Genomic DNA, 57,671 nt, shown 5'->3' on the forward strand with positions numbered 1-57,671 from the left:
GTGTGAAGGCGATCCACGAGGGCATTGTGCCGCCGACGATCAATACGCAGAACATCGATCCCGGCATGCCGCAAGGACTGAACATCATCCTGGGCAAAAGTGTAAAGGCTAACGTTAACGTGGCCATGAGCAATACCTTTGGTTTTGGCGGCCACAACGCTACAGCCGTGTTCAGGAAGGTCGACTGATCGACCTTTCTGAACCGCTGTCGATATTATTTCTTCTTGACTGTAAACGATTGGCGCAGCCGTTCGTCGGCCGAATGGCCGCCAACGACTACAGTATACGTTCCGGATGTTATTTCCCACTGGCTCTTCTTCAGATTCCATTTCTGCAGGTCCGCTACCGGTATCTTCAAGGTCACGTCGCGCTCGCCGTTCCGGGCCACATAGACCCGGGCAAATTGCTTGAGCTCTTTTAACGGCATACGCTCACCGGTAGGGTAGAGCATATAGGCTTGCACCACTTCGGCACCGCTATACTTTCCGGTGTTCTTCAGGTGGACGGTCATCGACACCGTGTCTTTGGTTTGGTAGGCAGCCGCGGGCTTTTGTTTCCAGCTATAGTCAAAAGACGTGTAGCTGAGTCCATACCCGAACGGATATTGTACTTTGCCCGTAAAGTAGCGATAGGTCCTGCCCTTTACGTTGTAGTCGTCGTAGGCCGGCAGGTCGGCAAAGGATCTATAGAACGTCACCGGCAGTCTGCCGGCGGGCGAAACTTTGCCAAAGAGAACATCGGCCAATGCGTTACCCCCCTGTGCCCCCGGGTACCAGGCCAGCACAATAGCGTCGGCATACGGCTCGAGCGCGGCAATGTCAACGGCGCTGCCGGCGGTAACAACGGCCACGATGGGTTTCTGGTGGCGTTTGCGCAAGGCCTTTAAAAAGGCGATGTGGCTTGCCGGGATGCTCAGGTCGGCTTTGTCACCGCCGTGCGCAGCCAGGAATGCGTCGCCTTCTTCACCTTCCAGCACCGGGGTGAGCCCGATCACCGCGATGGAGAGATCGCTGCCTTCGGCATGCCAGAGGCCGCCAAAGTGCACACTGTCTACGTCGTTACAACCCAGGTCATACTGTACGGTAACGGCCGGTCCGGCCGCTTGCGTAATGCCTTCGACAAAGGTCGATACGTTGCCCGATACACCGTGGTAGTTCGCCAGCAGGGCATCCAGCGAGGCCGCGTTCGGGCCCAGGATCATGATGCTGTTATACTTCTTCTTTTCCAGCGGCAGGAGATTCTTGTCGTTCTTCAGCAGGACCATTGATTGTTGTGCGGCGCGGCGCGCCAGGGCCGTATGCGCATCGTTGCTGATGCTCTCGGCGCCGAGCGATGTATAGGGCACCTGGCCCGGGGCGTCATAGAAGCCGAGCTTGAACTGTGTACGCAGCGCGGGGATCAGGGCCTTGTCGATGTCGGCTTCCGTGACCAGCTTTTGCTGCAGTGCTTTTTCAAGGTCCTTTTGCAGGAGGCTCGAGCAGTCGATGCTCACACCTGCTTTTACTGCCGCGGCCGCTACGTGCGCGGCGTCGGGCATTGTTTTGTGGCGCAGGTAAATATCGTCGAGGGCACCGCAGTCGGTGACTACGTGTCCTTTAAATTTCCACTCGTCGTGCAGGATCTTTTGCAGCAAGGTATTGCCGGTACAGCACGGCTCGTCGTTCACGCGGTTATAGGCGCACATCACGGATTCCACGCCGGCATCCACCAGTGCATGAAAAGCGTACAGGTACGTTTCGCGCAGGTCTTTTTCATCGACGCGCGCGTTGAACGTATGGCGGTTCGCCTCGGGCCCGCTGTGCACGGCAAAGTGCTTGGCACAGGCAGCGGCTTTCAGGTATTGTGGTGAGTTGCCTTGCAGGCCCCGTACAAAGGCTGTGCCCATGCGCGCGGTCAGATAAGGGTCTTCACCGTACGTCTCCTGGCCACGGCCCCAACGCGGGTCGCGGAACAGGTTGATGTTGGGCGACCAGAAGGTGAGGCCCATATACTGGATGTGGCGGTCTTGCTGCACGGCCAGGTTATACTTGGCACGCGCTTCCGTAGAAATAGCGTCGGCCATGACACGTTGCAGCGAGTCGTTGAACGTGGCGGCCATGCCAATGGCCTGCGGAAACACGGTCGCTTCGCCCGCGCGCGCAACACCGTGCAACGCTTCGTTCCACCAATTATATACCGGCACCCCCAGGCGGGGCACACCCTGGTTGTTATACCCCAGCAGGTGGATCTTTTCTTCGACAGTCAGTTGGTGCAACAGGTCGTTTACACGGCTGTCGAGGTCCTTGCGCGAATCGCGGAAGGTGTAGGCGGGTGTTTGACCAAACAGGTGCAGACCGGCCAGGAGCAAAACGGCCAGCAGCAAGGATGTGCGAAAGAACAAGCGGGTGTGTCGCATGTAGTGAGGTTTGATGAATGTTGATGCCCCAAATATTAGCGGTAATTTTTTGCGAAGACCTACCATCGGGATTATTTTTTTCGGAAAAAAGCCCGGAGGCGCTCGTTTACATCAGAATACCTGGCCTTTCTGAGATAAGGCAGCGCTTGTATGTCCCCGGAAATACACCGCCCGAAGACCTGGCGCTGGAAACACACTTCCAGCCGTGGGCGTTGACGCCCGATGCCAGGCGACACACTTCCTGGAATACCGGGGGTGTATTGCCATGCACCCAATACGTGATACGTTAGACTGGACCATTGTGCCGGTACTACACTCCGGGTTGACCGGACACGGAAGTGAATGAAGCTTTTTCTGCAAATGTGGAACAACATCCGCACGCAACTGGCGGATACTTCCCAAAGTCCTTCATAATTTTATTGGCCAGCAGGTATTAGATTAACGTGCATACTTCGTTTGCTAAACGATTATCGTCGCAAACAACGCGGCCGTGTATCGTGTAAAACCTATTGTACCTATTCCACCATGATGAAAAAACGAATACTCGTCATCTGTTTATGGCTTTGCGCCACGCTGGGCCACACGCAAACACCGACCGAACACGTCTTCCGCGAAGGACTGGCAGCAGACTCGCTGCACCGCTACGGGCGCGAAGCATTGGTGACAGACCAGTTGACATACGCCTGGTTCACCGGTCAATTCACAACACCCGCCGCGAGCAAAAACATTGAGTGGACTCCTATCAAAGCCGACAGCGCCGGCCTCTTTAAAGGCCGCGCGATCATCAACGGCTATCTGTATTTAACATACGATGCTGCTGTGGAACAAACGGCGCTGCTCCACGTGTCGGGCCACAGCATGTTGTTCTTTAACGGCGAGCCCCACGCCGGCGATATATACCGCCTGGGGTGGTTGTACGTGCCGGTAAAGCTCAAGAAAGGCAGGAACGAATTGCTGATCCGCTGCTCGTCGTGGGCTGTGCGCCAGGGAGTATCGGCACGCCTGATATTCCAGGAGAAAGCCGTGACGCTTCGCACGGAAGATCCTACCTTGCCGCATGTCGTTGTCGGCCAGTCAACGGAGAACCTGTGGGGTGCCGTGGTCGCGGTAAACGCTTCTGACAAAACACTCACCGGCCTGCACATCACCGCCAAACTCGAAGGCAAGGAGGTAACCACGCAGATCCCGACACTCGTGCCCTGGAGCATTCGCAAAGTAGGCTTTCGCATGGATCCCACGGGTGTGCGTGTGAAAGGAGCCCATACTTGCACGCTGACCTTGCGCCAGAATGCCAACGGTCGCGTCCTCGACACGCAAGAGATCAAGATCGATGCCATGCAGCCGCAGGATCACTACAGCAAGACCTTTGTGAGTGATATCGACGGCAGCATCCAATATTATAGCGTAACACCACGGCTTGGAGAAAGTACCACGGCGCCTGCGTTGTTCTTTTCGGTGCACGGTGCCAGTGTAGAGGCGATCAGCCAGGCGCGTGCCTATCGCCCGAAAGATTGGGGTGTACTGGTCGCCCCCACCAACCGCCGCCCGCGCGGCTTTAACTGGGAAGACTGGGGTCGCCTCGATGCGTTGGAAGTACTGGCACAGGCCAAACAGCAATTTAAACCCGATCCGAAACGCATTTACCTCACCGGCCACTCCATGGGTGGACACGGCACCTGGTACCTCGGGGCGACGTATCCCGGCAACTGGGCGGCGATCGCTCCCTGCGCCGGCTATCCTACTTTGACGGCGTATGGTTCCGCCGACGGTAAAATTCCGACGGAAAGCCGTTCGTCCGCGGAGAAGATGCTGCTGCGCGCCAGCAATCCCAGCGATGTGATCGCGCTGGCAGGCAACTACAAAGGCCTGGGCATATACATCCACCACGGTGACAGCGACAAAGTCGTATCCGTAGACTACGCCCGCCAGATGCGGCGCATACTCGGCGACTTTCACAAAGACTTCAGTTACTATGAGTATCCCGGCGGCAGCCACTGGTTTGGCAACGAAAGCGTAGACTGGAACCCGATCTTTCAATACTTTCAATGGCATACCATCCAGCCCGACAGCGCCGTTGACAAACTGGAATATACGACGGCAAACCCTGCCATCTCCGACAAGTACCGCTGGGTATCCATCGCGCAGCAGCAACATGTACTGGAATATAGCAAGGTCGACCTGGTACGTGACAAGAAAAAGAAAACGATCACCGGCACCACGACCAACGTTTCGATCGCAGGCCTTTCCCTGGCCGTCTTCCAGGCAGGCGATGTCGTGACCATTACGCTGGACGGACAGGCACCGATCGCGTATACGAAGACAGCCGCGGAATGGGTATACCTTACCCGGTCGGGCAATGCATGGCAGGTGTCGGCCAAGCCTGACGCGAAGCAAAAAGGCGTGACGCGCAACGGAACCTTTAAAGAGCCGTTCAAGAACCGCATGGTGTTTGTATATAGCACCAAGGGCACAGCGGCTGAGAACGCCTGGTCGTATGCCAAGGCACGTTACGATGCCGAAGTATGGTACTACCGTGGCAACGGCGCCGTCGACATCGTCGCCGACCAGGCATTCCAGCCTGCGAAATATCCGGATCGCGGTGTCATCCTCTATGGCAATGCAACGACCAACGCAGCCTGGAGCAAACTTTTAAAGAACTGCCCGATCACCCTGACGCGTAATCTTGTTGCCATCGACGGCCAGCAATACCGCGGTGATCAATATGGCGCATACTTTATGTGGCCTCGTCCCGACAGCGACGTAGCATCCGTAGCGGTAATCGGTGGCACGGGTCTGCCGGGCATGTCCGCTACCGAGCCCAACCAATACTTTGCGGGGGGCAGCGGTTTCCCGGACTATATGATCTTGTCGACCGAGATGTTGACGCGCGGGGTGGATGGCATCTTGTCGGCCGGTTATTATAGCAACGATTGGCGTGTAGAGACCGGAGACCGTGTTACCAAGACCGCCACGATCAGCACCGGTACATTAAAAAAATAGCATACATTTATACATGATGAGACGCCTGATACTGCTGGGAATAGTCGCATGGATGGCGGCACTGCCCGTACACGGCCAGGACAACCTGCACCGCCAGTCCACTGTCTATGAATGGCCAGCCGACACCCAGGTTCGCCAGAAGCTGGAACATTGGCGCGACCAGAAGTTCGGCATGATCATTCACTGGGGGCTATACGCCGTGCCGGGCATCATCGAATCGTGGGAGCTCTGCTCGGAAGATTGGATCTCGCGCGACAGCACCATCACCTACGATGCTTACAAACAATGGTACTGGGGATTAAAGAAAGATTTTAACCCCACACAGTTCAATCCCGACCAATGGGCGCAGGCCGCAAAAGATGCAGGCATGCGCTACGTGGTATTCACCACCAAACACCACGACGGGTTTAACATGTTCGACACCCGGCAGACCGACTTCAAAATTACCAGCGGCCCGTTCGCGAACCATCCGAAGGCAAACGTAGCGAAGTATGTATTTGAATCGTTCCGCCGGCAGGGTTTTATGATCGGCGCCTATTACTCCAAGCCCGACTGGCACTCGGAGTATTTCTGGTGGCCACGATACGCCACACCCGACCGCAATGTAAACTACGATATCCGCAAGAATCCCTGGCGGTGGAACAAGTTCAAACAATTTGCCTACAATCAGATAGACGAGCTGATGCACGACTACGGTGCCATCGACATTCTGTGGCTCGACGGCGGCTGGGTGCGGCCGCTGGAAACGGTGAACGACGAAGTGCGCGCCTGGGGCGCGGCCATTCCACCGTGGAGTCAGGACGTCGACATTCCCCGCATTGCTACGATGGCCCGCGCCGCACAACCCGGCCTGCTCATCGTCGACCGCACGGTGCATGGTCCCTACGAGAATTACCAAACCCCCGAGCAACATATACCGGCCACCAAGCTCGACCATCCGTGGGAGAGCTGCATTACGCTGGGAGGTGCCTGGGGTCATGTTCCGAACGACAAGTATAAATCGGCCGCGAAAGTGATCCATACACTCGCAGAGGTAGTGGCGAAAGGCGGAAGCCTGTTGCTGGGCGTCGGTCCGACGCCCGAAGGCACCCTGCGACAAGAACAGATCGACCGCCTGAAAGATATCGGTGCCTGGCTTACCCGCAACGGGGCTGCCATTTACGACACGCGTCCGGCAGAACATTACCAGTCGGATAAGACATACTTTACAACCAACGCCGGCGGAAAGCTGTTTGCCATCGCCTGTCTCCCCGAAGGCACCCCCGTGCCGCGCACGGTATCCTGGAAAGGAAATTTGCCGCGCAAGGGCACCCGGATGACATTGCTCGGCACCGGTGCAACGGTAAAGTGGTCGGCCAGGGATGATGTCGTCACGGTGTCGGTACCGTCCTCTGTCGCCAGGGAATATACACCCGCCCTGGCCTTCGCCTACGAGACAGGCAAGTAGCAGACGCGATTAGATCCGGACACGACTTTGATTTGTCATATCCTGCGCTTCAAGGTCCCTGGAGCGGGTCGCCGTGGGAATAATCCTGGCATTTTTTGCACGCCTGGGCCCAATTATAACGGTTGTAACAGCTTCTTTGGCATCCGGCCAAAAACTTGCTATTTCATTTCGTAGTACGGGCAAAAAGTTCGATTTTTAAGTCCGTTTGCGTACACGGAGTAAATTGGACATGCTTGAGCAGGGGGAAGAAGGCATTCTGCGGGTAAACACCGCACAGGTGGGGGAGGCTGCCCTGTGGGAGGATTTTATGCAAGGGGATGCGGGAGCCTATGCGCTGCTCTACCGCCGGTATTTTTTCGATCTCTATCAATACGGCAAAAAGATCTCAGACGATCAGGACCTGATCAAGGACTGTATCCAGGACCTGTTTGTCAAGCTGTGGCACAACCGCGGGAACCTGAACCAGACGACCTCGGTCAAATATTACCTGTTCACTTCCCTCAAACATAAGATCCTCGATGTGCTGAAGTCTGCCGCCGTCCGCTACAGGGCAGCCGAAGACCCCCTGGAGCTGGATATGGCCGATGAAAACACCGGCGAAGAGTCCTACGACGATCAGCGTGCGGATGTGCTGCGGGCGCTAAACACGCTGTCGCGTCATCAACAAACGCTTCTGCACCTGAAATTCAACAAGGAACGCACCAACCAGGAGATCGCCGCCGAACTGGGCATTACCATCCAGTCGGTGTATAACGCTGTGTTTAAGGCTTTGCGCTCGCTCCGAAAACAATTGCATTAAAGCCGGGGATAATTATTTTCTTTTTTTGGTATTAGGAACAGACGCGTCGGGCGTCTGGTTAACGGCATTGGTGTCCTGCCAGTGCTGGATTAGGTTTGGGATCCTCTCTACCTTCATCCTGAAAAGGGTGGGGGCGAGAGGATTTTTTTAAATTCGCGTCATATGAAATTCCCATCTGTTTACCTCCTGCTTTTATTGATCATCAGTGCCCCCGTGGCCCATGCGCAACGTCTTTACGACCTGGACAAGGCCTGGAAAGCCCGGCGGGCGAGCGAAGTGCAGGAGGACGGTATAGCGCTGTCGCGTGCCACCGGCGGTTTAACGGGTTGGATACCCGCACGCGTGCCCGGCACGGTGCTGACAACGCTCCTGGAAAACGGCCTCGTGCCCGACCCGTTCTACGGCATGAACAATGAGCGCATCCCCGACATTTATAAGACGGGCAATGCACATTACACCTATTGGTTCGTAAACGATTTTAATTATCCGGCCCTTGCCGGCGGTGATCAGGCCTGGTTGCACTTGCGCGGTGTGAACTATCGCTGCGATGTATTTCTCAACGGCGAGAAATTGAACGCCAGGCCGCACAACGGCATGTTCCTGCGCCAGGTATATAATATCACAAAAGCGCTTCGCCCCGGAGGGGCTAATCGCCTGGCCGTGATCGTGCACCCGGCCGACGTAGCCGGCAATCCCAACGGCGGACAGGGTGGCGACGGTACTATTGCAAAGAACGTAGCGCATCAGTATGTAGCCGGATGGGACTGGATCCAACCGGTCCGCGACCGGAACACCGGCATCTGGGACAAAGTATGGATCGAGCAAACCAAATCGGTCAACCTAAAAAATCCCCACGTGGTAACACACGTGCCGGGTAAACGCTTCCCGGGAGAAAAGCAGGAACCCGCCCGGATCAACGTCTCCGCAGAACTAGAAAATCCGACGGCAGCAAAAGTAACGGGCAAGCTTACTTATACACTCGAGGGCCAGACGGTATCACAGACGGTAACGGTCGGCCCGAAACAAACCGTGACCGTTACATTGCCGGTGTTGACCGTAAGCAATCCCAAGCTGTGGTGGCCCAACGGCTATGGCGCCCAGCATCTCTATACATCGTCGCTGCAATTTACCGAACCCGGTAAAGGTGTGTCAGACGAAGAAAAGATCACCGTGGGGGTACGCGAAGTGCGTACGGCCTGGAATGCCCATACCCGCAGTCGCGAGGTATCGGTGAACGGACAAAAGATTTTTATTAAAGGCGGCAACTGGATCATCTCCGACGCGATGCTTCGCTTTTCGGATGCACGCTACGATGCCGAGATCCGCTTTCACCGCGACATGAACCTGAACCTCATCCGCGTATGGGGCGGAGCGCTGATCGAACGGCCGGAGTTCTTTGCCGCGTGTGATCGCTATGGCCTGCTGGTCATGCAAGACTTCTGGATGTCGGGCGACTGTAACGGCCGTTGGGTTGATCCTATGAAAGCCGAAGACCAATGGACGCGGCGCAATTATCCCGATGATCACAACTTGTTTATCGCTTCGGCGGAAGACCAGATCAAGATGGTGCGCAACCATCCGTCCCTGGCGATGTGGTGCGGCGGTAACGAGATCACACCCCCTGCCGATATCCTGAGCGCCCTGCGCGACGACCTGCTGCCGCGCCTGGACGGCACACGCTGGTTTGCCGAATACTCCAATACCGACAGCATGTCGTACAACAGCATCGGCGGCAACGGCGACGGCCCCTATGGCATCCAGAACATCCGCACGTTCTGGGAAGACCGCACCTTCCCCTTCAATTCGGAAGTGGGGTCTGTGGGTGTAGGCGACGCTGTTTCGCTGGAACGTTTTCTGCCGGAAGTAAACCGCGTTGCGCCTGACGAGCCCAACCGTCGCATCGACTCGGTGTGGCAATATCACAAATACATTGGCTATGATTCGTCCGTATACCGCTATGGCAAGCCGAAGGACATGGCCGACTTCGCGAACAAGGCACAGCTCGTAAACTACGACCAGTATCGTGCCCTGATGGAAGGCTTCAGCGCACACATGTGGGATTGGTATACCGGCACGATCATCTGGAAGACACAAAATCCCTGGACCGCGCTGCGTGGCCAGATGTACGATTATTACCTCGACCCCAACGCGTGCCTTTACGGCTTGCGCAAAGGCAGCGAACCGTTACACGTCATGTGTAACCCGGTGACGGGCATGGTGATGGTAGCGAACAATACCTTCGTACCCTACAATGACCTGATGCTTGTGGTAAAGGCATACGACGTGGCCGGCAAGGAGCGTCTGCTCACGCAGGTCTTTGTCACGGTAGAGCCTACGGATGCCAAGAAATACCTCTCGGTAAAAGGGTATCTGAACCAACCCGGGCAACCGAAGGACGTGTTCCTGTCGCTGCAACTGCTGGATGTAAAAAAGAACGTGGTAAGCGAGAACTTATACTGGTTGCCGGATGCAAAGGGATCGTATCCCGGGTTGAACCAGCTGGCTGCCGCGCCGTTGAAGACGACCGTGAAGCGTGTAGGCCCCGGTCAGGTAGCGGTAACGCTAAAGAACCCGGCAGGGGGTGCGGTGGCGTTCTTTAACCGCGTGTCGTTGGTTGACTTGAATACAAAGAAACGGTTGCTGCCGGTGTTTTATACGGATAACTATGTTTCGGTTGTGCCGGGAGAGGAGCGGACTGTGGTGCTGGAGTATACGCCGGGTGATGTACCTGTGGCGGTGACGGTGAGTGGGTGGAATGTGAAGGAGCAGGTGGTGGCGGTGGATTAAGCCGAACGGGACTATTTTTTGATTTTTAAAGGAGTCAGTCGGAGACTGACGCCATGCTAGGTCCAAGTCGCCCTCCCTTCGGTCGGAAGACTCGAACCAGAAATAGTGACGATTAGTGGGAGGAATGTGAAGGAGCAAGTGGTGGCGCTGGACTAAGCCAAGTGCATTATAATCAGATAGTAAAATTTATGAGCAATAAAAAAGCGCCGACGTTTCTATTCGGAATTATAGCCATCATTTTAGGATGGACCTTATTTAAACAATTTGATTTTGAGAATTTCAAATTCGAAAAGCCGGCATTAGCTATCGTATATATACTAACCTTTCTGGCGTCTGTTTACTTTCTTGTTAAGAACATGAGAGGAAAATAACAGACTGCCAACATGAGGGTGGGCGGGACTGCCCGACCCCGGTTTGATTAAAACTTTAGCGTAAAGGTAGTTTTCACTTCGGGTTCGGACTCGACGGTGATCGAGCCGTTGTGCATTTGCATGATCTGGCGCGACAGGCTCAGGCCGATGCCCGAGCCGGTGCGCTTAGTGGTATAGAACGGCACGAAGATGTGCTCCAACGCTTCCGGAATGATGCCCGCGCCGTTGTCGGTCACTTCGATCTTGATGGCGTTCTCGTCGTAATATCCTTTGAGGCTCAGCTGGGGGGCTTCGGTATCGCCCAGTGCTTCGATGGCGTTCTTGAGCAGGTTGATCAATACCTGTTCGATCATCTCTACATCGGCCTGGATGGTGAGATATTCGGAGTCACAGGTGCACTCGAAGTGGATCTGGGTTTTCCGGAGCTCGGTCTTCATCAGCTGCGACACGTGATCGAGCAGTTCCTTCAGGCGCACGGTTACCAGCTTGGGTTTAGGCAAGGAGGTATATTCGCGGTATGCGTCGATGAACTTGATCAATCCTTTGCTACGGTTGGCAATCGTGCTCAGGCCTTCGCGCAGGTCTTCGGCGCCTTCTTCGGTCAACTCGTAGTGCACGTCGCGTGCTACCATTTCGTGGTCGAGTATATCGCGCAGAGTAGAGGTGAGCGACGAGATCGGCGTGATGGAGTTCATGATCTCGTGGCGCAACACGCGCGTCAGGTTCTGCCAGGCTTCGAGCTCCTGCTTCTGCAGTTCAGGCTGGATGTTCTGCAAGGTGACCAGCTTGATGTCCGTGCCGCGTATGCGCAACTCGGTGGCCTGCACCGTCAGGTAGAGCTCGTTGCTGCCTTTATAGAGCTCGCTTTTGCCCGACTCTGCGCTGTGGATGGCGTGGTAGAGGCCGGGGTTGACATCGATCAGCTCATGCAGGTTCTTGATGTTTGTAATGCCCAGGAACTTCTTGGCGTTGGCATTGACGAGCTGCACGTTGCCCTCGGTGTCGAAGGAAAGGATACCGGTGCGCACCTGCTGTACGACGGTGTTGAGGTATTGCCAGTGCTCTTCCTTTTCCGACCGCGCTTTGCGAAAGGCTTCCAGCACTTCGTTGAAGGCCAGGTTGAGATCCTTAAAGCTTTTGCCCAGCTTGTTGTCGGAGGCGAATCCCGAGATGAAGTCGGAATAGCGCACCGACTCCAGAAAGCGGGTAAGCTTACGGTTGGTCTGGCTGACAAAACGGAAGATCTCCACCAGCTGCAGCACGATGATCAGGGCCATCAGCATGGCGGCAAACAGCATATTGGGGCGTACCACCATGAACATAAACAAGCCCATGGTACAACCCAGTAAGACGACCCGCAAAATGACGCGGGTACGGAAATCTTTAAATCCTAAGTTCAAGGTGTGCGGTTCAGCATTCCAACATTCCTACGAAGGTAATGGATTTGCCGGTCACAACCCGTATTTCTCCAGGCGGCGATATAACGATGACCGTGTCAGGCCCAGTTCCGTCGCGGCCTGGGTGATGTTGCCGTTATATTTTTTCAGCACTTTGCGGATCAGCAGCTTTTCCACCTCTTCCAGGTTGTACTGCTCCAGGCTCAACTGGGCGTCTTCCTTGCCGGCACCGCCACCGTTGGAGGTGAAGTTAAAATCTTCGGGTTGGAGCACGCTGGTGTTGCTCAGGATGACCGCCCGCTCGATGGAATGCTGCAGCTCGCGAATGTTGCCCGGCCAGGGGTGCTTGTGCATGCGCGTCATGGCGGCCTCGCTGATCTTGGTCACGCTTTTTTCGTACTTGGCTGCATAATGCTTCAAAAAATGCGTCGCCAGCAGGGGGATATCCTCGAAACGCTCGCGCAGCGAGGGTACTTCGATCTCGATGGTGTTGATGCGATACAGCAAGTCCTGGCGGAATCGGTTTTCCTTCACCATTTCGTACAGCGGCATATTGGTGGCGCAGATCAGGCGAATGTTGATGGGCGTTTCTTTGTTGGAGCCCACACGGCTTACCTTCCGGTGCTGCAGCACCGTCAGCAGCTTGGCCTGCAGGGGCATAGACAAGTTGCCGATCTCGTCCAGGAAGAGCGTGCCGTTGTTGGCCAGCTCAAAGCGCCCGGCGCGGTCTTCCTTGGCGTCGGTAAAAGCGCCTTTCTTATGTCCGAACAGCTCGCTTTCAAACAGCGTCTCGGTTATAGAGCCCAGGTCTACGCCCACAAAGTTCTCGTGCTGCCGCGCCGAGTTCCGGTGGATGGCGCGGGCGATCACTTCTTTGCCGGTGCCGTTCTCGCCCAGGATTAAAACGTTCGCATCAGTACGCGCCACGCGGTCGATGGTCTGGAAGATCTTCTGCATGGCGGCGCTCTGGCCGATGATCTCGCTAAAGCGGTGGTTGATCTCCTGGTTGATCTCCTGGTTCTTGAACTTGAGCGTTTCGATCACATCGCGCGACTCGCGGAGCCGCATGGCCGAAAACAGCGTGGCCAGCAGCTTTTCATTTTCCCATGGCTTTAATACGAAGTCGGTCGCCCCGGCCTTGATGGCTTTTACCGCCATCTGGATGTCGCCGTAGGCGGTGATGAGTACAACCACCGACGATGGATCGATCTGCAGAATGCGCTCCAGCCAGTAATAGCCTTCGCTGCCGCTGCTCACGTCTTTGGTAAAGTTCATGTCCAGCAGGATCACGTCGTAGTCTTCGTTGCCCATCAACGCGGGGATCGCCTCCGGGTTCTTTTCAATGTCTACCTGTGCAAAGTGTCGCTTGAGGTACATTTTTGCCGCCTTTAAAAGGTCTTCGTTGTCGTCAACGATCAGGATCTTTCCGTGCTTGGTTTCAGCCATGGTACTAAATAACAAATTGGTTTGGATCGACCGCAGGGCGCAGCAACGACGGCCGGACAGCGCGGTGGACGTCCGGTAACGAACAAAGGCTGTACCGGAATTGGTACAATGGCTAAATGTGCCAAAATCGTGCTCCTGGGCCTTTTTGGCCGTTGTGCGGACGTTCGGAAGCGGACACACCCGTTCACATGTGAACGTGAATACCGCGGAAATTACCGGGAAAACGGGTTAAATTGGGCTTCTGGCGCTTGGCACGCTTGTTGGCTTCAGGCAGATAACGTTGCCTGACAGCAGGCAGCCTTAACTGAACCAGCATGGATAAAAAGATTGTCAAGAAAAAATGGACGTTGAAACGTATCGCGACCTACGGTGGCATCGCCGTGTTCGTATTGTTCATCGGGTACCAGTTCATTTTTGCAGACCGGCGCTCACGGGTGAAGGTGGAAAAAGATAAGATCACGATCTCGACCGTACAACGGGGGGTATTCCAGGAATTCATTCCGCAAACCGGTACCGTAGAGCCGAGCCGCACGGTATACCTCGACGCCGTCGAAGGCGGAACGATCAAGCGCGTGGTAGCCGAAAGCGGTGCCATGCTGAAGGCCGGCGACGTGATCCTCGAACTGAGCAACCTGAATACCGAGCTGTCGGTGCTGGGACAGGAGGCACAGCTGAGCGAAAGTATCAACCGTAACCGCGACACCCGCCTGGGGATCACGCGAAACGACCTGGAACAACGCCAGACATTGGCCCTGATCGATAACATGCTGGCCATCCTGGGACCTCAATACACACGGGAAAAACAACTGTTTGAAAAGAAGCTGATCTCCCGGCAGGCTTTTGAAAAGACAGAAGCCGACTATAAGTACAACCTGGAACGCCGTCGCATTACCTACGAGGTATACCGTGCCGACTCGGTGGATCGTATCCGCCAGCTGCGTGAGATCAAGATCGCTGAACAACGCATGAGCCAGAACCTGGAGGGCGTAGGCAAGATCCTGGACAACCTGGTGATCCGTGCCCCGATCGACGGCCAGCTGTCGCGGCCGCAACTCGATCCCGGTCAGAATATAACACCAGGCCAACGGCTGGGTCAGGTAGACATTCTGGGAAGCTACAAAGTGCGGGTGCCGATAGACGAATTGTACCTGCCCCGCATTATGACCGGGCTGAAGGCAACCACCTCGTTCAACAACAAAGACTACGCGCTGGAGATCACCTATGTGTACCCGGGCGTAACGGCCGGCCGATTTGAAGTAGATATGCATTTTACGGGCGAAACGCCTGCGGGCATCCGGCGGGGTCAGTCGTTGCGTCTGCGCATCGAGCTGGGGCAGTCTTCCGAGCAGCTGTTGCTGCCGGTGGGCGGGTTTTATAAAGATACCGGTGGCAACTGGGTGTTTGTGCTTGACGGCGAAGACCAGGCCGTGCGCCGCGACATCAAGCTGGGCCGCAAGAACACTGAAAATTACGAGGTGCTGGAAGGGTTGAAGCCGGGTGACCGGGTAATTACCTCGTCGTACGAGAACTTTGGCGACAACGAGGTGCTATTACTGAACTAAAAAGCGTAACCAATAAAAAAAATTGAAGTATACATGCAATAGCATGCAACCTATACGGTCAAAACTCCATCTTACAACAATATAATCCTGAAAATCTCCTAGCCATGATTAAACTCAAGAACCTTGAAAAAGTTTACACGACAGAAGAAGTGGAAACTACCGCGTTGAACAGCATTAACCTGGAAATCAAAGAGGGCGAATTCGTTGCCATCATGGGTCCTTCCGGTTGTGGCAAATCGACCCTGCTCAACATCCTCGGTCTGCTGGACAATCCTTCCGGAGGAGAGTATCATTTTGGCGAGCACGAAGTGGCCAAATATTCCGAACGCCAGCGCGCACAGCTTCGCAAAGGCTCGATCGGCTTCGTGTTCCAGAGCTTTAACCTGATCGACGAGCTGACCGTATTCGAAAACGTGGAGTTGCCCCTGCTGTACATGAAGGTGCCGTCGTCCGAGCGCAAACAACGCGTGGAAGAGGTACTGGAGCGGATGAACATCATGCACCGCCGCAACCACTTCCCGCAGCAGCTGTCGGGTGGTCAGCAGCAGCGTGTGGCCATCTCGCGCGCGATCGTAGCAAAACCCAGAGTAATCCTCGCCGACGAACCGACCGGTAACCTGGACTCGGCCAACGGTGAAGAAGTAATGAAACTGTTGTCACAGCTGAACGAAGAAGGAACCACCATCGTCATGGTGACCCACTCGCCGTATGATGCGAACTATGCACACCGCATCATCAACCTGTTCGACGGTAAGGTCGTAACAGAGAACATCAAAGAACACTTTCATATTTAGCCGATAACATACTATAGCACTGTCCCCCTTGTGGAGGCAGTGCTATTATATACACACCACATAAACATGTGGCAGGGGTTGCTGTGCCGAAAGAGCAGGGGTAGGGGAGCTTTTATTTTCGTCACGGCATGCAACCTCCGGGCAGGAGCGGGAGTCTTAGAACAGCAAATACCGTAAAAACACCCCACTATGATAAAAAATTATCTGCTCATCACCCTACGGAGCATGATGAAGAACAAGTTCTTTATCTTCATCAATATCTTTGGATTGTCCATCGGCATAGCCTGTAGCATAGTAGCCTATTTTAACTGGGAGTACGATCAGGCATTCAACAGGAACCACAGCCACGTCGGAGAGATATACCGGGTCAGCCCACTCCGCACGTTTGACGGCACCACCGAGATGCATACCATGGTCAGTATTCCGCTGGCCAATGCCATCCGGCAAAATATACCCGATGCGGACCACGTCACACGGCTCAATCGCTCGTGGACGAACTTTAAGGTCGGCGACAATCTCTTTCCCGGTCAGGTGCGTTATGTCGATCCCGACTTTTTTACCATGTTCACCTTTGACTTTCTTTATGGGCGACCGGATGCTATAAAAGATAAATCTACCGTGATGATTAGCGACGAGATGGCGAAGACGCTTTTCGGGAGCACGGATGTTGTCGGGCGTCAGCTTACCCAGGTGGTACGCGAGCAGTTAAAAGAATTTACGGTGGGAGGGGTGTTCCGGAAACAGCCCATGAACTCGAGCTTTCAGGCACAGTCGTATATGCACTACGACAATTTTTTTGACGACGCGAACGAGATCACCGAAAACGATTGGCGGTATAACACGGTATTGTTCGTACAGGTCAAAGACCCTTCACGCGTGAGCGTTGTGCACTCGCAATTACAGCCCTACCGGGAAAACAACAACAAGGTCCGCGAAGATTTTCAGGTCACCGAGTATGTACTCGATCCTTTTGACGGCATGGCGCGACGCGACTCGAACAACGAGCGATGGACCGAAACACTCCATCCTGCCAACGCGCGGGCCGCGGTCATCACCCCCGCCATCATGGCGGTGCTCATCTTGCTGATCGCCTGCTTTAATATGACGAACACCTCCATTGCGATCTCGTCACGCCGTTTGAAAGAGATCGGTATCCGGAAAGTGATGGGCAGCATGCGCGTGCAGCTGATCATCCAGTTTATCGGCGAGACGCTGTTCATTTGCTTCCTGGCGCTTGTCATCGGCATGGTGCTGGGCGAAGTACTAATATCGGCCTGGAACTCGCTGTGGACGGAAATGAAGCTCACCTCGCATTACCTGGATGCGCCCGGTTTCCTGATCTTTTTGATCGGCATTCTTTGTTTCACTGGACTGCTGTCGGGCAGCTATCCCGCCTTTTACATCAGCGGATTCGAGCCCGTCGGCATCTTAAAAGGAAAACAAAAGTTCGGCGGTACAAACTACTTTACACGCATCCTGCTGTGCCTGCAATACGCAATCTCGCTGCTGGCCATCATTGGCTCGTTTGCCTTCTATGAAAATTCGCTGTTTCAACGTGACTTCGATCTGGGTTTTGATCAGAAAGGTGTCATGATCGTGTATGTCAGCAACGGCCAGGAATACGAGACCTTTCGCAATGCCATTGCACGGAACAAAGATATCCAGGCCATCGCGGGCTCAAAACACAGCGTGTTCTCATCCCGCTACAGAGACCCGGTAAAGCACGAGTCGCGCCAGTATGAGGTTGATATCATCGACGTGGGTGATGGTTATCTGCAAGCCATGGGGCTCACGCTCCTGGAAGGCAGGGATTTTCAGAAGGATTCCGAAACCGATCGTCGCGAGTCGGTCATTATCACCGAAGAGTTTGCCAAGACCTTTTCATGGGACAAGCCCCTGGGCAAGGAAATACTCTGGCACGACACGGTTAAACTGTACGTCGTGGGTGTTGCCAAAAATGTGTTCACGGCCGGGCTTTGGGATAAAGCACAACCGATGATGATCCGCTACACCGCACCGGAAAATTATACACACGCGATCGTCAGCGCCCCGGTGGACAAGCTGATCGCGGTCAACGCATCGATGGAGCAAGAGTGGAAGCAAATATTCCCGAACCGCTTATATACCGGCCGCTATTTGAACGAAGAGATGAAGGAGTCGCTGACAGTGAACGACAACATTGTGAAGATATTTGCCTTTCTCGGTATCGTAGCCATGGTGCTTTCCGTGACAGGTCTTTTCACGCTGGTGTCGCTGAACATCATCCGCAAAATGAAGGAGATCGGAGTGCGCAAAGTAATGGGCGCTTCGGTCGGTAACATTGCGCGCATTATCAACACCGAATTCGCCATTATCCTGCTTATCGCGTCCGCGGCGGGGTGTTTACTGGGGGCGCTTCTTGTAAATATGCTGATGTCAAGTATTTGGAAGTATTACCTGCCGGCAGGTTCCAATACCTTTGTTATATCTGTCGTACTGATGTTTATGCTGTCGGCGCTGGCCATCGGCTATAAAGTATTCAGTGCGGCCTCCATGAATCCCGTATCGACGCTGCGGGATGAATAAAAAACAACGCATCCTGTAACATACTGGTAGGAGAAAGCGTCGAATAATGAAAGAAGATTACGTACGGTCATAAATCCATAACAGTATGTTTAGAAACTACTTCCTCGTGGCGATCCGGAATATGAACAAGCACAAGTTCTTTTCCGCGATCAATATCTTCGGGATGACAACGGGTATCACCGCCTGTATGCTCATCTTTCTGTACATCTCAGACGAGCTGAGCTATGACCGCTTTCATGCCAGGGCCGACCACATGTATCGTGTCAATCTGCTGGGCAAGATCAGCGGCCAGGACATCCATACCTCTACGACGTGCCCGCCCATGGCGGCGGCCCTTGTGGCAGAGATCCCGGAAGTAGAAGAAGCGACGCGCGTGGCAAGTTACGGCCAGTCGTCCATCAAATACGGCGACATCGCTTTTATCGAAGAGAAGATGTTTTATGCCGACTCCAACTTCTTTCAGTTCTTTAGCTACAAGCTCTTGTCCGGCGATGTAAAGACAGCCCTGAAAGAGCCGCGTTCCATCGTCATGACGGAAGACCTCGCCCATAAATACTTTGGCGATGAGTCGGCGTTGGGTAAGATGGTAGTGATCGGCAACGACAATGAGACGTTTAAAGTAACCGGTGTATGCGAGAACGCGCCCGCCAACTCACACCTGGTCTTTCACGTGCTGCTCTCCGCCAGCTCGGCAGACTACCTGCGTAATTCTATCTGGCTGAACAATAACTTATATACTTATCTGATCCTGAACAAAGATGCATCGATCGATGCGGTGCACGCCAAGTTCAGAGGCTTGGCCGAGCGCCACGTCGGACCGGAAATGGAGCGTTTCCTGGGCAAGAGCTTCAAGCAATTGGAAGCAGAAGGAGCACAGTTCGGTTATTCGACCATTGCCGTGCCCGACATTCACTTGCGTTCGACCATGCAACATGAGATCGAGCCCGTGGGAAGCCTGTTATACATATATTTCTTCGGAGGTGTCGGTCTGTTTATTATTGTCATCGCCTGCATCAACTTTATGAACCTGTCTACGGCGCGCTCGGCCGGCCGGGCGAAAGAGGTAGGATTGCGGAAAACACTGGGGTCGCTACGCGGGCAGCTCGTGCGGCAGTTCCTGTCAGAGTCGCTGTTGTACAGTGCCGTAGCCGTGGTAATCGCCTTGGTAGCCTGCTACCTGTTGCTACCGTCGTTCAACCTGCTGGCAGGAAAGGCGCTTCAGATCCAGATGTTATACACGCCGGTGTTCATCGCAAGCGCCATGCTGTTGATTGTGCTAGTTGGCTTTATCGCCGGCAGCTATCCTGCGTTTTATCTCACGTCGTTCAGTCCCTTGGAAGTCCTGAAAGGCAAAGTACGTGCCGGCATGCGCAGCAAAGGCGTGCGGAGCTCGTTGGTGGTATTCCAGTTCGCGCTTTCCATCTTTCTGATCATCTTCACGGTGGTGGTCTATCAGCAGATCACGTTTATGCAGGAGCGCAACATGGGCATCGATAAACACAACCTGCTGGTCGTCAACAATGCCTGGACGCTTGACAAGAACCAGGCGTCATTCAAAAATACACTGCTGGAACAGACGGGCATTGTCGATGCCAGCTTTACCAACAACAGCTTTCCGGGGGTGAACAACACGACGGTCTTTAAAGCCTCGGGCAGCGAACAAGACCACATCATGGGTGTGTATTATGCCGATGCCGACAACCAACGCACCATGAAATTTGAGATAAAGGAAGGCCGCTTCTTTTCGGCCGAATCACCGGCGGACACGCTGGCTATTGTCTTGAACGAAGCTGCGGTAAAAGAATTCGGATTTGAGAAACCACTGGAAGAAGAGATCTTGTATAACGACCAAAGGAAAGGTCTCGAGCGTCTTAAAGTAATTGGCGTATATCGGGATTTTAACTTCGAGTCGCTACGCGACAAAGTGCGGCCTCTGGCGATCCGCTTCACCAAGACGTCCGGTCGCCTGTTGGTGCGTTATGAAGGCGATGCCGGCAAAGCGATCGCGACGATCGAAAAGCTCTGGAAGACACAGACGGAGAACGAGCCGATCCAGTATGCTTTTATGGATCAGAACTTCGACCGGCTGTTCCGCTCGGAGCAGCGGATGGGACAGGTGTTTGGCGTGTTCTCGGCGCTGGCCATCTTCATCGCCTGTCTGGGACTGTTCGCATTGGCGGCCTTTACGGCCGAGCAGCGCACCAAAGAGATCGGTATTCGCAAAGCCATGGGTGCGTCCATGCCCAGCCTGATCCTGTTATTGTCCAAAGAATTCACCCGGTTGGTGCTGATCGCCTTTGTGCCCGCGGCGCTGGCCGGGTGGTACATCGCGTCAAACTGGTTGCAGGGCTTTCAATACCGCGTCGAGATCAGCCCGTTGATCTTTGTCGGCAGCGGTCTTGCCGCCATTGCCATTGCCTGGATAACGGTAGGCTATCAATCCATTAAAGCCGCAGGAACCAGCCCTGTGAATTCGTTGCGATATGAATAACATGTCTCTGGTATGCGGGAGATGGGTATGAGGCCACCGGCCTGTGCCTAAGGTATCCTGGGTAACTAGCCGGGTCTCATGCGGTGCTTGCTCGGCCGGACCGATCAGATCCATGATTCGGGATTTCCTGGGACAAAGTGTTAAAAATCACGTTTATTTAGTGATTTAAGGCGATAAAAGCGTGCCCATGTTAAGTTTCATCGAACCCCTTAACATTGCCGTAATAAATCCGTAAATTGAGCTATCAACGGATGATTTATTATGGAGAAGAATAAGAAATCGAAGAAGGCTTTGAAAAGCCTGATCGAAGATTCGACGCGGGAGGCCTTGAGCCGCCTGGAACTGCCCGAGGCGACCAAGAAAGTGAAAAAGTTGATCGACCGGAACGCCAAGAAGCTCGCAGAGGCATATGCCGACATTCTGAAGCGAGAAGACAAAAGGAAGAAAAAGGTCGAAAAGTTTATCGACGAGGCGGTAAAAGGCGGCCGTAAAAACACCAAGACGAACAAGAATACCAAAGCCGGACATGTAACGGTATAGGACTTTTTCCAAACAATCCTGGTAAAGCCGTCTCAAGAAGTTGAGGCGGCTTTTTTTGTATCTTTCCCGCACTTATCTATCCGACCATGTCCTCAGCGGAACGCTTACATGAACTAAAAGCTAATCGCAACCGGCGCATCGGCGTCATCCGTACAGTAAAAGACACACTCTTTATATCCCTGGGGGTGCTGTCGGCTGCTTTCGGACTGAAAGGATTTCTGCTACCTAACAACTTCCTCGACGGCGGTGTCATGGGGATTTCCCTGCTGACAAACCTGTTGACAAAGATCGAGCTGTCGTACCTGGTGGTCTTGCTCAACATTCCTTTTATTATCATCGGCTACACGCAGGTATCTCAGAAATTTGCCTTTAAGACACTCGCGGCCATTGCCGGGCTGGCGGTCTGCCTGGCCCTGGTTGAATTCCCGGCGATTACCAACGACCGTCTGCTGATAGCCTTCTTTGGCGGCTTCTTTCTGGGCTGCGGCATCGGCCTTTCCATACGGGGAGGTTCTGTCATCGACGGCACCGAAGTGTTGGCCATTTATACCAGCCGCAAGACGACGCTCACCGTCGGTGATATTATTCTCATTCTGAACATTCTCATATTTTCAGTAGCGGCTTACCTCATCAACATCGAAGTGGCACTGTATGCCATCCTGACGTACCTTGTCGCGTCGAAGACGGTCGACTTTGTTGTGCACGGTATCGAAGAGTATACCAGTGTGATGATCGTATCGGAAAAGAGCATGGAGATCAAAGATGCCATTACCGAAAAGATGGGCCGTGGGGTAACGATCCTGAAAGGCAAGAGTGGCTATGGCAAGACCGGCCATCGTGAAAAAGACCTGGATGTGATCTTTTCCGTCATTACCCGCCTGGAACTGCAAAAGCTTAAAACGGAAATTGCCAAGATCGATCCCGGGGCCTTCGTGGTAGAGAACAGTGTAAACGATATCAAGGGAGGCATGATCAAGAAACGGCCTCTGCACGACTAGACATGATGACGGTAAGTATATTGGGGTGCGGCTGGTTTGGGATTCACTTCGCCCGCACGTTGGTGGCGGAAGGTCACACGGTAAAGGGTTCTACAACCTCGGAGCGTAAATTGCCGTTGCTGGCGGAGCAGGGAATAGAACCTTTTCTCATACACATCCGGCCCGGGGCGTTAATGGTAGCGCCGTCGTTCTTTCGTTGCGATGTGTTGGTGATCACGATACCGCCCCGGGCCGGTGTAACGCCGGCGGGCGAGTATCAGGCCGCCGTGGCCCAGGTCGCCGCGCTGGCAAAACAACACCAGGTACCACAGGTAATTTTCATCAGCTCGACGGCGGTCTTCAGCGACCTGAATGGGCACGTTCAGGAAGATACTGTTCCCTCACCCGAAAGCGACTCCGGTAAAATACTGCTGGCCGTAGAGCACATGTTGCAAGCGGAAACCGATTTTACCACAACCATCGTCCGATTTGGCGGCCTGGTGGGACCGGGACGAGACCCCGGGCGGTTCTTCGCCGGTAAAAAGGAAGTGCCGAACGGACATGCACCGGTAAATCTTATTCACCAGGACGATTGCACGGGACTCTGTCGGGCAATCTTGAAAGCAAAGGCTTTTGGCGGGATCGTGCACGGCTGTGCGCCCGATCATCCCACACGCCAGGCATTTTACCGCCAGGCGTCAAAAAGAGCGGGCCTGGAAGCGCCCGTGTTTGTGGAGGAGCTCACCCGCTGGAAGATCGTGGAGGGAGCACAATCGCAATCCAGGCTGGCCTATCGCTATCAGGTCGACGACTGGCAGGCCTGGCTGAGCCGGTCGTAACTTTCTGTCGGACAGTTACGTTTAACCAACATACTAACTCCCTTTCACATGACCTGGCTTGTATTACTGATTACTGTAGTCGTGACGACCGGCCTGGTATACGGCCACCTTTGGATCATCCGCAATCGTAAAACGAACCCTGCACTGTATCGCAACCGCGGGCCGGTATATTTTCTGGTGTGGGTGATCTTGCAGATCGGTGATATAATAGGCTAGTTTTCCATCAGATAATTCCCCGACTTTTTCGAAAAGGATCCCGCCTCCGGAAAGATCAGAACACTGACCGGAAACCCGTGGTATACCACGGTATGGTTTGGATCCAGCCAAATACATTGCACGGTATCTCCTTTGACAGATTCGACGGTCATTAACTTGTCTTCCGACGGCAGTTGTACAACATCACCAATCTTAAAATTCAGCATCCGATTCATATACTTTTGCATTCGTTTTAGGGTATAAAAAATAGGCGTCGGCGTCTCCGGCACCTGGCAATGGCTGTGTCTTGTATGGTTATTACCGAAGTTTACCAGCCATTGTCGATAATTATCCGCGACAACTACTATGCCGCGTATCGATCGGATTGCTGATCAGCTTGTTGCGTGAAGGGTAATTTTTGATACCATGCGGAATCCGAAGGGGATATTCAGATTCCGTGTGGTGAGTGGTGGGTTATTTGGCCAGGAACGTATCGATCATCATCACCACAAAGTCGGGCATTTTGCTGTTCTTGTCGGGGGCGCAGACCTCGCCGATATAGTCGCCGTGGCCTCCCGGCAGAATAGCCAGCTCGGCGTGTGGCAAGGTGCGCGACAGGAGCAGGGCATGTTCGGCCCTTACCACGTCGGTATCGCCGTTGATGACGAGGGCCGGCGCCTGGATAGCTTTGATGAGGTCGTCGCCGATATCCTGGAAATGGATCATGCGGCGGGCGTCGCGGTCAAACATCTTTTGCAGTCCCTGCGGGTCGGAATTAACTTTCCGGTATGCTTCCTTTAACGGGGCCGGCATGTGTTCGAGCGTTGCGTGCTGCATGCCTTCAAAAAAGCCTGCCGGCATACCGTCGCGCCGGTAGAGCGCCGAGGCTAATACCAGCTTGTTGACCTGCTTCGGGTGCCGGATGGCGACTTGCAGGGCAGTAGTCCCGCCGTTACTGAATCCCAGGATATCGGCCTTTTGAAGGTGCAGGTGTTGTAAGAGTGCCGCTACGTCGTCGGCATCCTGCTCGAAACTGAAAGGCCGGTCGATATCGGCGGTGTGGCCGTGGGCCTGAAGCTCTACGGCAATGACCTGGTGCGTCCTGGCCAGGGCCGGCAGAACACGGGCGAAGTTGGACTCTATGGTAGAGCCACCACCGTGGAGCAATACTAAAGGCTTGCCGGTGCCGTGGATCTCGTAATACAGTTTCAATCCGTTTACAGTGGCATAGTGGCCGGACGTGTTTTGCTGGGCGTACAAAGTGTTATGGGTCATGATGATAAGTAAAAGTACAAGAGAAATTTTGGCGTGCATATAGTTTTTTTGGATGTAACAAATTTAGGGTGAATTATCCTGGAGCAGGCTCCGCTCACACGCCAATCTGGCGGGTAGATTGCGTCAGTAGGGTGTTTGACTCCGTAAACACACCTTAGCGACAGTAGATTCTGGCGGCAGCGAGCTCGCCAGCGTAGTGTGCCTTGTATTTTCTGAAAATATTATCCTGGAGTGGTTGTAAAACACGTTATCATTTTTTAGTTTCGTTCGGCCCATCTATTTGCTGCCGAGAATATCAGTAGCGCATAGGTGGGCTTTTATATTTGTCTGCTCTGGTTCCTGGATCATTCATCGTCCGGAAGAGGTTTTTAGTTTATTGTTATTGCGGGTGACCTTATCGGACAAGCTTGAAATTACATAGCCTTGCACCATTTTAATACTTGCCTTTCATGACAGGATCCATTGCGTTAGACGTCGTTATCGGGTTGGTTTTCATTTACCTGCTGTATAGTCTTTTTGCCACGATTGTGTGTGAGATTGTCGCCGTGCACCTGGGGCTCCGGGAGCGGAACCTAAAGCAAGCAATCCGCAGAATGCTGGAAGACTTTCCCGAAACATCCGAAAACAAGTTTGTGGCATTTTGGAAGCATATAAAAAGAACGGTTTCTGAATTGTTTGACAACTACATGGGGCCGGCGACGTGCGTATTTTATCATCTACCCCTTATCAAGTACTTCGCACGGAATACCCTGCAGAGTAAGCCGGCTTATATTACAAGCCAGAATTTTTCCAAGGCGATCCTTGAAATATTCCGCCAGTATGGCGGGAGTGATGAGTTGAGTGACATCGAGAAAATTCAAAATGTTTTAAAAGGCAATGTACAGCATACAAAGGAGCTCGCGTCTTTGAAAGATATTATCAAGACCAATCCGGATACGAAAGAGCCCTACCAGCCAAGCGAGGAACGAGATTATAACGCGATCTACAAATCGCTAAAAGAACGTGCAGAGTCGATTGATGTTAACCATTCCGATCTGGATGCGGCACAGCGGATCGTCCTCCGGAGAATTTTGCAACTGTTGAAGGCCGCCAGGAAGCATCCGGAGAAAAAAGCAGTGATATACAGAGCGGACGAAATGCTTAATCTATTTGGCCGCGAAACACGAACGCATCTGACTTCATTGCTGAGAGATTCGAACAATGACCTGTTTAAATTCAGGTTGCAACTTGAGCAATGGTTCGAAGACACGATGAACCGCGCGTCGGGATGGTATAAGCAAAGGATACAGTTTACGTTGCTCATTATCGGCTTGATCATTGCGATCGGCTTCAATGCCGATACCCTGGCAATCGTTGGTAAATTATCGGTGAATAAAGACCTACGCGACAAAATGGTGGAAAACGCATCGCGTACGGTCAATGATCCCAGGACAAAGCAGCTCATCGAATCTATTAGAAAAGGCAGAGCAGACAGCGCTACTGCTCAAAAGGCGAATGACGAAGCAAAGATGGATTCACTGGACGCAGTTCGACGCGAGATACAACGACAGCTTGACGATGCCAATTCGCTACTCGGGTCTGGCTGGATTACCCTTCCGGAAAGCCTCACCCTGATGCCCTGGACGAAAGAACTTGAGGCCAGGATGAAAGAATTAAAGGAAAAGAAGCTTACCGACTATGCAATACTCTACGCTATAGATTCAGTGTATGGTGAAAGAAGACTTCACACCTCGGACAAAAAGATCTTGGAGTTTCCGAGCGGTGCAACGCCCAGCATACTATGCTGCCTGAAAACTTCAAAAGTGGATGGCCGCATGGTATATACGGGTATCAGTAATGATGGAACAAAAATAGACGTGAATGACACTTTCGGCGGATATTGCTTGTATATACTTAGCAATATTTTTTCCGTTGCGTTCTGGGGCTACTTGCTGACGGCAATAGCGATTTCGCTCGGCGCGCCATTTTGGTTTGATTTGTTGAGTAAGTTGATTCAGGTCAGGGGGGCTGTAAAAACGCCGACGCATACAACGGCGGCCAGCTCCACGCCTGAAGATATGGGGCTGTCCCATCCGGCCCATCCGTTAAATCGAAAAGGATAATCGGGTATGAAACTGCTTGTTAAAGACTATTTGAATGTGCGCGTAGGAGCTCCCAACGTCAATGCACCCAGTTACCAATATCTGGCCCCAGGGAGTGAAATTGAAGTGGATGGACGTTTGTACGACGGCGGTGAATTTGAAAATATCGCTACCTGGTATAGAGACGCTGCCAACAATTACTACTGGAGCGGAGGTTTTGCAAATACCAAGCCGATAATACCCAGGGAGTTTGACCCCGCGAAAATGAGCTGGGGGCATGAGCGTTATAATTTGCCCTTTATTTGGAGTAAGTTAAAGACCATGGGCGAAGGAATCACTGTGGCCGTTATCGATACGGGAATTGATATTCTTCACCAGGATCTGGCGACAAAGCTTCATCGTCTCTCGAAAAGTTTCGTCAGCGACGCCAAGGATATTAAGGATATCGATGGTCATGGCACAAACATGGCGGGAATAATTGGCGCGAGCGGGAGAAATAAAGTATTCGGCGTGGCGCCTGGCGTCGAGTTACTGATCCTTCGGGCCTCGGAACATCAGCGTGGCGCCAATGTAAAACTATTTGCCAAAGCGCTGGATCACGCGGCCGGTATAGACGCAGTGGACATTATTTCAGTAAGCACGACTCTGCCCGACGATCCGGACCTGAAGACTGCGGTCGACAAATGTCATGCAAACGGAAAAACAGTGGTCGCTGCCATCGGGAACAACCGGGATATCAACCTTCCCATGGGGCCGGATGTTGACACCTTTCCCGCATGTTATGAGAAAGTACTTGCGGTCGGAGCATTTGATCTGTCGGGACACCTTGTTTCGTACTCAAACTGGAACCGGCAGCTTGATTTTCTGGCACCGGGTGCATCTGTGCTGACTGCGGCGCTGAACGATGGTAGGAATCAGGAAAATGGTACCAGTATGGCCACCGCGTTTACAGCCGGTTGTCTTGCGTTGATGTTTGCTTATGCAAAGGGAAAAACCACGCGGGATAAGTGTATTGAAGCTATTCTGTCAACATGCGATGATATCGGTCCGACGCTCGGGCCGGATATTCGAACCGGAAGGGGTTTGCTCAATTTACGAAATGCAATTACCAAGCTATAAAGGAGAATAAGTATTATGAAAAGAATCCTACTCGTTAACATGCTTTTTTTCATGTTGTCTGCTAACGCACAGATCGCATTCCGGGATGCTAAAACCGTCCGTGAGCGTTGTGTGACCGTTACGCATCCAAATTTTGCGTTTAAGAACGATAATGCGTCCGTTGACATTCTTGCGGGACTCCTTAAAAATTACCTGCCATTAGCGCATCGGAATAATCCCGCACTTACCACGGGTCAGGTACTGGGAGCGTTCACTGCCAACCCTTTCTTTGGAGCGGAGATTAGTCCATTGATAGCCGGGGGCGCAGGTGGTAATGCGGTGAACATGATCACATCCAGCGTTAATAAAATTGGTGGACTCAATGTTACTACTGTCGCGGACGGCATTGCCCGGTTCCTGGTGGAACGGACAAAGGCGGAGCTGGATGTATATTTTTTTGAACGATTCAAAGAATTTCTTGAGAACACCACCTATGGAAACGATCTAAAGGTGCTTTTTCCTAATACACACTCGGTAATGCTGGTGGTTGGTAGTGAAATTTACAACTATCAAATGTATCTCCAGTCGTTACGAGAGGCTTTTGCGCACGACCTGTCAGCGCTTCTCGTCAATACAAATCGCTGGATAAATCAAAATCCTCCAGGCTCTGTTGTGACGATCATTCAGGGATCTGCTTTGTATCCTTACCTTCAACTGGCGCTTCAATTGGCGGTTGATATTCAAAATGGCAAGCATCCCGGCGATATATTGAACGACTTTGCGGGAAGAGCCTATAACAACGCTGTCTGGGGTGAATTTGGTCCAATAGTAAAGGTTGCCAATTTGGTTTCTCAATCACTCCGATCCGACGATCCAAACCGCTACTGGATTTCAGAACAGGACTTTGGTGAATTTAACGATATCACGTTTGCCCGGCTTTACTTCGGTTTGCTTTATGAAAAAGCCCGGGAACTTAATGTTTCCATCAACGGCACACCGTTGACGAATATACTTGCCAGCGTAGCGGCACACCTCAACGGAGGTGTACAGTTCGTGGGCGAGCTTAAGCCTTTGCTTGTTCAGGGTGATAAGATCATTTCGGAGATCAGGGGGCAAAGCGAGCGCGGTATTGCCGAGAACTACGTCCTGCTCGGAAGCACGATCTTAGACGTCTCCGAGGTGACCAACAGGCTTCTTCTGACCACCGCCGGAGCAACGTTATTTCCGGCGGCAGTTGTAGACAACGCGCAATTCTTTTTTACCCATACGGCAAATTTACTTGCTGATGTACGAACCAGAAGCTACAGCGCCGGCGTGATCGAGCTTTCCCTGATCCTGCAGAAAATATCGGTAGACCCGAATCTTGTAAATGGTGTGATCAAATACGGGACCTTTATGGCCGGTGTGGCCGTGGCGAAGACTTCGGAAGAAGTTAAACAAGCTATCGAGGTAGTGGCGCTCCCACCGGGTAGTTATCGCGTAAAACGCGAGTCGCGCGCTAATATTTCACTAAATGCGTATATGGGCTTTTACGGAGGGAACGAGCATATGCCGCAATCTGAAAACAAGGATAGTTTCTCGGCCGGTTTGTTTGCTCCTGTCGGTTTTGCATTCAGCAGAGGCGCCATGAAGAATAACGAAAAGAAAGGCGGAAAGTCTATCAGCATTTTCGCCTCGGTGATAGACGTGGGTACGCTGGCGGCGTTCAGGTTTAAGGATGACAATACAACTGTTTCGTCTGAAATACAGCTCGAGGATATTGTTGCTCCGGGTTTATTCTTTGTTTATGGATTGGGCAAAAGTCCGATATCGATTGGAGCAGGTGTGCAGATGGGCCCGGCGTTGCGTGATGTCAACCCGAACGGGGTGGCGGACATCCATAAAGACTATTATGTCCGGGCGGGTGGCTTCATTGCCGTGGATATACCCGTTTTCAATTTGTACAACCGGAAGGACAAAAAAACCAAATAAAGGTCGGTAAGGTAAAAAAACGGTCAGCGGGGTATAAGAAAAAAGCGCCAGGTTAGTTGACCTGGCGCTGATATTATGTTATCGAATATCGATCGGGATCTCCATCTGCTGCTTCGAACTGTTGATACCATATACATATGCCCGCCCACGATACTTGGCAAAGAACTCGCTGACTTCCTCAGGGTCTTTTACACGTTGGCGGTTCAACGCCACGATCGTAAAATTCTCGGGTATACCGATGCGTTTCAACACACTGTTGTCTTTCATCTTGAATACTTTCACGCCGTAACGTGTGGACTCGAGCTGTGCGCCGAGCGACCCATCGCTCAGGATCTTGCGTTTAATGATCTCTGTGCTGCCGTTCTGATTGACCAGCGTGAGCGTAGCGGTATTGACCTTGTTGCTGCGCAGGTATGTAATGGTGATCTTGTCGCCGGGGTTGTGGTAGCTTAGCTCTTCTTCGAACTCGCTCTGGGTATTGATGTTGATGGTGTCTATGCGGGTAATGATATCGCCCAGCTTCAGGCCGGCTTTGATTGCCGGGCCTTCGCGGTCGAGCTGCTCGACCAGCACGCCGTTGAATGCTTTTACATTGGTGGCCAGGTCGTACTTCCTGGCATTTTCGTAGTTATACTCCACTACGCTGGTACCCAGGAAAGCTTTTTGAGGTGCGCCGTATTTTACCAGGTCGTTGAACACCTTCTTGGCAATGTCGATGGGAATGGCAAAGGCATAGCCTGTGTAAGAGCCTGTGCGGGAGAGAATAGCCGAGTTGATGCCTACCAGCTCGCCGGCTTTGTTCACCAGCGCACCGCCGGAGTTGCCGGGGTTGATGGCGGCATCGGTTTGAATAAATGATTCGATGGGGAACTTGTCTTCCAGGATGCCGATGCGGCGGCCCTTGGCGCTGACGATCCCCGCCGTTACTGTAGACGAGAGTGTAAACGGATTCCCCACGGCAATGACCCATTCGCCCACCTGTACGCTCTTGGAGCTACCCAACGCGGCGGCAGGCAGGTCGTTGCCTTCGGGTTGGATCTTGATCACGGCGAGGTCGGTAGAGGGGTCGGTGCCGATGAGCTCTGCCGGATAGGTGCGTTTGTTATAGTTCACTTCAATGCGCTCTGCTGTCTCCACCACGTGGTTGTTAGTGATGATATAGCCGTCGGCTGTAAAGATCACCCCCGAGCCGCTGCTGACCTGGGTGCGGTTGCTGCTGCCCTGGTTAAAGAACCAGTCCCAGTATGAATAGGAGGCACCTTGTGAGATGCTGTTGATGTATACAACACTCTGGGTGGCTTTGGCCGCGGCAAAGCTGAAGTCGACGTTGGGTACGGCGACCGTTGGGGTGGCCGAGGAGGAGGAGTGATAGGTGAGCGGCGCGTCATAGCCTACGGCGGTGGTAAACGGCGTTTCGGCCTCGCGGGCAGCCAGGTCGGGCTTTACCACCAGGGCATAAAAAGCATACGAGCCGCCAAATCCGGCCAGGAAAGCTACGATGACAATTTTCAGGACGTTCTTCATAGAAATCAATATCGGTTTTGTCGTTTGGTACTGATGGAACGGGTGTGTAAAAAGTTCAGTGTGTGTCGGCAAAAATACGCATTGTTGATGCGCTTTGGCCAATTTTCTTAGTTTTGCACATTATGGGAATTCGTTCGTTCTTCGCCCGGCCGATTGCCGCCTACATTGCCCGTCAGACTAAGAAATGGTCGCTTGCACCGGTTGCTTCTCAGCAAAAAGTATTCCGGTATCTGATCGGCGAAGCCAGGCACACGGCCTTTGGCAGAGACCACGGCTTTGATACTATTCATACATACGAGGACTTTAAGAAACAAGTTCCCCTACGCGACTACGAGGCCCTGCGGCCCTACATCGAGCGGGTTGTGCACGGCGAGCCGGACGTACTCTGGAAGGGCAAGCCTGCTTATTTTGCCAAGACCTCGGGCACGACCTCGGGCATCAAGTATATTCCCATCACCAAAGCGTCGCTTCCCAACCATTTCAACAGCGCGCGCAATGCCGTGCTGAGCTACGTGCACGAGACGGGTAATGCGTCGTTTCTCGATGGGGGGCTGATCTTCCTGTCGGGCAGTCCCGAGCTGGAAGAAAAAGCGGGTATCAAGACCGGTCGGCTGTCCGGCATCTCCAACCACCAGGTGCCCGCCTACCTGCGCGGCAACCAAAAGCCCAGCTATGAAACCAATTGTATCGAAGACTGGGAGGAAAAGCTCGACAAGATCGTAGACGAAACTTTACGGGCCGACATGCGCCTGATCTCGGGCATTCCGCCGTGGGCGCAGATGTACTTTGACCGCATCCAGGCCCGCACGGGTAAGAAGGTAAAGGATGTATTCCCCAACTTTTCGGTATTTGTGTACGGCGGTGTAAACTTCGAGCCTTACCGCGCCAAGCTGTTCGAGGCGATCGGCAAGCGAGTGGATTCAATTGAAACATACCCTGCGTCGGAAGGATTTATAGCCTACCAGGATTCGCAGACAACGCCCGGCCTGCTGCTGTTGCTGGATACGGGCATCTTTTTTGAGTTCGTGCCGGTAGAAGAATACTTCGCGGAGAAGCCTGCGCGGCTGAGCATAGGCGAGGTAGAGCTTGGCAAGAACTATGCTCTGATCATCAACAACAACGCCGGTTTGTGGGGCTACTCCATCGGCGATACCGTGAAGTTTGTATCGAAAGATCCGTACCGTATCGTTGTCACGGGGCGCATTAAACATTTTATCTCAGCCTTTGGCGAGCACGTCATCGGTGAAGAAGTGGAACGGGCCATGAAATATGCGCTGGAAAAATTTCCCGAAGCAGCCATTGTAGAATTTACTGTAGCCCCGCAGGTGACGCCGGCTACGGGCCTGCCGCACCACGAGTGGCTGGTAGAGTTTGCGCAACTTCCGCATGACCCGGAGGCTTTTGCGCAAACGCTCGACGACGAGCTGCGCAAGCTCAACGTGTACTACGACGACCTGATCACCGGAAACATCCTGCGTACACTTATCGTCACCCCGCTGCAGCGCAGCGCCTTCATCGAATACATGAAGTCGTTGGGAAAACTGGGAGGGCAAAACAAGGTGCCGCGCCTGTCGAACGACCGCGCCATTGCCGACGTATTAGGGGGAAAGTTTGCCGTTCGGTCATAAGCAAACTTATGCGTATTTTTGCAGAACGTACCGGCATGTGCCTGGTCGTTTGGATCATCAATTCTATCGCAGTTGAGTAACAAAAAGAACATTGCCATCCTCGGCTCGACCGGCTCTATCGGTACACAGGCCTTAGATGTAATTGCGGCAAATCCCGATGCTTTTCAGGTGGAAGTGCTCACGGCGCAAAACAACGCCGCGCTTCTGATCGAGCAAGCCCGGCGCTTTAAGCCCAATGCAGTCGTTATCACTAACGAAGACCATTACGAGCTCGTGCGCCAGGCCCTGGCCACCGAAGACGTGAAGGTCTACACCGGCGAAAAGGCCCTGGCAGACATTGTGCAGATGGAAACCATCGACCTGGTCATAACCGCGCTGGTGGGCTATTCCGGCTTGCGCCCCACGCTGCGCGCCATCGAGGCCGGTAAAACCATTGCCCTGGCCAACAAAGAAACGCTGGTCGTGGCGGGCGACCTGGTCACGCGCCTCGCACGGGAGAAGGGCGTGAGCATTTACCCGGTAGATTCCGAGCATTCCGCTATTTTCCAGTGCATCGTGGGTGAATTCCACAACAAGATCGAAAAGATCATCCTAACGGCTTCCGGTGGTCCTTTTCGGGGCCAGCAGCGGCCGCAGCTTGCTGCTGTTACCAAGGCACAAGCGCTGAAACACCCCAACTGGTCCATGGGTGCGAAAGTCACGATCGACTCGGCATCGCTCATGAACAAGGGCCTGGAAGTGATCGAGGCAAAGTGGTTGTTCGGACTGAATCCGGCGCAGGTAGAGGTGGTGGTGCATCCGCAATCCATCATTCACTCGTTCGTACAGTTTGAGGACGGTTCGCTCAAGGCGCAGCTGGGGCTGCCCGACATGCGTTTGCCGATCCAGTTTGCGATGACGTACCCGCATCGTTTGAAAAGCGACTTTCCACGTTTTGATTTCTCGCAATACCCGGCTTTGACATTCGAAAAGCCTGATACAGAAACTTTTCGTAATCTTGCATTGGCATTTGAGGCCCTGCACCGCGGGGGCAATATGCCGTGTGTGTTGAATGCGGCGAATGAAGTGGCAGTGGCCGGTTTTTTGCGAGAACAAGTGGGTTTTCTGGAAATGTCGGACATTGTCGAACAATGTTTGGCAAAAATGGATTATATAGGAAATCCCTCGTACGAAGATTACGTTACAACGGATAAAGAGACGCGTCTCCGTGCGCAGGAATTGCTACGATAAAAGACCCACACGCACACTGTAATAAATTGAAAAAGAAAAGACTAACGGATTAAAAGATAACGAATGGATTGGATGATCATGTTAGCTCAGTTACTGCTGAGCTTATCGTTTTTGGTGGCCGTGCACGAAATGGGCCACTTGTTAGCGGCCAAGTATTTTGGAATGCGCGTAGAACAGTTTTCGATCGGCTTTCCGCCGAAGATATGGTCCTTTCAAAAGGGTGAAACAGAGTACGCCATCAGCGCTATACCGCTGGGCGGTTATGTAAAGATCTCGGGTATGATCGACGAATCGCTCGATACCGAGACGATGAAGCAAGAACCGCAGCCGTGGGAGTTCCGCTCCAAGCCGGCGTGGCAGCGCCTGATCGTGATGCTCGGCGGCATCATTGTGAACCTGGTCGTGGGCGTATTGATCTTTATCTCGTTGACCTTTGCCTTTGGCGATATCTATATGCTGAAAGACGTGGTCAATAAGAATGGCGGTTTTGATGTAGGCGAAGTAGGCGAGGGGATCGGCTTGCGCACGGGCGACAAGATCGTTAAGATCAACGGCAAGGATTTCTTGTATACCGAAGACATCACCAAGCCCCAGACGCTGCTGAGCACCGACGGTTATTACACCGTGGAGCGCGACGGCAAGCTGGTGGATATTCCCATTCCCGGCAACTTCATCGAGAAGTTCAACAAGAAAGAAAACGCCATGAATTTCCTGCGGTACCGCGTGCCGCCGGTGGTAGGTGAAGTTACCAAAGAGTCTATTGCCGAAAAGACTGGCTTGAAGCCCGGCGATGTGTTCACTGAAGTGAACGGCACACCGGTGGCGTACTTTGACCAGGTATATAAGATCGTACAGGCCAGCAAAAAGAACAACGCTGATTCTATCTCCTTTAAAATTTCACGTGCCGGCACCGCGCTTGCGTTTAAAGAGGCCTTTAAAGGCAAAGAAGGCATTGGCTTCCGCGCCATGGAGCCGAAGGACTACCTGGCCGAGGGCCGCGTAGCCATGAAATACGGCTTTGCAGAGTCTATTCCGCTGGGCGCTACCCGGGCCGTAGAAACGCTGAAGACACAGGTAACGGCGTTTGGCCGCGTGATCAGCGGTAAACTTTCTCCGAAAGAATCCTTGTCCGGCCCGATCGGCATCATGCGTGCATACGGTGCAGAGTGGGACTGGCAGCGCTTCTGGTCGCTGACCGGCGTGCTGTCGCTCGTGCTGGCCTTCATGAACCTGTTGCCGATCCCGGCGCTCGACGGTGGCCACGTTATGTTCCTCACGTACGAGATCGTTTCACGTCGCAAGCCTTCGGATAAGTTCCTGGAGAATGCACAGAAGGTAGGCATGGTATTCCTGCTGGCCCTGATGGTGTTCATTTTTGCCAACGACATTGTGAAGCTGGTAACGAACGCATAACAAAAAGATGTACACGCTGCAATGCCCCCCGATTAACATCGGGGGGCATTGTTGTTTTACTCCGGTTTGTGGATCTGGAATTCGACGCGGCGGTTCAGCTTGCGATCGTCTTCTGTCTTCTCTTCGACGATGGGTTTGGAGCTGCCGTAGCCGTGGGCCTCGATGCGTTCGGCCGCAATGCTGAATTTGTAGATCAGGTAGGCCTTGATGGCGTCGGCGCGTGCCTGCGACAGCTTGAGGTTGGCGATCTCGTTACCCTGCGAGTCGGTATGCCCCGCGATGCTCAGCTTGAGCGTAGGGTGATCGATCATGAAGTTGGCCAGCTTGGTCAGGTCGGGATGCATCGTTTCCAGTATATCGGCCTTGCCGTTCTCAAATTCGAGTGACTGGAACGCGATCTTGCTCTCGATCGGCTCGGTCTCGAGGTTGATCTCGCGGTCGCCGTCCATAAAGAAGATCTGTTCGATGCGGAAGAAATCATCGCCCTGAATGATGAGCAGGTAATTCCGTTTATTGATCAGGTTGAAGTCGAACGAGCCGTCGTCGCGCAGGAACTTCGGAGCTACCTCCACGCCTTTGTCCAGGTCGATGACCGACACAATGCCGCGGAAAGGTTTTTTCGTTTCGGAGTTGATCAGCTTACCCTTGAGGCGTGCCACGGCGTCGGGCTGTGCTTCCATCGGCACGGGAAAGGAGTATAGATCGAGGTTGTTCAGGTCGTTCTCAACGGACTTGGCATAGTATAGATTTTGCGATTCGGAGTCGATCGTAAAGTAATATTCACTGCCGCCGCCGTTCACCAGCGGGCCGATGTTCTTTGGCTCACCCCACGTGGTACCTTCACGGTATGCCTTGTAAATATCGAAATCGCCGAAGTTCAGCGGCTGTCCGTTGGAGCTGAAGTACAGTACATTGCGTGTATGGTGAAAGAACGGGCTTACCTCAAACGCCCGGGTATTGACGACCGGTCCGAGGTTCCGCGCCTTTTGCCAGCGACCGTCTACGTCGCGTACGGAAAAGTAAATGTCCGAGAAACCAAAGCCGCCAATGCGGTCGGAAGAAAAGTAGAGCGTATCGCCCGAGTGGGAGAGCGAAGGCTGTGAGTCCCACGACGCGCTGTTGATGTTCGGGCCCAGGTTCCGTGCCTGTCCCCAGGTGCTGTCGGGTTGCAGATCAGACACAAAGATGTCGCAGTTGCCGTACGAGTCGGGCGAGTTGCAGCGGGCAAAGTATAAATGCCGTCCGTCGCGGCTCAGGCTGGCGGACCCTTCGTTATAGGGTGTGTTGATCGTCTTGAGCTCTTCGGAAAAGTCCCACAGCGAGTCTTTCTTGATGGTATAAAACAAGTCTTCGTTGTAGGTCTTTTGCAGCGGCGTGATCTTCGAGTTACGCTTCGAGGTAAAAAGCAGCACGTTGTCTACGTTGCCGATCGTGGGGCCGTAGTCTTCCTTCTCCGAATTTACGCCGTAGCCCATGTTGAGCAGCACACCTTGTGGCGGGCGCAATGTGTCGATCTCCTTGCGGAAGGCGACCAGGTCATAATATTGCTTGAGGGGCACATACAGGTCGGCCTGGTTGCGCGTGAGCGTGTCGAACTCCCGGCGCACCTGTTTTTCGTCGATGCTCTGTTTGTGGTGTTTCAGGACAAGCTTGTAGAGTAGTACGGACTCGCCGGGTCGGCCGAGCTTTTCGGAGAGCTTGGCCAGGTCCCAGATGAGCTGTGTCTCGATGCCGAAGTTTTCGATGCCGAAATTGCGTACATAGGCTTTCAGCTCGGTGTATTGTTGCTCGTAGTCGCCGGAGGCGGCGAGCGCTTTTATTTTGCCCAGTTTTGCTGCATCTTTATAAAAGCGGACCACATTTACGTTTGGAAAAACGAAAATGTCAGATTGGCTGTAGCTTGTCAGGCTATCATTGAGCTGAACAACTCCCCCCTTTTTGTACTTCGTTTTAGGCTTTTGAGCCAGGAGCGGAGCGTGTACCAACAGCCAAAAGGCCGCAATCAAGGTCAAAAAGTAGGTTTTCACAGAACCTGCGTTTGGTAAAAAGCACGCCAATCGGATAAAGTTGACACTATTTTGCTTCTTTTACAACTCTCTTGGCACTACTATTGTCCTTTAGGCGCACGTAGCAACAACATAACGAAGCGCACGCAGGCCGTGCCAGTTTGACATCTTTTGACAAAGGCAATGTTTAAAGCAAATCCCATACAACTCGTTCAGGAAGATTCAGATGATCTCATTCAGCTGATCAACCCCGAGCAAGATTCCGATATTAAGCCGGAAGACCTTCCGGAAGAGCTCTCGATCCTCCCCATCAAAAATACAGTACTGTTCCCCGGCGTTGTGATCCCCATCACGGTAGGCCGCCAGAAATCCATTAAGCTGGTAAAAAAGGCCTATCAGGGAAATCGGATCATTGGCGTCGTGGCGCAGAAGAACTCGCAGGCCGAAGAGCCTGTGATCGATGATCTTTACCGCACGGGCACCGTAGCCCGCATCATCAAAATGCTGGTGCTACCCGACGGTAATACCACTATCATTATCCAGGGTAAGAACCGGTTTACGGTCAAGGAATTTGTTCAGGAAGAACCGTATCTCACGGCCCGCATCTCACTCCAGTCAGAGCCGGTGCTCAATGCGAACAACAAAGAGTCCAAGGCGCTGGTGCAATCGCTGAAAGACGCGGCCACCAAGATCCTGAAGCTGAACCCGGAAATACCCCAGGAGGCCCAGGTCGCGCTCGACAACATTTCGAGCATGTCGTTCCTGGTGCACTTCCTGTCGTCTAATCTCAATGCCGAAGTAAGCGACAAACAGAAGATCCTCGAGACGCAGAACATCACCGACCGGGGCACCCTGTTGTTGCAGTATATGCTGAAAGATGTACAGATGCTGGAGATCAAGCACGAGATCCAGAAGAAAGTCCATACCGACATCGACCAGCAGCAACGCGACTACTTCCTGCGTCAGCAGATCAAAGTGCTGCAAGACGAGCTGGGGTATGACGGCCCCGATAAAGAAGTGGAGAAGTTCCGTCGCCGCGCCGACACCAAGCATTGGACCAAGCAAGCGGCCGAGCACTTCAATAAAGAGCTGGACAAGCTGTTGCGCATAAACCCCATGGCGGCCGAATACCCGGTAGCGATGAACTACGTCGAGTTTATGCTCGACCTGCCCTGGGCAGAATATACCGAAGACGACTTCGACCTGAAGCGTGCCCGCAAGGTGCTGGACCACGACCACTTTGGCCTGGAAAAGGTAAAGAACCGGATCCTGGAATACCTGGCTGTGCTCAAGCTCAAGCAAGATATGAAGGGACCGATCTTGTGTTTGTACGGCCCGCCCGGTGTCGGCAAAACGTCGCTCGGCCGCTCTATAGCCAAAGCGTTGCAGCGTAAATATGTACGCATGTCGCTGGGCGGTGTGCACGACGAAGCCGAGATCCGTGGCCACCGTAAGACCTACGTGGGCGCCATGCCCGGCAAGATCCTGCAGCACATCAAGAAATCGCAGTCGTCAAATCCCGTCTTTGTACTCGACGAGATCGATAAAGTAAAAGCGGACTTTCGCGGCGACCCTTCGTCAGCATTGCTGGAAGTGCTCGACCCCGAGCAGAACAGCACCTTTGGCGACAACTACCTGGAAGTAGATTACGACCTCTCGAAAGTGCTCTTTATCGCAACGGCCAACTCGCTCGATACCATTCACCCCGCGCTGCGCGACCGGATGGAAATCATCGAGATCACGGGCTATACACAAGAGGAGAAAGTAGAGATCGCCGTGAAGCACCTCATCCCCAAACAGCTGAAAGAACACGGTCTGCGGGCGAGCGATGTGAAGTTCTCGAAAGACGCCATCAACAAGACCATCAACAGCTATACCCGCGAGTCGGGCGTGCGCAATCTGGAGCGCAAGATCGGCACCCTGGTGCGGCACATTGCCAAGTCGGTGGCAATGGAAGAGGAGTATGACAAAGTGATCGGCGAGGAGACTGTGCGCAAAGTATTAGGGGCCGAGGTCTTCGATGAGGAGCTATACCAGGGCAACGACATTGCCGGCGTGGTGACGGGACTTGCCTGGACACAGGTAGGCGGCGAAATACTCTTTGTGGAGTCCAGCCTGAGCCGGGGCAAAGGTGCGTTGACCATCTCGGGGCAGCTGGGCGATGTCATGAAAGAGTCGGCGGTGGCCGCACTGTCTTATTTGAAATCCAACGCCGAGGCGCTGCAGATAGACTACCGGTTATTCCAGCAATACGACCTGCACATACACGTGCCGGCCGGTGCCGTGCCCAAAGACGGGCCGTCGGCCGGGATCACCATGTTCACGTCGCTGGCCTCGATCTATACCCAGCGCAAAGTTAAAGCCAAGTTGGCCATGACCGGCGAGATCACCCTGCGGGGCAAGGTATTGCCGGTAGGGGGCATCAAGGAGAAGATCCTGGCGGCCAAACGCAGCGGCATCAAAGAGATTGTGCTGAGCGCGAAGAACCGGCGCGACATCGACGAGATCGAAAAGCACTACCTCAAAGGCCTGACGTTCCATTATGTCGAAAATGTGGAAGAAGTGCTTAAGATCGCGCTGCTCAAAGACCGGATCACGGTGCCCATGAAGTTCGTCTTAACCGACCAGAAAGCGACGGCCTGAGCAGAATAGCAGGCGCCGGCCGTGATATGATAACATTTTTGCGATATTAGCAGGCAAAGCTTCCGGCGTGGCGAGACGATCGTACTTCCTTTTCTTCCTTTTCTGTACTGTGTCGTCGTATGCGCAGCCCGGCGGAAAACGCTCTTTTGAGTTTCTTCAGATCCCTGCCAGCGCCCGCCAGGCCGCGCTCGGGGGCGTAAACGTGTCACTGGCCGACCAGGACGTAAACTTTTTTTTTGCCAGTCCGGCCCTGGTCTCCGACACCCTGGCCGGCATGGCTTCGGCCTCGTACCAGTTCTATGTGGCCGACGTGGGGCAGGCGGCGTTTGCCTATGCCCATACCTTTCGCGGCATCGGCATCCTGGCGTTTGGCGTGCAACACCTGCGCTATGGCACCATTCAGAGCTACGATCCTTCGGGCAGCCCGCTGGGCGATTATAAGTCCGGCGAAACGGCCTGGGTGGTGAGCAAAAGCCACCAGGTGGGCCATTTTCGTGTCGGGGCCAACCTGAAGCTGGTCTTTTCCAACCTGGCCGGCTATCGCGCCAGCGCGCTGATGGTAGACCTGGCCGGTGTATTTATCCATCCCCAGCAAGACCTGCGCGTGGGCCTGGCGATCCGCAACCTGGGCACGACTTTATCCGAATACACCGACACGGGCGACACCTCGCTGCCGTTTGATGTACAGGTAGGTGCGACCTTTAAACCCGAACACATGCCCCTGCGTTTTTCGCTTACGGCCTATGCACTGACCGGCAAAGACGTGACGTATTACGACCCCGCGAGTGGCGACGACGAGCCCGGTACGTTGGACAAGGTGCTGCGACGGGTTAACTTTGGAGCCGAGATCCTTTTTCACCGCAACGTAAACCTGCTGCTGGGCTACAACTACCGGCAACACCAGGAGCTGAAGCTCGAAGAGGGTGGGGGTGGTGCCGGTATCTCGCTGGGCTTTTCGGCCCGGATCAAAGCTTTTGAATTTGTTTTCAGCCGGAGTGGTTATGTGGCCGGAAACGGCGGCTATACACTCACGCTGTCATCGAACGTGGAACGAATGTTGAAGAGACGATAAATTATGATGGAAAAGAAATATCTGACGCCCCAGCAAATCGTAGAGGAGCTCGACAAGTATATCATCGGGCAATACGAAGCAAAACGCAATGTCGCCATCGCGCTGCGTAACCGCTGGCGTCGTATGAATACCCGCTCGGACATACAGGGCGAGATCGTGCCCAATAACATACTCATGATCGGCGCCACCGGGGTGGGTAAGACGGAGATCGCCCGTCGCCTGGCCAAGATCGCCGATGCTCCTTTCGTAAAAGTAGAAGCCTCGAAATTCACCGAAGTGGGCTATGTAGGCCGCGATGTAGAGAGCATGGTGCGCGACCTGGTCGAGCAGTCCGTGAACATGGTACGCGCCCGCAAGAAAGAGGAGGTAAAAGAAAAAGCCGCGCAGGCGGTAGAGGACGCTATACTGGATGCATTGATCCCGCCGCTGCGCTCGGGTGCCGCAACCCATCGTGCAGCCGGGTTCGGCAACAGCGGCGACAGTAACAACGAGACGCCTACCAGCGACGCCGAGCTCAACGAGCGTACACGCAATCATTTTCGGGAGAAGATTCGTAACGGTGAGCTGGAAGACCGCAAGATCGAGATCGACATAAAGGGCAGTGGCGGGCAGGGGGTCGGCATGATCGGCGCCGGTATGATGGACGAGGTGTCGATGATGAACCTGCAGGAGATGATCAACGGCATGATGCCGAAGAAAAGCAAGAAGCGCAAGGTGACCGTAGCCGAAGCGCGCAAGCTGCTGCTGGAAGAAGAGGCCGCCAAGCTTATCGACATGGACGAAGTGAAAGACGAGGCGATCCGCCGGGCCGAAGACGCGGGCATCATCTTCATAGACGAGATCGACAAGATCGCGTCGGGTTCGCGCAAGGGCGGCGGGAGTGGCCCCGATGTGAGCCGCGAGGGCGTGCAGCGCGACCTGCTGCCGATCGTCGAAGGCAGCACCGTCAACACCAAGCACGGCATGATCAAAACAGACCATGTACTGTTCATTGCCGCCGGGGCGTTTCACATCTCCAAACCTTCCGACCTGATACCCGAGCTGCAAGGCCGGTTCCCCATACGCGTGGAGCTGAACAACCTCACGCGCGAAGACTTTGTACAGATCCTGAAAGAGCCGCGCAACGCCCTGACCAAACAATACCAGGCGCTGTTCGAGGCAGAAGAAGTCATTGTCGAGTTTACCGACGATGCCATCGAAGAGATTGCCGAAACGGCATTTGTCATCAACGCCGAAGTCGAGAATATCGGAGCCCGTCGCCTGCATACCGTCATGAGCCGACTGCTCAACGAGTTCCTGTTCGACGTGCCGGATAAGATCGGTCCCAATGCCCGTATTGCCATCAACGCTGCCATGGTGCGCGAGAAGCTGGCCGGCCTGGTGAAGAACAAAGACCTGAGCGAATTTATCCTTTAATGAAGAATCTCTTCCGGACACTGCTGCTGGCCGTGCTTGCACTGCCGGCATGGGCGCAGGACGACGTCACGATACAGCCCGCCGGGCAAGGCAGCTACGACTCTGTGCGGTCACAGTACATCCAGTCTTTTCCCGACCACTTCTTTTTGTGGCCCGTGTTGAAGCAGCGCCGGCTGGACTTCGAGATGGGCAGCCTGTCCAACAAGGACTATACCTTGAAGTATCGCTCCAACAAACCCTATGCTTTCGGTCTGGGGATGTATATCTTCGAACTGGGTGTGGAGCTGGCCTTTTCCGTTCCATTCGACGAGCAGAACAAACGCATCTACGGGGAGTCGGACGCCAGCGACCTGCAGCTGAACATCATCGGCAAGAAATGGGGCATCGACGCTTTTGTGCAGAAGTACCGCGGGTTTTACATCGAAGACCCGAACATGGATATTCCCAGCAACACCCCATACCCGCAGCGCAGCGATATCACCACGCGCAACACCGGGATAAGCGTTAACTATACTTTTAACAACAAGAAGTTCTCGTTCCGGTCGGCCTATAACTTTGCCGACCGTCAGCTGCGCAGTGCGGGCTCGTTCCTGCTGGTGGCCTCGCTCAGCAGCTTTCAGGCTTCGGGCGACTCGGCCATTTTGGGAAGCGCGTATGCAGCGGAGTTTAAAGACGACGCCAAGATCAAGCGCATGCAGGTCACCACGTTGGGCGTTGCTCCCGGCTATACCTATAGCATAATCTATAAGGGATTCTTTCTGAACGGTACGCTGGCCATCGGCCCGGCGCACAACTGGCTGGGCTCTACGTTGGAAGGGGGGAAGGACCGTAACGACATCCGGTTCAATCTCTATGTCACGGCGCGGATCGGCATCGGCTACAACGGCGATCGCTTCTTTGGCGGCATGGGCTTTAACAGTCAGAACCGTTCGGCCAAGTTTGACGATGTACAGCTGGTCAGCACCAGCGGTACATTTAAAATACTGGTGGGTTATCGCTTCCGCGAGTTCGGTATTTTGAAGAAACGTATTTCAGACCTGCCCCGGGAGCTGGCCCGGTAGTGCACTAGTCTTCGCGGCTTTTGGGATAATCAAAGAAGAGCATTTTGCCTTTGCCCCATTTTGCATCCTTCCACGACCCGATGTCGAGCTGGAAGGCCACGACACCGCACGTGGGTATGTTGTCGATATCAAACTCGTCGTCCTGGAAGGAATTGACAAACTCGGTCAGGCCGGGGTTGTGGCCGAAGAGCATTACGACGCTGTGTTTGTCTTTCAGGTTTTGAACGGTCTTGAGGATCTCTTCTTCGGCGGCGTGGTACAGCTTGGTTTCTTTCTTGATCTTTTCTTTGGGAAAGGCGAGTGCCTTGGCCACGCGTTTGGCGGTAGACCGCGCCCGTTTGGCGGGGCTTGTCACCATCAGGTCAGGGTGAATATTCTTTTCAGACAGCCGTTTGCCCATGCGAGGGGCGTCGCGCTTGCCGCGGTCGTTCAGTGGCCGATCAAAGTCTTCCTGAGCCGGGTTGGCCCAGCTGCTTTTTGCATGGCGGATGATGTACAGAGTTTTCACGACTTAAATTTAGTGCCAAAAATCCTAATCCTAACCCTTATCTTCGCCCCTCATGGCAAGTCTTAAAATAATTCGCCGGAAGATCCGCTACGCGGTCGTTTATGGATTGGTCAGGTTCCTGATCTTTTTATCGAACCTGATGCCCCGGATCGCCTGGCTGCGGTTCTGCGGTTTTCTGGGTCGGTTGGCCTATCCGTTTGCAGGTCAGACACGTACACGCACCCTGCGTCACCTCACCCTGGCGTATGGCAAGGAAAAATCCGCTGCGGAGATCCGTGCACTGTCGCGGCGCACGTTTGAATATCTGGGAAAAAATGCCGGCGAGATGTTGCGGGCGACAGCTTCCCTGCACACCGCGGCCGACCTCGACAAGTTCCTGGTCGTGCATGGCTACGAGAACTTTGAACGCGCCCAGGCCAAAGGTAAGGGGGTGATCTTCCTGACCTGCCACATGGGTGCTTTCGACTTGCAGGTAACGGTCATGGCCCTGCGTGGCCTCAACCCCAACATTATCGGTACGCCGTTAAAGGACCCCCGCCTGAACGACCTGTTGTGGGACTATCGCAATAAGCACGGCGCCATCGCCATCGAGCGTGGGCGCGAAACGTTCCGCATGATCAAGGTATTGAAGTCGGGCGGATCGGTCGCCCTGCTGATCGACCAGGACACGCGTGTGAAAAGCCGGTTCGTGAATTTCTTTGGCATGCCCGCCGCGACACCGGTAGGGGCCACGGTCATGGCGCTGAAGACGGGCGCTTCCATCGTGCCCACCTATATCTACCTGGGCACGGACTGGAAACAGCACATGCATATATTGCCGGAGATCTCACTCAATGTCAGCGGCAACGACGAGGCGGACATGGTATACAATACGCAAATCCTGACAAACTTTATCGAACAGCAGGTGCGCAGCCACCCCGAGCAATGGGTGTGGATGCACGAACGCTGGAAGACGAAGCCGGGCGAAGAGATCGCCTAGCATTCACGGCGGCTACTTTCGCGCGTAAACGACAAAATCAAAGCTGTAGGCATGCCGTTCGTCGGCAGCGTGCGGCACGCGCGATATTTCCTTCCATTCATTTTTATCAAACGCTGGAAAGTAGGTATCACCCTGGATGACGGCGTGGATCTCCGTGAGGTACAGCAGGTCGGCCTGGGCCAGGGTAGCGTGGTAGATCTCGGCGCCGCCGATGATGAACAGCTCGCGCTCGCCGTTGGTGCGGGCCAGGGCGATGCCCTGATCGATCGTATTGACCGTGATGCACCCGGGCGCGTGAAACCCTTGCTGGCGTGTCACCACAATGTTGGTACGGTTGGGCAGGGGCTTAAACTTGTCGGGTATCGAGTCGTAGTTCTTGCGGCCCATGATGCAATGGTGGCCCTTTGTGGTCTGCATGAAATACTTCATGTCGTCGGGCAGTTGCCAGGGCAGGTCGTTGTTCTTGCCGATAACATGGTTCTGCGCATGCGCGGCGATGAGGGATATTTTCATGAGAGTTTATTTCCGCGAAAGAATTCGTCAATTTTCATACTGCGCTTGCCTTCCGGTTGCAGCTCTTCCAGCGCCACCCAGCCGTCGGCTGTGCGTACATGCAGATAGGTCTTTTGGTCGGTATCATAGGCACCGGGTTGTGCGTCGCGATCTTTCGTTACGATCGACACCCGGTATACTTTAAAGTTCTTATCACCTAGCATACACCAGGCCGCCGGGTAGGGGCTCAGGCCGCGTACAAAGTTGCGCACAGCCTCGGAAGACTGCGTCCAATCGATGCGGCAGGTTTCTTTGAAGATCTTGGGCGCGTGTTTGATCTCGACGTCCGTCGGTTGTGGCACAGACGGGTAGTTGCCGTCGGTGATGGCTTGTACGGTCTTCAGCACGAGCCTGGAGCCCAGCGCCATTAAACGCTCGTACAGGGTGCCGACGGTATCGTCGTCGTGAATAGGCTCTTTCTCCTGGAAGATGACGCTGCCGGTGTCGATCTCGTGCTTGAGGAAAAACGTCGTGACGCCGGTCTCGCGCTCGCCGCGTATAATGGCCCAGTTGATGGGCGCCGCGCCGCGATACTGCGGCAGGAGAGAAGCGTGCAGGTTGAAGGTGCCAAAGGCCGGCATGGCCCACACCACTTCGGGCAGCATGCGGAACGCTACGACGATCTGCAGGTTGGCTTGATAACTGCGCAGCTCGTCCAGGAACTCCGGCGCTTTGAGGTTGGTGGGTTGCAGCACGGGTATGTTGTGCTTCTGCGCACATTCTTTCACCGGCGAGTATACGATTTTTTGGCCCCGGCCCTGCGGTTTATCGGGCGCGGTCACGACGGCCACCACGTTGACGTGATGGGCCACGAGCACCTCGAGGCTGGGCACGGCAAACTCCGGGGTGCCCATGAAAATGATGCGAAGCTTAGTCATAAACGAGAACCGCAGAATCGGACAATGTCGCCGGTTTGCGGGCTACAAATTACATAATAAAAGATACACGAAGAGATTAAAAGAAGTTATAAAAAGCCACCTCACGGCCTCGCCAGGGCCGTTTTTAGAATTGGCCCTAAACTTGCCTTACAAGGATTAGTATCAATTACTACTTATATGAAACGGTTTATGTTCGCTGCCCTGGCACTGGTTACACTGGCCTCTTGTGATGTTACTGTAGTAGACGAGCCCCGCTACGACCCCCGCGACCAGGTAGTCGGTTCTTATAGCATGGAAGAATACTCCGAGACTTACGACGACTATACGTACTACAAAGTATATGTCAACAAAGACGGATACGCGGACGACCGGATCTACCTCGATAACTTTTACGGCGCCGACCTGCGGGTGCGGGCCTTCTTATATGGCAACAAGATCACGATCCCGTACCAGGTCATCAACGACTACGAGATCGAAGGTATCGGTACCGTTGACCGCAGCGGCATAAGCTTGCAATACTCGGTACGCGACCTGTATGAGAACACCATCACCGACTATTGTCAGACGTACGGTGACTATCGCTAATCAGGCTTCGCGAAACCACTTCTTGTCGGCGTAGAAGGTGCCGAACGGAATAAAGGAGGCGACAAAGGCCGCCACCGAGCGCGAAAACTTCCAGCGTAGCTCCAATGCTACTTGCAGCAGCAGGAGCACATACGCGATGAAGAGCACACCGTGGGCCATGCCCACCACGCGCACGGGGCCGGGGATGTCGGCCATATACTTCAACGGCATGGCGATGCACAGGAGTACGAGGAAGGAGATGCCTTCTAGGAACGCGACGATGCGCAGACGGCCTAATGCGGTTTTGATCATGATGCTATAGATTCAATAATGATATTACGATGATAACTGGCTCGCCAGGACGGCAATGCCCTCCGGAAAGCTGTGCGGCTCGTAGCCCAGCTCCCGGCGGGCTTTTTCAATGGTAAAGCCCGTCTTCGCCGGCCGTTTGGCGGGCTGCGTAAAACGGGTGGAGTCGGTAGCCTGGATCAACGCCTTGTCCAGGTGGAAATAATCGGCGGTAGCCAGCGCGATCTGGTAAGGGCTCAGAAAGTCTTTGCCGGAAATGTGATAGATCCCCTGCGCGCGTTTCGCGGCCGCCAGGTAACACCCTTGCGCCAGGTCTTCGGCCAGCGTCGGCGTGCGCCACTGATCGTCTACGACCTGGATGGTCTTGCCCTGCTCCACGCTGTTTTTCACCCACAGTACGATGTTGGAACGGCTCATGTCGTTGGTGATGCCATAGACCAGCACCGTGCGGAGGATCGCCCAGCCCGCTGTGGCGTGCCGTTGTATATACTGCTCGGCGGCGAGCTTGCTTTCGCCATAGTAGTTCACCGGGTGCGGCGGCTCGGTCTCGTCCAGCGGGCCGTGCGAACCGTCGAATACAAAGTCGGTGGAGACGTGCACCAGGTGTATGGCGTGACGGTTGCAGGCGTTGACGATATGCTCCACGGCCGTGACGTTGGCGGCCCAGCATTGCTCGCGCTCGGTTTCGCACTGGTCCACCTGCGTCATGGCCGCGGTGTGGATGATCACGTCGGGTTTCTCGGTGGCCAGTACATGCTCCACGGCATGGCCATCGGTTACGTCCAGCGGCACAAAGCGGCCGGAGGTAAGGGGTAATACAGACTTGCCGCGGGCCGTGGCCACCAGGGTAATGCCCACAGTCTGTTGCAAGAGTGCGGTAAGCTTCTGACCCAGCAGGCCGTTGGCGCCGGTAACAAGGATCTTCATGGACTACTTTTTAGCAGAAGGCGGGTACTGATAGCCGTACAGTTTCTCGATCTTTTTCTTTGACAGCTCTTCGATCGTCACCGTCATGCGGATATCTTCCAGGGGGCGTTTGGCCTGGTCGACAGATTGTTTGGCGATCGTGTCGATCACTTCCAGGCCTTTGATCACTTTGCCGAAAACAGTATAGGAGCCATCCAGCTGCGGGGCACCGCCCACCGTGGTATAGGCCTTTACCTGCTCGGCCGGTACATCTTTTTCCGTATTGATGCCGGTCTCGTTCTCTACGCGCGGCTTTAGCTTGAAAATAAAGTCTTGCGCGCCGTGCAGGTCGTTGGTCTGGTAGAACTGGCCGATGGAGTCGTACACCGGTTTATTAGCGGGGTTCTGGAAGAACTGCTGCATGGCCTGGTTGAACTTGGCCGGGTCGATCTTGATCTCTTCCTCCTTTACTTTGGTGCCGTGTACGATGTAAAACTGGCTTCCGCTGGATGCCTTGGAGGGATTCATCTGGTCGCCCAGGCGGGCCGCCGACAAAGCACCTTTTTCATGATAATATTTCGGGTTGAACTCGGCGTCGATGGTATAGCCCGGTCCACCCTGGCCCAGCATGGTGCCTTTGGGCGCCTTGCGCGAGTCGGGGTCGCCCCCCTGGATCATAAAGCCTTCGATCACGCGGTGGAACATCAGGCTGTCGAAATAATGCTCTTTCACGAGCTTGATAAAGTTCTGTTTGTGCTTGGGCGTTTCGTCATAAAGAATAGCGATCATATCGCCGTAGGGTGTGTGAAAGGTGACGACCTGGTCGCGCTCCTGCGCGCAGCCGGTGATAAAGATGCAGCAGAATAATGCGATGCCGGTTAAAAAAGTATGTTTCATAACAGTGAGAGTATAGATCAGCGATACCCGGGGATCAGGCGTTGTTGAGTTGTTGGCGTATTTCTTTCAGGATCTGCTCGCCGCCGATGGTCAGTACTTCGTTGGCGACCAGCTCGCCCAGCTCTTTGGCTTCTTCCGTCGCAGCGGAGCGCTTTACTTTGATGACGCGCTGGCCGTCCAGTGAAATGAGGCCGGCCTTTAACGAGATCAGATCGCCTTCGAAGTGGGCATAGCCAAACGCCGGAATGCTGCAGCCGCCGTGCAGTGTTTTGAGGAACGCTCGCTCGGCGCGTACGCATACTGCCGTGGCGGGGTGGTTCACCCAGCGTTCGAGGATCTCTTTTTTATCAAACGCCAGTTTCTTGTGGCACTCTACGGCAATACAGCCCTGGCCTACGGCCGGTACGAAGTAACTGGTGGGGATCTTCTCTACGATATAGTTGTCGAAGCCCATGCGGTGTACGCCGGCATAGGCCAGCAACAACGCATCGCACTCGCCGGCTTCCAGTTTAGCAAAGCGCGTTTGGAGGTTGCCACGGATGGAAACAGCCTGTACGTTGGGGTAAAAGTGTTTGAGAAAAGCCACCCGCCGTGTAGCCGACGTGCCGATGCGCAGCGTCGAGCCATTGGTAATATCGATCGGGCGGTTGCTGATCAGCACATCGTTCACGGCTTCACGCTCCGTAAAGGCGATCAGCTCCAGCTCATCGGGCAGCTCGGACGAAAGGTCTTTCGCGCTGTGCACGGCGATGTCGATCGAGCCATCCAGGAGCTTGGCTTCGATCTCTTCGGTAAAGACACCCTTGCTGCCGATCTTGGCGATGGAGACATCGAGGATCTTGTCGCCGCGTGTTTCGATCGGAACGATCTCGGTGCCATAGCCCGACGGGCGGATCAGGGACGCGATGTGTTCGGCTTGCCAGAGGGCCAGCTTGCTGCCACGGGTCCCGATGCGAATGGTTTTATTCATGTTACGGATTAAGCGTTTTGGATAGTTTCAGGGACAGGTCCAGGAAGATCATCTTGGCACTGCCGTTGCGTTCCAGGTGGTATGCGGCATCGTTGAGCAACTTGTACGAGCTCTCGATCTTATCCAGCGTCAGCACTTTGCTAAAATCATGAACGAACTTCAGCTCTTCGCCGCGGGTGCGGTTCATCGCGCCGGCGCCCGAGATGTGGAGCATCGACTCGCGCATCATGTTGATGCTATAGGTCATCATGTTGCGCTGGCTGAGCTTGTCCAGCCCGTGGTACGAGTCGGCCATGCCCACCAGCTGGCCATAGCTCTTTTTGAAACAGGCGCGCATCCAGTCGATGAAGACCGTAGCGTTGTTGTCTTCCGGGCTGTCGATCAGCCGCACGGCCTGACTGACGCTGCCTTCTGCCAGCTGCGCCAGCTTGTCGGCTTTGGCAGACTCTACGTTGTGACGTTCGCGCAGGTGCGCCGCTACTTCTTCGTCGTGCAGCAGCGGCACGGTTACGATCTGCGTACGCGAGATGATCGTCGGCAGCAGCTTGTCGGCGGCGTTGGTAACGAGTATAAAAAATGTCTGCGGGGGTGGTTCTTCGAGGATCTTCAGAATGCCGTTGGCGGCCGAGGTATGCATCAGCTCGGGCTGCCAGATGATCATGACCTTGTGCGGGCTTTCGAAGGGCTTTAACGACAGCGTCTTGATGATCTCGCGGCTCTCTTCGCGCGAGATGAGCGCCATCTTGTCTTCGCCACCATAGAAGTTCGTCCAGTCGTCGAGCGAACCGTACCACTGCTCGAGCAGGAACGACCGCCAGCTTTTCAGGATGTCGGCGCGGAAGCGGTCTTCATCCTTATCGTTCTTGACGTTGCTCAGGGGAAAAACAAAGTGTGTATCGGGGTGTATGAACTTGGCGTTCTTCGAGCATGCCGGGCACACGCCGCAGGCGTCGTCGCCCTTGTTCTCGCAGTGCAGGTAGGTGGCATAGGCCAGCGCTAACGGCAGGTTGAGGGCGCCGGCGGCGCCTACGAAAAGTTGCGCGTGCGCGGTATGGTTGCTTTTGACAGCGTCGGTAAGAAGTTGCTTGACGTCAATGAGACCGGGTATGTCGGAAAATTTCATGCTACATCTTTTCCCACGCGCGGCTTTGCGCGGTGGTGTCAAAGATATGGCGGAGAATGGCTTTATCCACGTCTCCCAGCGTAACATTTCTTCGGCCCAGCACACGGCCTGCCGTTTCCAGGGCTTTTGACAACGTGTGTGTCACCAGGCCCTCGCCACCGCCCCAGGCGAACGACGGAATATGCGCCGGCGGAAAGCCGGCGCCGAACACATTGGCGCAGACATCCACCACGGTGCCGGTGTTGAACATGGTATTGATGCCGGCCTTGCTGTGGTCACCCATCATGAGCCCGCAGAACATGAGGTCGGTAGCTTCCGGCCCGTTCAGCGCATGGTTCCAGGGGCGCACTTTGTCGTAGTTGTTCTTCATGTTCGAGGCATTGGTGCCGGCGCCCAGGTTGCACCATTCGCCCAGCACCGCATTGCCCAGAAAGCCGTCGTGGGCCTTGTTGCTGTAGCCAAACACCACCACGTTCGAAACCTCGCCGCCCATTTTAGAGTAGGGGCCGATGGACGAATCGCCGCGGATCTTGGCACCCACATTGATATGCGCCCCTTCACCCAAGGCAAACGATCCACGCACGACGGCGCCTTCCTGGATCATGCTGTCGCGGCCCAGGTAGATGGGGCCGTTTTCGGCGCTCAAAACACAGGCGCGCAGGTGTACTCCTTCTTCGAGGAAGATGTTTTCCTTCGGGCCATAGACAATGGTATGCGGATCGGTGATCGGAGCGGAAGTGCGGCCGGCCGTGATCAGGGCAAAGTCGAGCTTAATCTGCGCGGCGTTCGAAAGAAAGATCTTCCAGGTCCGGTCGATGACGGTGACGGGATGGGCATATTCGATCGTGTTTTGCTGGGTCATGGCGCCAGCGGGCTGATTGGCGGCCAGCAGCATATCGTCTTTTACAAGAAAATACTGGGCGGGTAAGGCTTTGATGGTGTCCACCAGGGTTTGGTCGGGACATACGGCGCCGTTGATCAGCAGGTCTTGCGCGGTGGTATGAAACGGAAACTTCTGTTGCAGGTAAGCTTCCGTGCGGAAGGAGACCTTGGTATTTAAGCGGCGTTCCCATTTTTCCTGGATGGTGAGGATGCCGGTACGGATGCAGGCTACGGGGCGAGTGAAGGTAAAAGGCAGGAGGGCAGTGCGGATCGAGGGATCGTCGAACAAAATCACATTCATGCGCCAAAAATAGAACATGAAATTAACGCCGCAACATACACCAAATCAGTGTGTGTGTCTGTGTGCGCCCACATGAAAAATAAAGTTACGACAACAAAAAAGCCCTCGTTTCCAAGGGCTTTTCTCTCCATTTTAAAGAAGAAGTTATTATGCTTTCTTCTGATACTTGTTCTTGAATTTCTCTACGCGGCCGGCTGTATCGACGAACAGCTTCTTGCCAGTAAAGAACGGGTGCGAAGCAGAGCTTACTTCGACCTTGATAACAGGGTACTCTTTGCCATCCTCCATTTTGATAGTCTCCTTGGGAGACTGAGTAGAACGGCTGATGAATTTATGATCGCTGGAAGTATCCCAGAAAACCACTTCCTTGTACTCCGGATGAATGCCTTTTTTCATATCGATTCGTGCTTTTTGCCTTAAAAGGAGTGCAAAGATAAGGAGCTTGCGCGGATATCCAAACGCTGGCGCCGGTTTTGATTCAGAACTTGTTTTCGGGTATCTTGCGGCCCCGGAATTAACCATTTTTTAAGCTAATAATCCTGGTCAGCGATTGAAACATGCCCCGCAATACCGCTTTGCCCTTGGATTTCAATCATTTGCAGATAATTTCACAGGCATGATAAAACGCTACTTCCTGCTGGCGATCGGGTGCATGGCCGCTGCCACCGCCGTTGCCCAAAGCTCGTATGCCCCCTTGAATGAAGATTATTATCACCTTGTAGACCGCTACGAAGTAAAAACGGGCTACATCCTACCCCAGCTTTTTACTTCTGTAAAACCCTATAAGCGATCGGCCATCATTGCCCTGGTCGATTCCGTCAACGCCGTGGAAGGGTTCCAGTCCCGCGCCGACCGGTTTAACTACAATTATTTACGAGACGACAGCTGGGAGTGGTCCCGGGCGGAAACCGCCGACAGCAAAAAGCCCTTCCTCAAACACTTCTACCGCAAAAAGTCCGATCTCTTTCACGTAGACGAACCCGAGTTCGACCTGCACGTAAACCCCGTGCTATACCTGGGTACCGGCCACGATTCGCAGCGTGACGACGCCCTCTTCATCAACACGCGGGGTGTGGAGGTGCGCGGAATGGTCGACCGTAAGATCGGTTTTTATACCTACCTCGCCGATAACCAGGCTGTGCTGCCGTCGTATGTATGGAAGCAGATGTCGCTCAATCCGGTCATACCCCACGAGGGGTTCTGGAAGGAGTTCAAGTCGGGCAAGGGGGTCGACTTCCTGCAGGCCCGCGGTCACATCACGGTGGATGCCAGCCGCAGCATAAATTTACAAATGGGCTACGACCGCTTCTTTATCGGCAACGGCGTGCGCTCGTTCATCTTCTCCGACTATGCCCCGCCGGTGTCGTTCTTCAAGGCCAACATCAAAGTGTGGAAGCTGAACTATCAATATTTCGTCAGCGAAATGACGGCCGACATCACCGGCAACCTGGGCGGCAGCCGGCAGATGGACCAGGGCTATCCCGACAAGTTTGTGACCTTTCACCACCTCAGTGTGAACATCGGCAAGAAGCTGAACATCGGGGTGTTCGAGTCTGTGATCTTTAGTCCTGACGATACGCTGGGGGCCGGTAAATTTGAATGGGCGTATCTCAACCCCATCATCTTCTACCGCGCCATCGAACAGCAGAACGGCAGCAGCGACAACGTTATTCTCGGTATGGACTTTAAGTGGAACGCTGTCCGCAAGCTTTCGTTTTACGGACAGTTCGTGCTCGACGAGTTTGTACTCGATCACATCAAAGCGCGTGACGGCTGGTGGGCCAACAAGTTTGCCGTGCAGGTGGGCGGAAAATATATCGACGCCTTTGGTGTGCCCAACCTCGACCTGCAGGGTGAAGTCAACATCGCCCGGCCGTTCATTTACTCACACAATACCAACTATGCCAACTACAGCCATTACCAGCAACCGCTGGCCCACCCGCTGGGCGCCAACTTCGAGGAGCTGGTCGGTATACTCCGGTATCAGCCGCTGCCGCGTCTGAACCTGACGGGCAAGCTGATGGTGACGCGCGTGGGGCGCGACTCGACCGATTACAACTGGGGCAGCGAAGATCCGCAGAACTTTAAGTACAACTGGGGGGGCGATATCCTGAAGCGGAATACCACCCGCGAGAAAGAGTATAACAACAGCATCGGGCAGGGCGTGAAGAACGACCTGGTGTATGCCAGCTTTATCGCCTCGTGGCAGTTTCGGCACAACCTGTTCATCGACCTGAACGTGGTGCTGCGACAGAGCAAGGCAAACCTGGCATTTTACAATAATAATACATCCATTACGTCTGTGGCGTTACGCTGGAATATTGCGCGGCGCTCGTACGAATTTTAACGACGGTCAGATCTTTTCATGAAAGTATATTTTCGAGTATTACGGTACGTTCCTAACCTGGGCATTCGCCTGGTGCAGTTCTTTGGATATTCCGTTCTGGGCATTGTCTTCGGGGTCGTGAATTATGCCCTCGTCATTCCGTTGCTCGACACCCTGTTTGGCGATACTAAAGACGCCAGCCAGGCGGTGCCGGCATACCCCACGTTCGAGCCTTCGCTCGACTATGCGACGGACCTTTTCAATTACCATATTCTGACCACGGTTCGTGACTATGGTATTATGCAGGCATTGCTCTTTATCTGCATTGCGTTGGTGGTGAGTATGCTCATCGCCAGCGTCTTTCGTTATATGGAACGCATGGCCGCATCGCGTATCAAGGTGGATGTCGTCAAGAATATCCGCATGGATATTTTCGACAAGGTATCGCAGCTCCACGTGGGTTACTTCAATGACCAGCGCAAGGGCGACCTGATCTCACGTTTTACCAATGATGTAGTGGAAGTCGAAAACGCAGCGGTCAACAGTTTGAAGTTTGTACTGAAAGAGCCCATTACCATCCTGGTCACCTTTGGTGTACTATTCTTTATATCAGTAAAAATGACACTTTTTACTTTGCTGGTGTTTCCTATTACGGGGGGGATACTGTCAGAGATCATCAAACGCCTGAAGCGCCGGGCCATTCAGAGCCAGGAATCGCAGGGGCGCATCGTCAATATTTTAGATGAAGCGTTTGGCGGCATGCGGGTGATCAACGCCTTTAACGCCCGCTGGTTTGTGCTGGGCAAGATCGATGCGGAAACCAGCTATCACCGCAAGGTGAACTTGTCGATGGCCCGCAAGAACGAGCTGGCCTCACCGGTGTCGGAGACGCTGGGCGTAATGATCATGGCCGGCCTGATGTACTTTGGCGGCTCCATGGTATTGGGTGAGAACCCGGAGCTGACACCGGGTAAGTTCCTGGGCTTCCTGGCCCTGTTTGCGTCGATCATTCAACCGGCTAAAAACTTCTCGAATGGTATCACCTCGGTGCAAAAAGGAACGGTGTCGGCGGAGCGGATCTTTCGCGTGATCGATACACAACCCCTGGTAAAAAATAAGCCTGACGCGAAACCCATCGGAGAATTTAAGGAATCTGTCGAGTTCCGGAATGTGAGCTTTGCTTACGAGCGCGACCTGGTGTTGAAAAATATCAACCTGAAGGTTGAAAAGGGCAAGACCATCGCGCTGATCGGCCCCTCGGGTGGCGGCAAGTCCACGCTGGCCGACCTCGTACCACGTTTTTATGACCCCACGGAGGGAGAAGTGTTGCTGGACGGTGTGTCGCTGCGGGACTATGAGCTTGAATCTTTGCGCAAGCAGATGGGTGTTGTTACACAGGAATCGATCCTGTTCAACGATACGATCTTTAACAACATCGCCTTCGGCCTTGAGCACGTACGCGAGGAAGATGTGATCCAGGCCGCCCGTGTGGCCAACGCCCACGACTTTATCATGCAGACACCCGATGGGTACCAGACGGTCATCGGTGAGCGCGGTTCGAAACTGTCGGGCGGACAGCGCCAGCGGTTGAGCATAGCGCGGGCGGTATTAAAAAACCCGCCGATCATGATCCTCGACGAGGCGACGTCGGCGCTGGATTCCGAGTCGGAGCGGCTGGTGCAGGATGCGCTCAATAACCTCATGAAGAACCGTACTTCGATCGTGATCGCCCACCGGCTGAGCACCATCCAGCATGCCGACGAGATCGTTGTGATACAAAACGGTCAGATCGTTGAACGGGGGCGCCACGAAACATTGCTAAACCAGAGCGGTCTGTATAAAAAACTTATAGAAATTCAAACCATGGACAGGTAAGCCCGTTAGTAGAATTTCTTTTTTTCAGTTACCTTTAACAAGTATATCGTACTAACGAGCATATTGGTTTTTAATCATGAGTAAGAACAGAGTAATTTTTTATATCGTATTTGCACTTTTTCACCTGGGTGCATTCATCTTCACTGTTGTACTCGACAATAACACCAACCTGCTCTTCAGTATGGTAAGCTGGGTGCCTTACTTTAAGTGGGTCACCTTTTTGGGAGTCATTCTTATCATAGCAGACGTTATTTGGTCATGGATCATCAATCGCGATTCGCAACGGGAAAAAGCAGCCCTGATACAGGAGCTGAACACCCTCAAGGCAAAACTTTTCGACATGCAGGAGGCCTCGTCCAAGAGCGCCGGCAATCCCGCATCACAGACGAAGTAAGCATCATCAACCCCCCGGGCCGTCATGGTTGCTAAGACCTTTGGCGGGGCTGTCTACGGGGTGGACGCACGCACGATTACCGTCGAGGTAAATATCATTCAGGGTCTGCATTTTCATTTAAGCGGCTTGCCTGACAACGCCGTAAAAGAAAGCCAGCATCGGGTGGAGGCGGCGTTGAAAAGCG

The 57,671-nt window shown here is 53.9% G+C and carries 44 protein-coding genes and 1 pseudogene (1 of these 45 running past the window's edge); 29 read left to right on the forward strand and 16 right to left on the reverse strand.

The features are described 5' to 3' along the window. Positions 1-188, forward strand: a pseudogene (locus tag KK078_RS19225) (beta-ketoacyl-[acyl-carrier-protein] synthase II); the annotation flags it as partial. A 26-nt stretch (positions 189-214) separates the two neighbouring features. Here KK078_RS19225 and KK078_RS19230 read toward each other — a convergent pair. Further along, a complete protein-coding gene (locus tag KK078_RS19230) occupies positions 215-2,395 on the reverse strand; it encodes a glycoside hydrolase family 3 N-terminal domain-containing protein (RefSeq protein ID WP_254091936.1) in 2,181 nt (726 codons plus the stop codon). A gap of 525 nt (positions 2,396-2,920) precedes the next feature. Between KK078_RS19230 and KK078_RS19235 the strand changes: the two genes are divergently transcribed. The 4 genes from KK078_RS19235 to KK078_RS19250 all read left to right on the forward strand — a co-directional run bounded on the left by KK078_RS19235 (position 2,921) and on the right by KK078_RS19250 (position 10,428). Further along, complete coding sequence (locus tag KK078_RS19235) at positions 2,921-5,395, forward strand: carboxylesterase family protein (protein ID WP_254091937.1); 2,475 nt, start codon at positions 2,921-2,923, stop codon at positions 5,393-5,395. Positions 5,396-5,408: 13 nt separating this feature from the next. Continuing rightward, positions 5,409-6,842: an alpha-L-fucosidase gene (locus KK078_RS19240; protein WP_317195961.1), complete on the forward strand. Its 1,434-nt coding sequence runs from the start codon at positions 5,409-5,411 to the stop codon at positions 6,840-6,842. Positions 6,843-7,071: 229 nt separating this feature from the next. After that, on the forward strand, positions 7,072-7,641 hold the full coding sequence (locus tag KK078_RS19245; RefSeq protein WP_254091938.1) for an RNA polymerase sigma factor: 570 nt from the start codon (positions 7,072-7,074) through the stop codon (positions 7,639-7,641). 162 nt (positions 7,642-7,803) lie between these two features. Next, positions 7,804-10,428, forward strand: coding sequence for a glycoside hydrolase family 2 protein (locus tag KK078_RS19250; RefSeq protein WP_254091939.1), 2,625 nt, complete (start codon positions 7,804-7,806; stop codon positions 10,426-10,428). Positions 10,429-10,846: 418 nt separating this feature from the next. Here the strand turns inward: KK078_RS19250 and KK078_RS19255 are convergent, their stop codons facing one another. Then, positions 10,847-12,199, reverse strand: a complete 1,353-nt coding sequence (locus tag KK078_RS19255) for a sensor histidine kinase (protein ID WP_254091940.1) — start codon at positions 12,197-12,199, stop codon at positions 10,847-10,849. Positions 12,200-12,250: 51 nt separating this feature from the next. Then, on the reverse strand, positions 12,251-13,642 hold the full coding sequence (locus KK078_RS19260; RefSeq protein WP_254091941.1) for a sigma-54-dependent transcriptional regulator: 1,392 nt from the start codon (positions 13,640-13,642) through the stop codon (positions 12,251-12,253). A gap of 314 nt (positions 13,643-13,956) precedes the next feature. On the opposite strand from KK078_RS19260, the gene KK078_RS19265 reads away from it, so the two are divergent. From KK078_RS19265 to KK078_RS19300, 8 genes are all read left to right on the forward strand, one after another. Next, positions 13,957-15,204 carry an efflux RND transporter periplasmic adaptor subunit gene (locus KK078_RS19265; RefSeq protein WP_254091942.1) on the forward strand — a complete coding sequence of 416 codons (1,248 nt, stop codon included), beginning with the start codon at positions 13,957-13,959 and terminating at the stop codon, positions 15,202-15,204. A 104-nt stretch (positions 15,205-15,308) separates the two neighbouring features. Then, positions 15,309-15,998 carry an ABC transporter ATP-binding protein gene (locus tag KK078_RS19270; RefSeq protein ID WP_254091943.1) on the forward strand — a complete coding sequence of 230 codons (690 nt, stop codon included), beginning with the start codon at positions 15,309-15,311 and terminating at the stop codon, positions 15,996-15,998. Between the two features lie 189 nt (positions 15,999-16,187). Further along, on the forward strand, positions 16,188-18,563 hold the full coding sequence (locus KK078_RS19275) for an ABC transporter permease (RefSeq protein WP_254091944.1): 2,376 nt from the start codon (positions 16,188-16,190) through the stop codon (positions 18,561-18,563). 85 nt (positions 18,564-18,648) lie between these two features. Beyond that, positions 18,649-21,054, forward strand: a complete 2,406-nt coding sequence (locus KK078_RS19280; RefSeq protein WP_254091945.1) for an ABC transporter permease — start codon at positions 18,649-18,651, stop codon at positions 21,052-21,054. A gap of 261 nt (positions 21,055-21,315) precedes the next feature. Continuing rightward, positions 21,316-21,594, forward strand: coding sequence for a hypothetical protein (locus KK078_RS19285; protein ID WP_254091946.1), 279 nt, complete (start codon positions 21,316-21,318; stop codon positions 21,592-21,594). 86 nt (positions 21,595-21,680) lie between these two features. After that, entirely contained in the window at positions 21,681-22,592 is a 912-nt protein-coding gene (locus tag KK078_RS19290) for a YitT family protein (RefSeq protein WP_254091947.1), read from the forward strand. Between the two features lie 2 nt (positions 22,593-22,594). Continuing rightward, positions 22,595-23,410, forward strand: a complete 816-nt coding sequence (locus tag KK078_RS19295; protein ID WP_254091948.1) for an SDR family oxidoreductase — start codon at positions 22,595-22,597, stop codon at positions 23,408-23,410. 48 nt (positions 23,411-23,458) lie between these two features. Beyond that, complete coding sequence (locus KK078_RS19300) at positions 23,459-23,626, forward strand: hypothetical protein (protein WP_254091949.1); 168 nt, start codon at positions 23,459-23,461, stop codon at positions 23,624-23,626. Positions 23,627-24,079: 453 nt separating this feature from the next. On the opposite strand, the gene KK078_RS19305 is transcribed toward KK078_RS19300, so the two are convergent. Further along, positions 24,080-24,880 carry an alpha/beta fold hydrolase gene (locus KK078_RS19305; RefSeq protein WP_254091950.1) on the reverse strand — a complete coding sequence of 267 codons (801 nt, stop codon included), beginning with the start codon at positions 24,878-24,880 and terminating at the stop codon, positions 24,080-24,082. Between the two features lie 449 nt (positions 24,881-25,329). Between KK078_RS19305 and KK078_RS19310 the strand changes: the two genes are divergently transcribed. Genes KK078_RS19310 through KK078_RS19320 form a run of 3 tightly spaced genes read left to right on the forward strand, consistent with a single transcriptional unit; the run spans position 25,330 to position 30,030 of the window. Continuing rightward, on the forward strand, positions 25,330-26,982 hold the full coding sequence (locus KK078_RS19310) for a hypothetical protein (protein WP_254091951.1): 1,653 nt from the start codon (positions 25,330-25,332) through the stop codon (positions 26,980-26,982). A 6-nt stretch (positions 26,983-26,988) separates the two neighbouring features. Next, positions 26,989-28,080, forward strand: coding sequence for a S8 family peptidase (locus KK078_RS19315; RefSeq protein ID WP_254091952.1), 1,092 nt, complete (start codon positions 26,989-26,991; stop codon positions 28,078-28,080). 15 nt (positions 28,081-28,095) lie between these two features. Further along, positions 28,096-30,030 carry a hypothetical protein gene (locus KK078_RS19320; protein ID WP_254091953.1) on the forward strand — a complete coding sequence of 645 codons (1,935 nt, stop codon included), beginning with the start codon at positions 28,096-28,098 and terminating at the stop codon, positions 30,028-30,030. A gap of 78 nt (positions 30,031-30,108) precedes the next feature. Here the strand turns inward: KK078_RS19320 and KK078_RS19325 are convergent, their stop codons facing one another. Continuing rightward, the gene (locus KK078_RS19325; protein ID WP_254091954.1) at positions 30,109-31,554 is read right to left on the reverse strand and encodes a S1C family serine protease; all 1,446 of its coding nucleotides are present in this window, start codon (positions 31,552-31,554) and stop codon (positions 30,109-30,111) included. Positions 31,555-31,676: 122 nt separating this feature from the next. Between KK078_RS19325 and KK078_RS19330 the strand changes: the two genes are divergently transcribed. From KK078_RS19330 to rseP, 3 genes are all read left to right on the forward strand, one after another. Next, positions 31,677-33,182 (forward strand): GH3 auxin-responsive promoter family protein, encoded by a 1,506-nt coding sequence (locus KK078_RS19330; protein WP_254091955.1) that lies wholly within the window; start codon positions 31,677-31,679, stop codon positions 33,180-33,182. Positions 33,183-33,254: 72 nt separating this feature from the next. Then, positions 33,255-34,412, forward strand: a complete 1,158-nt coding sequence (locus KK078_RS19335; RefSeq protein WP_254091956.1) for a 1-deoxy-D-xylulose-5-phosphate reductoisomerase — start codon at positions 33,255-33,257, stop codon at positions 34,410-34,412. A 72-nt stretch (positions 34,413-34,484) separates the two neighbouring features. Further along, a complete protein-coding gene (rseP, locus tag KK078_RS19340; protein ID WP_317195964.1) occupies positions 34,485-35,825 on the forward strand; it encodes an RIP metalloprotease RseP in 1,341 nt (446 codons plus the stop codon). A gap of 56 nt (positions 35,826-35,881) precedes the next feature. Here the strand turns inward: rseP and KK078_RS19345 are convergent, their stop codons facing one another. Further along, complete coding sequence (locus KK078_RS19345; protein ID WP_254091958.1) at positions 35,882-37,684, reverse strand: OmpA family protein; 1,803 nt, start codon at positions 37,682-37,684, stop codon at positions 35,882-35,884. A gap of 330 nt (positions 37,685-38,014) precedes the next feature. Between KK078_RS19345 and lon the strand changes: the two genes are divergently transcribed. The 4 genes from lon to KK078_RS19365 all read left to right on the forward strand — a co-directional run bounded on the left by lon (position 38,015) and on the right by KK078_RS19365 (position 44,023). Further along, complete coding sequence (gene lon, locus KK078_RS19350; RefSeq protein ID WP_254091959.1) at positions 38,015-40,474, forward strand: endopeptidase La; 2,460 nt, start codon at positions 38,015-38,017, stop codon at positions 40,472-40,474. 67 nt (positions 40,475-40,541) lie between these two features. Further along, complete coding sequence (gene porQ, locus KK078_RS19355) at positions 40,542-41,546, forward strand: type IX secretion system protein PorQ (protein ID WP_254091960.1); 1,005 nt, start codon at positions 40,542-40,544, stop codon at positions 41,544-41,546. Between the two features lie 3 nt (positions 41,547-41,549). Continuing rightward, a complete protein-coding gene (hslU, locus tag KK078_RS19360; protein ID WP_254091961.1) occupies positions 41,550-42,962 on the forward strand; it encodes an ATP-dependent protease ATPase subunit HslU in 1,413 nt (470 codons plus the stop codon). Beyond that, positions 42,962-44,023 (forward strand): DUF4421 family protein, encoded by a 1,062-nt coding sequence (locus KK078_RS19365; protein WP_254091962.1) that lies wholly within the window; start codon positions 42,962-42,964, stop codon positions 44,021-44,023. Before hslU ends, KK078_RS19365 begins: the two co-directional genes overlap by 1 nt. Positions 44,024-44,027: 4 nt before the next feature. Here KK078_RS19365 and KK078_RS19370 read toward each other — a convergent pair whose 3' ends face one another. Continuing rightward, complete coding sequence (locus tag KK078_RS19370; protein WP_254091963.1) at positions 44,028-44,531, reverse strand: SixA phosphatase family protein; 504 nt, start codon at positions 44,529-44,531, stop codon at positions 44,028-44,030. 52 nt (positions 44,532-44,583) lie between these two features. On the opposite strand from KK078_RS19370, the gene KK078_RS19375 reads away from it, so the two are divergent. Then, positions 44,584-45,510, forward strand: a complete 927-nt coding sequence (locus KK078_RS19375) for a lysophospholipid acyltransferase family protein (protein WP_254091964.1) — start codon at positions 44,584-44,586, stop codon at positions 45,508-45,510. A 12-nt stretch (positions 45,511-45,522) separates the two neighbouring features. On the opposite strand, the gene KK078_RS19380 is transcribed toward KK078_RS19375, so the two are convergent. Next, on the reverse strand, positions 45,523-46,023 hold the full coding sequence (locus KK078_RS19380; protein ID WP_254091965.1) for a dihydrofolate reductase: 501 nt from the start codon (positions 46,021-46,023) through the stop codon (positions 45,523-45,525). After that, positions 46,020-46,940 carry a methionyl-tRNA formyltransferase gene (gene fmt, locus KK078_RS19385; RefSeq protein WP_254091966.1) on the reverse strand — a complete coding sequence of 307 codons (921 nt, stop codon included), beginning with the start codon at positions 46,938-46,940 and terminating at the stop codon, positions 46,020-46,022. The genes KK078_RS19380 and fmt overlap by 4 nt, the downstream gene beginning before the upstream one ends. A 177-nt stretch (positions 46,941-47,117) precedes the next feature. Between fmt and KK078_RS19390 the strand changes: the two genes are divergently transcribed. Beyond that, positions 47,118-47,525 carry a hypothetical protein gene (locus KK078_RS19390; protein WP_254091967.1) on the forward strand — a complete coding sequence of 136 codons (408 nt, stop codon included), beginning with the start codon at positions 47,118-47,120 and terminating at the stop codon, positions 47,523-47,525. On the opposite strand, the gene KK078_RS19395 is transcribed toward KK078_RS19390, so the two are convergent. The 7 genes from KK078_RS19395 to KK078_RS19425 all read right to left on the reverse strand — a co-directional run bounded on the left by KK078_RS19395 (position 47,526) and on the right by KK078_RS19425 (position 53,288). After that, positions 47,526-47,816 carry a DUF3817 domain-containing protein gene (locus tag KK078_RS19395; RefSeq protein ID WP_254091968.1) on the reverse strand — a complete coding sequence of 97 codons (291 nt, stop codon included), beginning with the start codon at positions 47,814-47,816 and terminating at the stop codon, positions 47,526-47,528. A gap of 24 nt (positions 47,817-47,840) precedes the next feature. Continuing rightward, positions 47,841-48,740, reverse strand: coding sequence for an SDR family oxidoreductase (locus tag KK078_RS19400; protein ID WP_254091969.1), 900 nt, complete (start codon positions 48,738-48,740; stop codon positions 47,841-47,843). Positions 48,741-48,743: 3 nt separating this feature from the next. Continuing rightward, positions 48,744-49,616, reverse strand: coding sequence for a peptidylprolyl isomerase (locus KK078_RS19405; protein ID WP_262898735.1), 873 nt, complete (start codon positions 49,614-49,616; stop codon positions 48,744-48,746). A 34-nt stretch (positions 49,617-49,650) separates the two neighbouring features. Beyond that, complete coding sequence (hemC, locus tag KK078_RS19410) at positions 49,651-50,586, reverse strand: hydroxymethylbilane synthase (protein ID WP_254091970.1); 936 nt, start codon at positions 50,584-50,586, stop codon at positions 49,651-49,653. Between the two features lies 1 nt (position 50,587). After that, complete coding sequence (locus KK078_RS19415; RefSeq protein ID WP_254091971.1) at positions 50,588-51,709, reverse strand: DNA polymerase III subunit; 1,122 nt, start codon at positions 51,707-51,709, stop codon at positions 50,588-50,590. Position 51,710: 1 nt separating this feature from the next. Further along, on the reverse strand, positions 51,711-52,910 hold the full coding sequence (locus KK078_RS19420; protein WP_254091972.1) for a GlmU family protein: 1,200 nt from the start codon (positions 52,908-52,910) through the stop codon (positions 51,711-51,713). 129 nt (positions 52,911-53,039) lie between these two features. Beyond that, positions 53,040-53,288, reverse strand: coding sequence for a type B 50S ribosomal protein L31 (locus tag KK078_RS19425; protein ID WP_254084965.1), 249 nt, complete (start codon positions 53,286-53,288; stop codon positions 53,040-53,042). 220 nt (positions 53,289-53,508) lie between these two features. Between KK078_RS19425 and KK078_RS19430 the strand changes: the two genes are divergently transcribed. The 4 genes from KK078_RS19430 to KK078_RS19445 all read left to right on the forward strand — a co-directional run. Next, positions 53,509-55,239: a hypothetical protein gene (locus KK078_RS19430; protein ID WP_254091973.1), complete on the forward strand. Its 1,731-nt coding sequence runs from the start codon at positions 53,509-53,511 to the stop codon at positions 55,237-55,239. 18 nt (positions 55,240-55,257) lie between these two features. Then, positions 55,258-57,093, forward strand: coding sequence for an ABC transporter ATP-binding protein (locus KK078_RS19435; RefSeq protein WP_254091974.1), 1,836 nt, complete (start codon positions 55,258-55,260; stop codon positions 57,091-57,093). 76 nt (positions 57,094-57,169) lie between these two features. Beyond that, the gene (locus tag KK078_RS19440) at positions 57,170-57,487 is read left to right on the forward strand and encodes a hypothetical protein (protein ID WP_254091975.1); all 318 of its coding nucleotides are present in this window, start codon (positions 57,170-57,172) and stop codon (positions 57,485-57,487) included. A gap of 24 nt (positions 57,488-57,511) precedes the next feature. Next, positions 57,512-57,671, forward strand: partial view of a YifB family Mg chelatase-like AAA ATPase gene (locus tag KK078_RS19445; RefSeq protein ID WP_254091976.1) — the start only. 1,379 nt of this gene lie beyond the right edge of the window; the window shows 160 of its 1,539 coding nt (coding positions 1-160); its start codon is at positions 57,512-57,514; its stop codon lies off the right edge, out of view.

This window comes from Dawidia soli (genome assembly GCF_018598185.1).
Lineage (GTDB): Bacteria > Bacteroidota > Bacteroidia > Cytophagales > Cyclobacteriaceae > Ohtaekwangia > Ohtaekwangia soli.

Excerpts from the sequence above, each read along its gene's own strand:
- KK078_RS19230 (WP_254091936.1), bottom strand. The coding sequence starts at position 2,395 with ATGCGACACACCCGCTTGTTCTTTCGCACATCCTTGCTGCTGGCCGTT.
- KK078_RS19235 (WP_254091937.1), top strand. The coding sequence starts at position 2,921 with ATGATGAAAAAACGAATACTCGTCATCTGTTTATGGCTTTGCGCCACG.
- KK078_RS19240 (WP_317195961.1), top strand. The coding sequence starts at position 5,409 with ATGATGAGACGCCTGATACTGCTGGGAATAGTCGCATGGATGGCGGCA.
- KK078_RS19245 (WP_254091938.1), top strand. The coding sequence starts at position 7,072 with ATGCTTGAGCAGGGGGAAGAAGGCATTCTGCGGGTAAACACCGCACAG.
- KK078_RS19250 (WP_254091939.1), top strand. The coding sequence starts at position 7,804 with ATGAAATTCCCATCTGTTTACCTCCTGCTTTTATTGATCATCAGTGCC.
- KK078_RS19260 (WP_254091941.1), bottom strand. The coding sequence starts at position 13,642 with ATGGCTGAAACCAAGCACGGAAAGATCCTGATCGTTGACGACAACGAA.
- KK078_RS19265 (WP_254091942.1), top strand. The coding sequence starts at position 13,957 with ATGGATAAAAAGATTGTCAAGAAAAAATGGACGTTGAAACGTATCGCG.
- KK078_RS19270 (WP_254091943.1), top strand. The coding sequence starts at position 15,309 with ATGATTAAACTCAAGAACCTTGAAAAAGTTTACACGACAGAAGAAGTG.
- KK078_RS19275 (WP_254091944.1), top strand. The coding sequence starts at position 16,188 with ATGATAAAAAATTATCTGCTCATCACCCTACGGAGCATGATGAAGAAC.
- KK078_RS19280 (WP_254091945.1), top strand. The coding sequence starts at position 18,649 with ATGTTTAGAAACTACTTCCTCGTGGCGATCCGGAATATGAACAAGCAC.
- KK078_RS19285 (WP_254091946.1), top strand. The coding sequence starts at position 21,316 with ATGGAGAAGAATAAGAAATCGAAGAAGGCTTTGAAAAGCCTGATCGAA.
- KK078_RS19290 (WP_254091947.1), top strand. The coding sequence starts at position 21,681 with ATGTCCTCAGCGGAACGCTTACATGAACTAAAAGCTAATCGCAACCGG.
- KK078_RS19295 (WP_254091948.1), top strand. The coding sequence starts at position 22,595 with ATGATGACGGTAAGTATATTGGGGTGCGGCTGGTTTGGGATTCACTTC.
- KK078_RS19300 (WP_254091949.1), top strand. The coding sequence starts at position 23,459 with ATGACCTGGCTTGTATTACTGATTACTGTAGTCGTGACGACCGGCCTG.
- KK078_RS19305 (WP_254091950.1), bottom strand. The coding sequence starts at position 24,880 with ATGACCCATAACACTTTGTACGCCCAGCAAAACACGTCCGGCCACTAT.
- KK078_RS19310 (WP_254091951.1), top strand. The coding sequence starts at position 25,330 with ATGACAGGATCCATTGCGTTAGACGTCGTTATCGGGTTGGTTTTCATT.
- KK078_RS19315 (WP_254091952.1), top strand. The coding sequence starts at position 26,989 with ATGAAACTGCTTGTTAAAGACTATTTGAATGTGCGCGTAGGAGCTCCC.
- KK078_RS19320 (WP_254091953.1), top strand. The coding sequence starts at position 28,096 with ATGAAAAGAATCCTACTCGTTAACATGCTTTTTTTCATGTTGTCTGCT.
- KK078_RS19325 (WP_254091954.1), bottom strand. The coding sequence starts at position 31,554 with ATGAAGAACGTCCTGAAAATTGTCATCGTAGCTTTCCTGGCCGGATTT.
- KK078_RS19330 (WP_254091955.1), top strand. The coding sequence starts at position 31,677 with ATGGGAATTCGTTCGTTCTTCGCCCGGCCGATTGCCGCCTACATTGCC.
- rseP (WP_317195964.1), top strand. The coding sequence starts at position 34,485 with ATGATCATGTTAGCTCAGTTACTGCTGAGCTTATCGTTTTTGGTGGCC.
- lon (WP_254091959.1), top strand. The coding sequence starts at position 38,015 with ATGTTTAAAGCAAATCCCATACAACTCGTTCAGGAAGATTCAGATGAT.
- hslU (WP_254091961.1), top strand. The coding sequence starts at position 41,550 with ATGATGGAAAAGAAATATCTGACGCCCCAGCAAATCGTAGAGGAGCTC.
- KK078_RS19365 (WP_254091962.1), top strand. The coding sequence starts at position 42,962 with ATGAAGAATCTCTTCCGGACACTGCTGCTGGCCGTGCTTGCACTGCCG.
- KK078_RS19375 (WP_254091964.1), top strand. The coding sequence starts at position 44,584 with ATGGCAAGTCTTAAAATAATTCGCCGGAAGATCCGCTACGCGGTCGTT.
- KK078_RS19380 (WP_254091965.1), bottom strand. The coding sequence starts at position 46,023 with ATGAAAATATCCCTCATCGCCGCGCATGCGCAGAACCATGTTATCGGC.
- fmt (WP_254091966.1), bottom strand. The coding sequence starts at position 46,940 with ATGACTAAGCTTCGCATCATTTTCATGGGCACCCCGGAGTTTGCCGTG.
- KK078_RS19390 (WP_254091967.1), top strand. The coding sequence starts at position 47,118 with ATGAAACGGTTTATGTTCGCTGCCCTGGCACTGGTTACACTGGCCTCT.
- KK078_RS19395 (WP_254091968.1), bottom strand. The coding sequence starts at position 47,816 with ATGATCAAAACCGCATTAGGCCGTCTGCGCATCGTCGCGTTCCTAGAA.
- KK078_RS19400 (WP_254091969.1), bottom strand. The coding sequence starts at position 48,740 with ATGAAGATCCTTGTTACCGGCGCCAACGGCCTGCTGGGTCAGAAGCTT.
- KK078_RS19405 (WP_262898735.1), bottom strand. The coding sequence starts at position 49,616 with ATGAAACATACTTTTTTAACCGGCATCGCATTATTCTGCTGCATCTTT.
- hemC (WP_254091970.1), bottom strand. The coding sequence starts at position 50,586 with ATGAATAAAACCATTCGCATCGGGACCCGTGGCAGCAAGCTGGCCCTC.
- KK078_RS19415 (WP_254091971.1), bottom strand. The coding sequence starts at position 51,709 with ATGAAATTTTCCGACATACCCGGTCTCATTGACGTCAAGCAACTTCTT.
- KK078_RS19420 (WP_254091972.1), bottom strand. The coding sequence starts at position 52,910 with ATGTTCTATTTTTGGCGCATGAATGTGATTTTGTTCGACGATCCCTCG.
- KK078_RS19425 (WP_254084965.1), bottom strand. The coding sequence starts at position 53,288 with ATGAAAAAAGGCATTCATCCGGAGTACAAGGAAGTGGTTTTCTGGGAT.
- KK078_RS19430 (WP_254091973.1), top strand. The coding sequence starts at position 53,509 with ATGATAAAACGCTACTTCCTGCTGGCGATCGGGTGCATGGCCGCTGCC.
- KK078_RS19435 (WP_254091974.1), top strand. The coding sequence starts at position 55,258 with ATGAAAGTATATTTTCGAGTATTACGGTACGTTCCTAACCTGGGCATT.
- KK078_RS19440 (WP_254091975.1), top strand. The coding sequence starts at position 57,170 with ATGAGTAAGAACAGAGTAATTTTTTATATCGTATTTGCACTTTTTCAC.